This is a genomic window from Pseudomonas sp. WC2 (genome assembly GCF_050586545.1).
Lineage (GTDB): Bacteria > Pseudomonadota > Gammaproteobacteria > Pseudomonadales > Pseudomonadaceae > Aquipseudomonas.
Window position 1 is genome coordinate 286790 of the sequence record NZ_JBOBDR010000002.1, and the last position, 56700, is coordinate 343489.

A 56700-nucleotide genomic window follows, 5' to 3' on the forward strand; every position below is an offset into this window, starting at 1 on the left:
TTGTCATTGCCATCGGTGCTTCCTTGGCCCTGGCGGTGTTGTACACGCGCAGCCTGACGGTGCCGATTGCAGGCTCGCTGAGGGTAGCGGAATGCATCGCTGCCAACGATTTGAGCGAAACCATCGCGCTGGATGGTTCCGATGAGGCGGCGCAGATGCTGTCGTCACTGGCGGCGATGCAAACCAGTTTGCGTGATGCGCTGATCATGATCCGTGACTCGTCCACGCAGTTGGCCGAAACCTCGGAAGCCATGCACGGCGTTACCGAAGATATTTCGCGTATCACTCAGCGTCAGAGTCATGAAATCGAAATGGCCGCCACCGCCGTGACTCAAATGAGTGCAGCGGTGGAACAGGTTGCGGACAACGCCGCATCGACCTCGCAACTGACGTCGGAATCAAGCGCCGCAGCCATTGCCGGCAAAACCCAAGTCAGCGAAACGGTCGCGGCAATCAATCTTATGGTTTCCAGCGTGCATAGCACCTCGGCAGAAGTGCAGGCGCTTTCTACGATGGCGAGCGATATCAGCAGCGTGCTGGACGTGATCCGCGAAGTCGCCGAACAAACCAATCTGCTCGCTTTGAACGCGGCCATCGAAGCAGCGCGGGCGGGGGAGGCGGGCCGTGGCTTTGCCGTGGTTGCAGATGAGGTGAGAGGGCTGGCGCAGCGTACGCAGAAATCGACCGAGGACATTGAATCCATGGTCAGCTCTATTCAGTCGGGCACCAGCAGGGCAGTTACGTCCATGAGCCACACCCGTTCTCAGGCGGAAAGAACACTTGAGATGGCCAATATCGCCGGCGAAGTGCTGACCGACATTACTGGCTCTCTGAATCTTATCAATGAACGAAACCTGCTGATGGCGACCGCTGCCGAAGAGCAGGCTCAGGTTGCGCGCGAAGTGGATCGAAGCCTGATCAGCATTCGCGACCTGTCTTGCGAAACCGCAGATGGTTCGAAACAGACGGCAGTTGCATCGGCGGAGCTTTCGCAATTGGCGGCCTCGCTGAATAAGTTGACCAAGGAATTCAAGCTTTAAAAAGTTGACGGGAAGCCCTGATTGCCAGGGCTTTTTCGGTCCGCGATCAATCGTATTGCGCAACGAGTGCAGGCTCATTTCTGTGTTGGTAATGCGGTTTGTGCCGTCAGCTGTTCAACGCAGTGGGCGAGTTGTTTTTCATAGCTTTCCAGTACGGCTTCAGCATCAGCTTCGCGCTCATCACGCAAGCGGAAGAAATCGTCGCGATTGAGCTGGTCCGCGACGAGCCGGATATTTTGCTCAATGATCGCGCACAGTGAGTCTTCGTCCTCTAACGCGGCGCTGGTTTGCGCTGCGCGTTGAGTGTTTTCGAGTTCGGTCTTTGCCGCCTCGGCGGCCTTCGCTTGTTCCTTCGCAGTAACCAGGTCGGTTTCCAGGGCCTGCTTTTGTTCTGCCAGACGCTTGAGTTCTGCGCTCATTGACTGGATAGCCTCGGCGCGCTGCGTGAGCTGGGCCTCCTGTTGTTGCACCACGGCCTTGAGTGGAAACAGATTGTTGAGCTCATGACCGGCGACGACAGTCATGGCGATCAGCGCCAGTGCCAGAATCGTCAGGCAGTAGATGGCGGCGTTGCTCTGGGGTTTTGCGCTATTGAGGGTATCGAGGGCTCTCACGGAATCGTTTCTCCTATCAAGAGAAGCCAGTGTAATGCCAGAGTTTCGTTGTGCCTTTAAGACGAGTCTTAAATTGGTTGTTGGTTATTTGCGCTGATAAAGGAAGGTGTTCAACTTGGCCTTTTATAGATATTCCGAATTTAGTTAGTTGGCTATAAGTCTATGAGAATTGTCTGGTTGTTGAATAAATAAACCTTTTGCTCAAGTGTTATTTATTCATTATCTTTTCGCTCCGTTTATGGTGATTTTGCTGCCGGTTAAATATTCGCACCATCGTCAATCATTCAGTTTTTTGCATGCAACGCAGAGTCAGAGGGAGTGTTATGAAGTTATGCCATATATTAATTGTCGGGCTCTTGTACATGCTGTCGTCAAACGCAACGGCGGCGGTATGCGAATTTTATCCCGACAATTCCATGGGCAACCTCCGAGTTGTCCTTCCGGCCACGATCTCGGTGCCGCGGGACACGCCGAACGGCACGGTTATCTATGAAAGCCCAATCGTGACCCTGGGAGCCATTCCCAGTTCGTTCAGGTGCTCTGCGGTACACAATGAAGGTGTGCGCAATTCTGTGGGCACCACCCAGGCGGGCGCGCAGACTTTTCCCATTGGAAATACCGGCATCGGCTGGCAATGGGTTCGACCGCCATCGGGCAAAGTATGGAAAGGCTTTCCGGGTGACTCCGACGTCGCTGGCGGTTGGGGGTGGAATGGCACTGAGCACATCTTGCGGCTTGTAAAGACGGGGGAGATTTCCGGTAGTGCGACGATACCCTCAGGCCAATTAGGGAAATTTGTCGCTGCTGAAATCGAGCCTCTTGCATTGAATACAAGTGGCACGCGGGTGGTCTCACAGTCTTGCGAAACACCCGATGTAAAAGTTGATATGGGTAGCTATAACTTGAGCGATTTCCCGAAGAACGGTGCCTATGCCAAGGAGCAATACTTTTTTCTCAGTATGAAAAACTGTCCTGCCGGAATAAACAACTTCCGCTACTCCTTTTCGCCCACTGCGGGCAGCCCTGCGTGGGACGCTAATACTGGCATGGTAAATCTGAACAGTAGCTCCACTGCCAAAGGTTTGGCATTGCAGATGCGCTTCAGAGACGGGAAGCCACTCAAGCTGAATCAGAACTACATAACGAAAGCGCCTACATCGGAAGGCGGGAATGCAGCTGTAGACTTGCAAGCGCGTTTCGTGCGCATTGAACCTTCCAATGCGCAAATGAAGGCAGGCGATGCCAACGCCGAAATTGCCTTTGTCGTTGAGTATCTATGAGGAGGCCAACAGCTTCTTCACCTCAGCCACAATCACCGCAATGTCGAAAGGCTTGGGCAGCACCACGTCGAACTTTCAAAGAAAGGCATGAGAAGCAGGTTGTCGACAGTACGGGACAGGTCGACAAAGCCGGAACACTTATGCATGTCCATGCATAGGTAGAAAACGGTGCCCATCAACGGCACCGTTTTTAATAGACTATTCGACCCGTTTTAAACCAAGTCTTCTGGCTGCATCGTCAAAATGATTTTCCCGACGTTTTCGGAAGACTCCATCCGGCGATGCGCATCAGCAACCCGTGCTAGCGCAAACGTGCTATCGACCACCGGCTCAAGGCTTCCGGCCCCCTCGAAGCGATCAAGCCAGTGCTCGCGAAAGCGTTTGATCATGGCGTGCTTCTCCGGTTGCGTGCGCGACTTCATCACCGTGCCAATGATTTGCAAGTGGCGGTAAAGAATGTCCTCCAGCGCCACCGTGACGTTGCCGCCACCGCCGAGAATTCCCACCTGAACCAAGCGACCGCCGCGTGCAAGGGACGCGATGTTGCGGGCGAAGTAGGGCTCACCGATAAAATCGATGATCACATCGACGCCACGACCCTGGGTTTTGTCGGCGATCACCTCAGCGAAATCCTGGGTCTTGTAGTCGATCGCCACGTCTGCGCCCAAATGCTCGACACGCGCCAACTTGCTGCCTTCGGTGGTCGCATACACCGTGGCGCCGGTGGCGTAAGCCAACTGCACCGCAGCAGATCCGACGCCGCCGGCGGCCGCATGAATCAGCACCGAATCGCCGGCCTTGAGCCGGGCCAGGTGCATCATCGCTTCATGGGCCGTGACGAAGACCTCGGGAATGGCCGCCGCGTGTACATAATCAAGCTGCGCAGGGATGTGCATGGCCATGCGGTAATCGATGCGTGCCAGCTCGGCGTAGGCGCCGCCGCCGACCACACCCATGACGCGATCTCCGACCTCGAACCCTGTCACCGCGTTACCTTTGCCGATCACTTCGCCGGCGATTTCCAAGCCGATGATCAGCGAGTCGCCGAAATCCGGATGGCCGTAGCCACCGGTCCGGTGCGTCAGATCCGCTCGGTTCACTCCGGCGGCATAGACACGTACCAACAGGTCGTCAGGACGGACTTCAGGATCGGCGACCTCGACGAGTTCGAGGACGTCTGGCGCACCAAATTCTCTGATGTTGATGGCTTTCATTCAGTTGTTCTCCGTTTCGCTGAACGTGGCGTTGGCGATAGCAGACGCAGTGATGGCGCCAGGGAAGCCCACATAGAAAGCCAGGTGCGTGATCGCTGCCGCCAGTTCGTCTTGGGTTACACCGTTGCCAGCCGCGCGGCGTAAGTGGGCAGGCAACTCTTCCGAGTGACCAGCGGCAATCAATGCCGCCACGGTGATCAGACTACGGTCGCGCAGGGACAGCGCGGGATCGCTCCAGATTTGCGGATAAAGCGTCGAGTCGACGAATTGCGCCAGCTTTGGCGTGAACGCGCGCGCGGCTTCCCGAGGACTGCTGAAATTGAGCTTGGACATGGGCGAGTTCCTTAAACCTGGCTGATGAATTTGTGGGTCAGATAGTGCTCGATGCCTTCAATGCCACCTTCGGAGCCGTGACCGCTTTCTTTCATGCCGCCGAACGGGAGCTCGGTTGCGACGATGCGGTATTGGTTGATCCCGATCATCCCGGCCTCTAACCCGTCGGCGACGTCAATGGCCGTGCGCGCGCTGGAGGTGAACGCGTAGGCCGAAAGTCCGTAGGGCAGGCGGTTGGCTTCTTGCAGCCCATCGGCCAGCTCATCGAACGGCATCAGTACGGCGATGGGGCCGAAGGGTTCTTCGTGCATGACGCGGGCGTTCATCGGCACATCCGCCAGAACCGTGGGTTGGAAGAAGTAGCCTTCGCCTGACAAGGCTTCGCCACCGACCAATACCCGTGCCCCTTTCTCGACGGCATCGGCGACCAATTCTTCCATCTTTGCCAATTGCCTTGGGTTGGCCAAAGGTCCGACCTGAGTGTCCGGATGCAGGCCGTCACCGATTCTCAGGGCTTGGGTCGCCGCGACAAAGTGATCGACAAAAGCTTGATAGGCGCCACGCTGGATCAGAAACCGAGTGGATGAAATGCACACCTGCCCGGTGCCGCGAAAGCGGTTAGCGACACCCTCAACGGCAGCTTTTTCAATGTCGGCATCCTCGAACACCAGCACCGGTCCGTGCCCACCCAGTTCAAGGGTGATGGGCTTCACGCCTTCGGCAGCGCGTGCAGACAGCAGGCGGCCGATAGGCACTGAGCCGGTGAAGGTCACTTTGCGAATGATCGGCGAGGCGATCAGATGGCTGGACACTTGATCCGGTACGCCAAACACCACTTGCAGCACACCCTTGGGCAATCCTGCATCGTCGAGTGCACGCGCCAGGGCCAGCGCTGTGGAAGGGCTTTCTTCACCGGGTTTGAGAATGACGCTGCAACCGGCGGCCAGCGCTGCCGAGAGCTTGCGTGCCGGGGTGATGGCCGGGAAATTCCACGGTGTAAATGCGGCCACTGGGCCGATGGCCTGGCGTTTGACCAGTTGCAGCACGCCTGGACGGTTGGCCGGAACCACGCGGCCATCGATACGCCTGGCGCTTTCGGCAAACCATTCGAAATACTCCGCCGCGCGGGTCACTTCATCGAGGCTTTCACTCAGCGGCTTGCCTTCCTCCAGGGTCATCTGCGCGGCGATCTGCGGTGCGCGCTCGAGGATCAGGTCGGCGGCACGCTTGAGGATTTTTGCGCGTTGGTCAGGCACGGTCTGGCGCCATTGCTCGAAGCTCAGGCGAGTCACTTCCAAGGCGTGATCAAGATCGCCTGCGGTGGCGAGTGGGACGCGGCCGATTTCCCGGCCGGTTGCCGGGTTGACGACGGAGGCAGTGTCGCGCCCTTCGGCACTGATCCATTCACCACCGATGAAAAGATAAAGCGGGTCGTAGGAGGTTTTCATGATGTGCCCTTCAGTTGGTTGTCAGAGATTCGAATGAAACCCGGCGCCTGTTCAGGCGGCCTGTGCAACCAAGTCTATGGAAGGAGGGCCCATTGATTTAGACGGGCCAAAGGGAATCATTGTTGTCGCCAGAGGTAATATCGAGTGTCGAGCCGAACGTGTAGCATCCGGAAAAAATGCGCGTTATCACGGGTGAGCGTCAGATCTACAGGAAGGTCGCGATGGATAAGCTTTCGAACATGTCGGTGTACATAAAGGTTGTCGAGATGGGCAGTTTCACGGCCGTAGCCAATCATCTGGACTCAACGGTCGGTAACGTATCGCGTGCTGTCTCTGCGCTGGAAAACGTGCTCGATGCGCGTCTGTTGCAACGCTCGACCCGACGCCTGTCGGTCACCGATGCCGGGCGACGGTTCTATGAGCGCTGCACGAAAATTCTCGCTGATCTGGAGAGTGCCGAAGCCGAAGCCAGTAATGCCGCGCTGGAGCCTCGGGGAACACTGCGGGTGCATTGCGTACCCGGCCTGGCTCGGCATCTGGTCACGGGGGCCGTGCTGGAGTACCGCCAGCAATTCCCGGAGGTGACGGTGGACTTATTGCTCTCGCAACGCATGCCGAACCTGTTGGAAGACCAACTGGATGTCTCGATTCTGATCGCCCGCGCGCTCCCCGATTCGGCGTATGTCAGCCAGAAGATCGGCGTCAGCCATTGTGTGTTGGTGGCGTCGCCAGATTACCTGGCTAGGCATGCGGCCCCGGAAACACCTGAAGACCTGCGCGATCACCAGTGTCTGTTGTTGGGTACCGTGGATTATGTGCGGGATGAGTGGCAGCTAAAGAGCAAGGCGGGGGACGCGACATTTGTCCCGACAGGGCCAAGTTTCAGCGTCAACGATATGGATGCAATGGCGCTGGCCATTCGAGAGGGTGCCGGGATTGGCTTGCTGGCCGGGTTCACGGCCATCGACGATTTGCGTTCCGGCAAGTTAGTGCGGGTTTTGCCTGACTACCATACCTATGAGCGCAACGTGTACGCCGTCTATACCTCTCGGCAGTTTGTCGATGCAAAAATCACCCGGTTTATTGAAACGCTGAAAGATCGGGTTGGCAGTCAGCTGGCAGCCACGGCCAAAGAACTTATCGATTGAAACGCTGCGGAGCAAAAAGGTATTTGCGCCTCGATGAGACCACTCTCCGAGGCGCAATGATCGGCGAACAGCTGACTTAGCCCTGGCTGCAACGGCCCATGACGTTATAGGCCAGTACGTGGCGTTTGCCTTGCGAATCCTGGTAGGTCATGTGCGTCGGTACCACTGCGCAAACATCCGGCACCGGGTCTTCAGAGATGACCTTGGCGACATCCAGGTGGGTACCGTAGCGATATTGCTCGACCTGTTTAGTCGTTGCAGAATCGTCCTGCGCTGCTACCACAGAGCTGAAGCCCAAGAGTGCGACGATGATCATTGCCGTTTTCATGATGTGATTTCCTAAAGTAAGTGTGATGTTGCTGGCAGGACGAACTTTAGGCTTGAGGGTTTTGCGCAAACAGACGCGAATCCGGGAAAGACTTTTATCAATTCCGAACACAATCTTGCGGTGTCTGACGCTAGGGCGTTTCACAGGGTCCGGCAAGGCGGAGACAGTAACAGCGATTGAATACCGCGCATCCTCGGATGCGCGGCAGACTATCGTTTCGATACTCACGAAACTGTCGCGAGACGAGCCTCGCTTTTACAACGCAAACGTAGTCCCACGAGTATTCACGAACAGCGAATAGATCGAGTGACTGCTGGCCATGAACAACCGGTTCCCTTCACGTCCCCCAAAGCACAAGTTCGGGCAGCGCTCTGGCAGCGAAATGTGCCCGATGGCTTTGCCCTGCGGATTGAAAACGCGCACGCCGTCGAGTTTTTCCAGGTCGGCCTTGGGATCGCCATTGCCGCCCCAGCCGCACCACAGGTTGCCCGCTTCGTCGCATTTGATGCCGTCGATCGCGGCATATTCCAGCCCTTCGATGTGCTTGCGGCGTTCCCCGAGTGAGCCGTCATCTTTCACGGCAATCGCCCATATCAGCCGATTGGGCTTGGCGCGTCCTTCGACGACGTACAGGGTTTTTTCATCCGGAGAAAAGCACAGGCCGTTGGGGCCGTTAAGGTCGTCGATGACCCGCGTAACTTTTTTAGTTTCGCCGTCGATGCGGTACACGGCGTGGGGTTGGCTCGGGGTGATTTTGTGGCCTTCGTAGTTGTTGCCGGTCTGGAAGGGCGGGTCGGTGAACCAGATCGAACCGTCACTTTTGCAGACCACGTCGTTGGGCGAGTTGAAGGGTTTGCCGTCGAAGCTGTCGGCCAGCACGGTGATCGTGCCATTGGCTTCGGTGCGCGTGATGCGCCGGCCTTCGCTGGTGGTGGTCGAGCCTTCGCAGACGATCAGACGCCCTTGGCGATCCCGGCACATGCCGTTGGAGAAGTTCGAATGTTCGCGGTACACGCTGAAGGTGTCGGTGATTTCGTCCCAGCGCATGATGCGATTGTTGGGGATGTCGCTGACTAACAAATAGCGGCCATCACCGACCCACACCGGTCCTTCGGCCCAGCGCATACCGGTGGCGAGTTTCTCAACGCTGGCGTTGAAAATACGCAGATCGAGGAAGCTGTCATCGAGGATGTGAATCAGAGGATCAGGGTAGCGCTGACTCAAGGGCTCGGCGGCCTCGGCGATCCGGGTGAGGGCGGTGCTGCCGACGGTGGCGAGCGTGGCGGAAACGGCGAGGGACTTTTTCAGGAAGCTGCGGCGGGTATTGCCTACCGCTCGGTCAAGGCTTTCAGGCTTGCCGGACAGGGATGAGTGCATGGAGCGATCTCCGTGGTTTTTTTATTTTTGGAGACGTAGTAATACCTTGTGGTAGGACATCGTACAAGTGATTCATGGCTTCGATTACTGAGCTTGTGTCATGGGACTTCACTCTGGTGATTCCCTGCACAATCTGTTGCTGCAACGTTTTATCACTGCTTGTATCCTTGCGCGCGGCGAGCGCAGGCGTCTGCAGCCGTTGGGTCGATCATGAGTCGCTGGAGCGGAAAACCGGACTTTCCAAAAGGTAGCAATGTGAAGCGTGATACTCATCTGGTTGTGCTTTTGTTGTGGGTGATCGGTTGTTCCCTCGCGTCACTGACGGTGTGGAAAGTGTTGGCTTCTCGAGAGCGTGCACTGGAAGAAGTCAACGTGCATGGCTTGAACCTGACCCAGGCGTTGGCGACGTACTCCGAAGGCATCGTGCGCCAGAGTTCATTGCTGTTGCTCGGCCTCGTCGAACGTCTGGAAACCGAAGGCAGTGGCCCCGCGCAGATTCAGCGGCTGAGTGCTTTGGTCAAGCGCCAGGAACCATTGATGCCGCAGCTCAGTGGCATCACCATCTACGACACTCAGGGCCGCTGGCTGATGTCTTCCAACCGGCCGATTCCCGCCGGCTCGAACAGCAGCGATCGCGCCTATTTCATCCATCATCGCGATGATCCCTCCCGCGAGGCCTTTATCGGACCACCGATTCAGAGCCGTTCCAATCAGGAATGGGTGATAACCGTCAGCCGCCGTTTCAACGATGCTCACGGCGAGTTTGCCGGCGTGGTGGCGGTGACACTGGGGGTGGAAAACTTCCTGCGCCTGTTTGGCAAGCTCGATGTCGGACAGGACGGCGCCATCGGTTTGTCCTATACCGATGGCACGTTGCTGGTTCGCTACCCCTTTCGCGAGCAGGACATGGGCCGCAACTTTTCCAAGTCGCCGATCTATGCGAAGTATCTGGTCGATCGCTCAGTCGGCACCGCGTCGTTCACCTCCAGCCTGGACGGCGTTGAGCGGCTGTACGCCTTCCGCAAGAGTGATCGGCTGCCGTTGATCACCACCGTCGCCCTTGGCAAGCGCGAGGCCTTGGCCGCGTGGCGTCTGGAGGCGTGGCTGTCGGCCGTGGTGGTGGCCGGGCTGCTCGGGCTGACCAGTCTGATCGGCTGGTTTCTGATTCTGGATATCCGCCGGCGCACCAAGGCTGAAGATCAATTGCGCGAGACGCAGCAGCAGTTGCTCTCATCCAATCGGCAACTTGAGTTGCTGGCGATGAGGGACTCCCTGACGGGGGTGGCCAATCGGCGCTGTTTCGACGAAAGCCTCGCCATGGAAGCCCGGCGGGCACAACGTGATGGCAGCACGCTGGCATTGCTGATGATCGATATCGACTACTTCAAACTGTTCAATGATGCCTTTGGTCACGTCGCCGGCGATGCCTGCCTGCAGACCGTTGGCCGCGTGCTGCAGGATTGTGTGCGACGTCCTTCAGACTTGCTGGCGCGTTATGGTGGTGAGGAGATGGGCGTCATCATGCCGGACACCGACGCTGACGGCGCTGCGGTGGTGGCGCAACTTATCCTCGATCGCCTGAAGCAAGAGCACATCAACCACAGCGCCAGCCCGTTCGGGCGACTGAGCGTGAGCATCGGCATCGCCACGGCAACGGGCGCGCAACTGGACAGCATGCAGGGATTGATCGAAGCGGCGGATCAGGCGCTGTACGAGGCGAAGGCGTTGGGGCGTAACCAGTTTGTGAGGGGCGGGCAATAGCGCCTGGTATCGCTGTTGGCGATACCTGCCAGCGAAGCACGCGATTGGTGCATCGGTGAGCCGCTGGTTAAGGTCATGATTTGTTGTCGAGCATGCCTGGCATTCGGGCAAATCCTCGACTCATCCTTCGACGGAACCGACATGCGATATCGACGCCTCGACCTTAATCTGTTGGTTGCGCTGGACGCTTTGCTGAGCGAGTGCAGTGTCAGCCGGGCGGCCGAGCGTCTATGCCTGGGACAGTCAGCTGCCAGCTCGGCACTGGGCCGTTTGCGTGAACATTTCAACGACCCGCTACTGGTGCAAGTGGGACGACGCCTGGAACCCACCGCGTTGGGCCAGGCGTTACTGCCCAAAGTGCGTGCGGCGCTTGAACTGACCCGGGAAATCGTCGACGCGCCGCTGAATTTCGACCCCGCACATTGCAATCGGCACATCACTTTGGTCGCCTCCGATTACGTCGCCGATGTGCTGCTGCCAGCGGTCAGCCGTGCATTGGCGCGCATGGCTCCGGGCATTCGCTTGAGCCTGCGTGACATGCCCGTGCCGCGCGACGGCGATGTCGTCAGCGAAGCACTCGATTATCGGCGCAGTGATTGCGTGATCGTGCCGCAACGACGGCTGAATCCGGCCTATCCCCATGTGCCGCTCATGACAGACCAGCTCTGCTGCATCGTCTGCGCGCAACAGCCACAGTTTGCCGAGCCACTGAGCGTGGCCGACTATTGCGCTGCGGCGCATGTGGTGCGCGAGTTTGCCGACGGGCACAACCTGGCGATGGACGCCATGCACCTGCATGAACTCGGGATTGAGCGGCAAGTGGCGGTGACCGTTGAAAGCTTTGTGCTGATGCCGGAGTTCATCGTTGGCACCGCACGCATTGCCACGGTGTTTCAACGCCAGGCGCAACGCTTCGCCCAGCGTTATCCGTTGCGTATTCTCCCGGCGCCGGTCGCGTTTCCCGAAGCCGTGCAAGTCTTGCAATGGCATCCCTATCAAGAGCACGACCCGGCTATGCAATGGTTTCGCGGCCTGCTCGTGGAACAGGCCGCGTTGCTCGATCAAACCTCTGGCTCATCGCCGCTGTCGGCGAGCAATCCGGCGTTGGCGATGGCCAGCAATGCGCAGCGCTCGTCGTTGTCCGAGGTATCACCACTGATGCCGATGGCCCCGAGAATCGCGCCCTCGGCATGACGAATCAGCACGCCGCCCGCCACCGGGATCACTTCACCGCCGGTCAAACTGTTGATCGCGTCAAAAAACGCCGGCATGGCCTGCGCGCGTCGCGCCAGTTCACGCCCGCCAAAACCCATGCCCAAGCAACCGCGTGCCTTGCCGATGGCGATTTGCGGGCGCAGGAAGGTGGCGTCTTCGTCGCGCAGAACCGCCAATGGATGGCCGGCGGCATCCAGTACGGCGACGCCCAGCGGTTTGATCCCGGTTTCCCGCGCGATGCGGATGGCATCGCTGGCCATGTTCGTCGCAGTCAGCAAGTCGAGTCGTTGCATGATCTCAGTCCTCATACGGCCCACTTGCCCAGTTGAGCAACGCGGTCGCGGGTGTAAAGATCGGTCCATTTCAGCGAATTGAAATCGGACACTTGCTTGGGGTTGTAGGGGCTGCGATCCATGCGCACCGGTTGGCCGGCCTTGTACACCGCTTTGAGGCGCGAACGATCCTGAAGGATGCGAATGTCGTCCAGCGGTGAACCGTCGAGCAGCAGAAAATCCGCCTGCTTGCCCACTTGCAACGTGCCGAGGGTTTCGCCGCGGGGCATGCAGCGCGCACCGACAGCGGTCGCGGCGTATAACGCTTCGGCCGGGGTGAATCCGAGGCGAGTCACCAGCAACTCGAGCTCCCGGGCGTGCCACTCACCGTAGGGCGTCACCGCGAAGCCGCTGTCACTGCCGCAGGCAAACGGTACGCCGGCCGCTTTGGCGCGTTTGAGTACCGCCGAACCGACGTCCAGTGTGCGCGCACAGTAACCGGCATAACCGGTGCTGATCGCCGGATCATGCGGCTGACAGAAATCCACGGTGTTCTGCGGGAAGGTCATGGTCGGCGCCAGAATGCTGCCGGCCTCAAGCAGTGCTTCGATGCAGGCGTCGTCCATGTAAAAGGCATGGAAAACCAGATCAACGCCCGCGCGCGCCGCGTACATCACGGCTTCGCGACCGTAGGCGTGGGTGGCGACCTTGCAGCCCAGACGATGCGCTTCCTCGACCATTTCGAAGGTCTCGTCGGCGGTGAAAGCCGCAATGATTTCGCCGTTGGGGCGACGGTGCGTGCCGTCCATGGCGATCTTGATCAGGTCAACGCCGTCCTTGGCCTGCTTGCGGATCTCCGCGAGGGCGTCGCTGCGGCTGGTGACCAATTGGGCGGTGAAGTATTCCGGGGCGCCGACCCGACTCGGGAACCAGTCATTGAGACTCTGCCGGTTGGTGATGACGCGGCTGCTGGCTGCGATCCTCGGACCTTCGAACAAACCTGCGGTCACCGCGTTGCGCACGGCGATGCTGAGCTGGCCGCTGTCGCCGGGGCAGACCATGCTGGTGACGCCGGCAGCCAGCACGTGTTGTGCGAAGAACATCCCGCGCAACGCGCGAAATTCGTCGCTGGTCCACAGATCAATGTCTTCTTCGCTTTGCGCGTTGCCGAAGGCCAGATGCGTGTGCACGTCGACCAGCCCTGGCATCACGAAATCATCCCCTGCATCCACCTGCGTATCGCCTGGCTTGGGGGCGGGTGCCAGCGCGGTAGGCCCGACGTAACTGAGCAGGCCGTTTTCGACAATCAATGTCTGTTGCTGGCGGGTTTGCAGTCCGGTGCCGTCAAACAGGGTCTGGCATTTCAGGTGCAGGGCAGTCATGGCGTTTTCACTGTGTGATTGTTCTGCACATGAGGCTAAAGAGCAGGCGAGGGGGCCACCAGCAGATTGCATCGATGGCCGAGCATTGATCGCGTCAATAGCTGCGCCTGACGGAAACCATCAACGAAAACGCCGGACAATCGAGCGATTGTCCGGCGTTTTTTTGTGCGTGTTTGCAGTGATCAGGCGGTGCGGCCACCCAGGGTTTCAGCGATCCAGTCAGCAATGTATTGCCCGGCATTGATGCTGTTGTCGAAGCTCGAATGCTGCACACCCCCTTCACGTTCAGTGAAGATTTTCAGTTCACATTTTGGACTGTTGACCAGTTGTTCGTAGGTGCGATGCGCCCACTTCAATGGGATCTGAGAATCCTGCTCGCCATGGGTGACGAGGAAGGGCACCTTGATCCGGTCGAGCACGCCGTCGAGGTGGACGTTCTCGGCGATGGCCATGAACTCTTCGACGTCCTTCGCGCCCCAGACCCAGCAGACATGCGCCCAGTAGTGCGGCACCGGGAAGCTGCCTTCTTTTTCCAGTCGACGCTTTTGCACATCACGCCAGTCATGGTTGGCGCCCCACACGACGCCGCACGCGAAGCGCGGTTCGAATGCAACGGCACGCGGGCAGTAATAACCGCCCAGCGAGACACCTTCCAGACCGATACGTTTGGCATCAACGTCGCTTCGGGTTTCCAGCCAATCCACCACGCGACTGGCCCAGTGCTCACTGTCGAATCGTGCAGTCAGGCCATGCAGGCGCAACGCTTCGCCGGTGCCGGGCTGGTCGATGATCAGCGAAGAGATGCCGCGTTTCGCCAGCCATGCTGGCAGGCCCACGCGGTATTTCATTTCTTTGGTCGAGTCCAGACCGTTGACCTGCACCAGAATCGGCGCAGGCCCCTCGACGCCTTCGGCGCGCACGAGCAAGCCGGAAAGATGTTTGCCCTCGTAAGGGATTTCCACCCGTTCGCAGTTTTCCCGCGACAGTTCGATGCCGCGCTTGAAGGTCTGCAGAAAACGTTGATAGAGCTCGGTACGCCCCGGAGCGCCGTGGGCTTGCAGGCGCTCGCAGGTCAAATAATAGGTGGCGGCGCGGTTGTATTTTTCGCCAGCCGAGAGCATCCGGCCATTGCCTTCGTCTTCTTCGGCCAGACCGCAGAGCTTGTCGGCCATTTTCGCCCAGGTTTCGCGAAAGGCGCGGGTGCCGGCCGCGTCTGGCTGTTTCGCAGCCTCTTGCAGCGGGGCGCACATCTCTTCGATTTCACCCATGCGGGCGCCCATTTCAATGGCCAGGTCGACAGAGAGATTCCAAACGTAGTTGGTCGGGAAATAGCGAAACATGATTATTGTTGTCCTTGTGGTTGCCTTGGCATTCCCAAGGCACGTTAAGGATCACCCGACTAATTGGCCAATCGTGACGGCGGATACGAGGTATCGCGAGATACGATGGGCACCTGTTGCAGATGCTGGATGGATTCGCTGATGCGTTCGCGCAGCCAGCGGTGCATCGGGTCGCCGTCCACGCTGCGGTGCCACAACATGTACTCGCGCATGACCGGAATTTTCACCGGCGGCGGCAGGATGCGCAGCGGTAGGTAGTGCGCGTAGAGGTTCGCCAGACGCTGGTGCATCGTGGCGATGCGCTGCGTGCCGACAATCAATTGCGGCAGTGTATTGAAGTCGCTGGTGATCACCTCGATGCGCCGATTGAAGCCGTATTGATTCATGAACCATTCTTCGATGCTCATGTGCCGCGTACGGCCAAATCCCACCGACACATGGCCCATCTCCATGTACTGCTCAAGGGTGAGGCTGTCGCCGACTTGCGTATTGCCATGCCACACCACGCACACATGTTCTTCCTCGAACAGCAGGCGCGAAGGGTGCCCCTCAATGATGTAGCGCTCGGGAACAATCATCAGATCGACCTCGCCACGCACCAGCAACTCGCCGGAATTGTCACTGGGGCCAAGCATTTCGAAGGTGATGTTGGGCGCTTCCTGATGAATGTTCTGGATCACCTGGGCGAACAGCACGCTGATCAGATAGTCCGAGGTCACCAAACGAAAATGTCGCTTGCTGGTGGCCGGGTCGAACACCGGTTTGGCGGTAATCGAGGACTGGATCGTCAGCAGGACTTCACGCACCGGTTTGGCCAGTTCCGTAGCGTAAGGCGTGGGCTGCATCTTGCGGCCCACCTGGACCAGCAACTCATCCTCAAAGTAAGTCCGCAAACGCGCGAGCACGCCGCTGGTGGCGGACTGGGTCATGTGCAGGCGTTCGGCAGCGCGGGTGATGTTCTGCTCTTCGAGCAATACATCGAGCGCGACCAGCAGGTTCAGGTCCAGATGGTTGAAACGCATGGGCAGGTCCGTTTTTGTATTTATTTTCGCAATACATTCGAACGAATCCATCGGCGCGTCAACCTTCGTCGCAGGTATCGCGTTTGCCGATAGGTCGCATCCCGACTCGCGATTAGTCAGCTGCCAACCCTTGCGCCAATCTTCGCCGCAGTCGGCCCTGCAGCCGACACCACCACCGGTTTCCAGTCAGGCCCGGCGCGCTGCAAGGCGTCCATGGCGACAGTCACCGGATCATAATTTCAATGGAGTGGTAAGCATGAACATCATTGGCCTTGATGCCCTGATTTTTGGCGTCGATGACATTCAAGCCTGCACCGATTGCCTGCGCGACTATGGCCTTGCGCCGGTCGGTGTTGACAGCAACGGCGGGCGTTTCGAAGCGCTGGACGGCACCGCCGTAATTATCCGTCGAGCCGACGACCCTGACTTGCCGGCGGCAATAGGCCCGGCGCCGTCGATTCGCGAGACGGTCTACGGGGTCGCTGCGCTCAGCGATCTGGATGCCATCGAAGATGAGCTGGCCCGTGACCGCTCCGTCCGTCGCGATCAACACGGCGTCCTGCACAGCGTTGACGACATGGGTTTCGCCATCGCTTTTCAGGTCAGCGTACGCAAGCCTTACAGCGCACCGGATGACCTGACCAACGCCGCCGGCCATGCGCCACAGCGGCCACTTAACCAGCCGGGCATTACCCTCGATATGGGCGCTGCTCCGCGCACTTTGTCGCACGTGGTGTATTTCGTCCCCGATGCGGCAAAGGCTGAAGCCTTTTACGCCGAGCGCTTGGGTTTTCGCACCACCGACACCTTCATTGGCGCCGGGCCGTTCATGCGCCCGGCAGGCTCTGACGATCACCATTGCCTGTTCATGATCCAGACCCCGCCGCACATGAAAGGCTGCGAACACTTCACCTTCCACATGGGCAGTGGCACCGAAGTGCTGCTGGCCGGGACGCGTTTCGAGCAAAAGGGCTGGACCAGTTTCTGGGGCCCGGGCCGTCACCTGTTTGGCTCCAACTGGTTCTGGTACTTCAACAGTCCGCTGGGCTGCCACATCGAATACGACGCCGATATGGATAAGCACGATGACGCCTGGGAGGCCCGTCGCGCGCCGCTGTCGGCGGATAACTCGCAGCTGTTCCTGTTCAGCGCGAAAGAGAAATGGGCCCCGGGCGGTCCGCCGCCAAAACTCGGTTGAGGCCGCGCTGATCATGAGCGGTATTGCGCAGCCATTGTGTCGGCTGGACGAACTGGAGGAGGGCCGGGCGCGCGGCTTCGATCCGTTGGCGCAGGGCCGCGACAGTGTGTTTGCCCTGCGTCACGCCAATCAGGTGCGGGTCTATCGCAACCGTTGTCCGCATCTGGACGTGCGCCTGGAGTATCGCAAGGACAAGTTCTTGTCCGCCGATGGCCAGTTGATCGTCTGCTACGCCCACGGTGCGCAATTTCTGCCGGTGACAGGTGAATGCATCTACGGCCCGTGCCTGGGCCAGACACTGGAAGCGCTGCCGTTCTGCGAAAAGGACGGCTGGCTGCTGGTGCAAATGCCTGAAGGGGTGCCGCAGCCGGGATAAATCGAGGTATCGCGTACGGCGATACATCGCATCCTTACTCGCGATTAGTCAAATCCCTGCTTTGCCGGGAAGCTTCATCCAACGATGCCGTGCCCGACGCAGCATCGATCACAAGAATAAAAAGAGAGAACACCATGAGTGCAGTGAACAGCGTTCTGATCGTGGGCGGTGGTATCGGCGGCTTGTGTGCGGCCATCGCCTTGCGACGTAAAGGTATTGAGGTCGACCTGATCGAGCTCAAGTCCGAATGGACAGTCTATGGCGTCGGGATAATTCAACAGAGCAACGTCGTCCGTGAGATGGCCAAACTGGGCGTTCTCGACGGCTATCTGGACGCCGCTTATGCCTTCGAAGACGTCGCCATCTACGGCCCCGGCGGGCAGCAACTGGCGCGCATTCCGGGTCAACGCCTCGCCGGCCCGCAGTACCCCGCCAACGTCGGCATTTCCCGCCTGGCGCTGCACAAAGTCCTCAGCGAAACCGCCTTGCAACTCGGTGCCAACGTGCGTTTGGGCTTGAGCGTGGAAACGCTGAACGACGACGGCACAGAGGTCGACGTGTTGTTTACCGATGGCAGTCAAGGCAGCTACGACCTGGTGGTCGGCGCCGATGGTCTGTTCTCGAAAGTGCGCAGCCTGGTCTTTGGCGATGCCTACACCCCGCGTTTCACTGGCCAGTCGGTATGGCGCTACAACTTTCCCCGCGCGCCACAGATCGATCATCTGGCCAACTATCAAAGTGCTGACGGCAACGCCGGGCTGGTGCCGCTGGCCGGCAACTTGATGTACCTGTTTCTGACGTCCCACGAGCCCTCCAATCCGTGGATGGATCCTGCCGATCTGGCTGCGCAGATGCGCCAGCGCCTGCAAGGTTTTACCGGGCTGATCGGCGAACTGCGCGAGCAAATCACCGACAACAGCCAGGTCGTCTACAAGCCGATGGAAGTGGTGTTCGTCGATGAGCCGTGGCATCGCGGACGCGTCCTGCTGATCGGCGATGCGGCCCATGCCACCACGCCGCACCTCGGTCAAGGCGCCGGCATGGCCATCGAAGACGCGATTGTGCTCAGCGAAGAACTCACTCACGAGCAGTCCGCCACCACCAGCGTCGAGCAGCAGTTGCAGCGCTTCATGGCGCGGCGCTTCGAACGTTGCAAATACATCAGCGAAAGCTCGGTGCTGGCCGGCGACAAGGAAATGCAACACGACCGCGCCTTCGATCGCATTGGCCTGGTCAAGCAAATGCTCGCGCGCACTGCCGAGCCAATCTAAGCCACACCTGCGACTCATCCACAGCAGTTACCACTATAAAAACAAGAGGTTAACGCGATGGTTAGTTCTACGACTGCGGCGCTCGCGCGTCGCTCGGTCGGCTCGTCTGCACCCTTTGGTTTGAGCGTTGCTGCGCTGCTGGTGCTGTGCAGCCAGGCCGCTCACGCTTTTGACATCGATACCGGCAACCCGGATTTCAAGCTGCGCTGGGACAACACGATCAAGTACAGCGCTGCCTGGCGCACGCAGAATCCGAGCAGCAAGTTGACCGAAGGTCAGGTGGCGTTCAATCAGGACGATGGCGATCGTGCATTCAAAAAAGGCCTGATCTCCAATCGCACCGACATCCTCTCGGAGCTGGATCTGTCGTTTCAGGATTTCGGCGCACGCTTGAGCGGCGCAGCGTGGTACGACAGCGAGTACCAGGGCAACAACGACAATAACGATCCGAGCCGCGCCAACGCACGTTCGGTGGGCTACGACGAGTTCACCGACGACACCCGTCATTTGCACGGTGGTGACGGCGAAATCCTCGACGCCTTCGTCTACTGGAACGGTGAAGTGGCCGACCGCGCAACGTCGGTGCGCGCCGGTCGTCATGGTCTGATCTGGGGCGAAAGTCTGTTCTTCGGCGCCAACGGCATTGCCGGTGGCATGGCCCCGGTGGACGTGGTCAAGGCGCAGTCGGTGCCGAACACGCAGTTCAAGGAAATCACCCGTCCGGTCAATCAACTGTCGGGCACCTTCCAACTGACTGACGACGTCTCGCTCGGCGCGTACTACCAACTCGAATGGGAAGAAACCCGCCTGCCTGCCGCTGGCAGCTATTTCTCCACCAGCGACACCATTGGCGAAGGCAATGAGCGCCTGATCGTCGGTGCGCCGTTTCCGGCATTCCTCGGCGGCAATCCGGCCAGCCCCGCCGCGTTTTTCCACGGTAATCACAAGGAAGCGCGCAGTTCCGGGCAGGGCGGTTTGCAGCTGAAATACAGCGCTGAGACCGTCGAGTACGGCCTCTATGCCATTCAGTACCACGACAAGACGCCCAAGCTGTATCTGAAACCGTCGACGGCGGCGCCGAACTTCAGCACCGGCCAGATCGGCGAGTACTACTGGGTCTACCCCGAAGACATTCGCGCGCTGGGCGCAAGTTTTTCCACCACGGTGGACGAGTACAGCTTCGCCGGTGAAGCGTCGATGCGCTGGAACATGCCGCTGGTCTCGAACGGTCAGACCGTGCTGCCCGGCGTCATTGCCGACAACGATGATGACGCGCTCTACGCCGTGGGTCGCACCGCTCACGTCAACCTGAACGTGTTGGCGTCGTTTGGCCCGAACTTCCTCGCCCGAGAGTCCGGACTGGTCGGCGAAGTGGCGTGGAACCGTTTGCTCAGCGTCACCAAAAATCGCGCCGCGCTGGACCCGAACGCCACCGACGATGGCCTCGGTTTCAAAGTCGTCTACACGCCGACCTACCGCCAGTTCTTCTCCGGCATCGATATCAGCATTCCCGTCGGCGTCAGTTATTTTCCGCTGGGCAAATCAGCGGTGGTCAGTTCGTTCGGCCCGGACAACGGTGGCGACATCAACATCGGCATCACCGCCACTTACCTCGATCGCGTCACGGCCGGCCTGACCTACACGCATTACTACGGCGCCGAGGACACCAACCTCAACGGCCTCAGCCAGTTCAATTACAAGCAATCGCTGAAGGATCGGGATTACCTCGCCTTCTCCGTCAAGACCACGTTTTAAGAGGACTTGCGCATGACCTATAACAACAAAAATGCCGCGTTCACACTCAAAGCCTTGTGCTTCGCGTTGCTCGGAAGCCTGGCGGTATTGAGTCAGGGTGCTGCTGCAGCCACGGCTGACGAAGCGGCTAAATTGAACAAGTCGCTGACGCCTTTCGGTGCCGAGCGCGCCGGCAATGCCGACGGCTCGATTCCAGCCTGGGACGGCGGCTACACCAAGGTCGATCCGGCCTTCAAGGAGGGCGGCAAACGTAGCGATCCGTTTGCGGCCGACAAGCCGCTGTTCAGCATCACCTCGAAGAATCTGGCGCAATACGCCGCCAAGCTCAGCGATGGCACCAAGGAGATGTTCAAGCGTTTTCCCGACACCTATCGCATCGATGTCTATCCGACCCGTCGCACGGCCGCCGCACCACAATGGGTGTATGACAACACCCTGAAAAACGCGACCCGCGCCAAGCTGGTCGAGAGCAGCGCCGGACCGGTGCCTGAAGGGGCGTTTGGCGGTATTCCATTCCCGATTCCGCATAACGGCGCCGAAGCCATGTGGAACCACATCCTCAACTGGCGCGGCACGTCACTGGCCATGCATTTTCGCCATTACCTGATGACCGCAGACGGCAAACAGGTGATGACCACCGACGGCCAGGCGATTCAGGACATGCCGTATTACTACCAGGACGGCACGCCGGAAAGCTTCGCCGGTGATTACTGGCTGTTCCGCCTGCTGAACGTCGGCCCGCCGCTGCGAGCCGGTGAGCAAATCATGGGGCGCACCAATATCAACGGCGACAAGTCCCAGGCCCACGTCTATCTGACCGGCCAGCGCCGCGTGCGCAAGTTGCCGAATGCCTGCTGCGACACACCGACGCCGGCGACCGCCGGGGTGATGTCGTTCGATGAGTTGAGCGTGTTTCAGGGACGCATTGATCGCTTCGACTGGAAACTGGTCGGCAAGCAGGAAATGTACATCCCTTACAACACCAACAAAGTCCTCACGGCAGGCAAACCGGAAGACCTGTTTCTGGCTCACCACATGAATCCGGATTACGTGCGCTGGGAACTGCACCGCGTGTGGGTGGTAGACGCTGAACTCGCGCCGGGCAAGCGTCACCAATTGCCGAAGGGCCGCTACTACCTCGACGAAGACACCTGGCAAGCGATGCTCGGCGATCGCTGGGACGCCAACGGTCAACTCGCCAAAACCTTGTGGTCGCTGCCAGCCGTGCTGCCGGATCTGCCAGCGCAGGCGCAGCTGTCTTCGGGTTTCTACGACCTGACCTCCGGCGCCTGGTTTATCCAGAACGTCTACACCGGCCTGCCTGAGCAATACGGCGTGGTCGATCGCTACAAGGCGTCGGAATTCTCGCCGGCGGCGATGGCGGGTGCCGGGGTTCGTTGAATCGGGCCGGATCGCGACACGCTGTGGCGATCCGGTTTCACAGGTGGTTTCGAGGTCGGTATGAACAGAATCTGTCAGGTGCTCGGGCGGTTGTTAGCGCTGCTGGCGCTGCCTTGCGTATTACCCGTGAGCCAGGCTCAGGCCGCTGCCGTCGGTGATGTATTGAACACCCCGGCGATGCGCGCGCCGCAGGCCCGGCAGGCGGTCTTGCTTGATCTGGCGCGGGCAGGTGCGCGGTTGGTGGCGGTCGGCGAACGCGGCATCGTCTTGCTCTCCGATGACAACGGTATCAATTGGCGGCAGGCGCAGGTGCCGGTGTCCGTCAGCCTTACCGCGGTGCAGTTTGTCGATGCCAACACGGGCTGGGCGGTCGGCCATGCCGGTGCGGTGCTGGTCAGCCACGACGGTGGCGAAAACTGGGCGCTGCAGCTGGACGGCAACCGCGCGGCGCAACTCGAATTGCACGCCGCACGCGAGCAATTGCCGACGGCCACTGACCCCGACGCAGCGGCGGCACGCGTGCAAACCGCCGAACGGATGGTCAGCGAAGGCGCGGACAAACCGTTTCTGAGTCTCAAGTTCACCGATGCACGTCACGGCCTGATCGTCGGCGCCTACGGCCTCGCGTTTACCACCGAGGACGGCGGCGTGAGCTGGCAGTCGCTGATGGGCCAGATCGACAATCCGATGGGCGCGCACCTGTATGCCATCGCGCAACACGGCGAGCGTTGGTTCATCGCCGGCGAGCAAGGTTATGTGGCGCGTTCCGAGGACGGCGGACAATCCTTCGTCGCGCTCGACAGCCCGTACAGCGGCAGTTTCTTCGCCCTGCAGGTACGCGATGACGGCGCGCTGTTGGCGGCAGGCCTGAAAGGCAACGCGTTCATTTCCACCGACGGCGGCAACAGCTTCGTGCCCGCGCCCGTACCGATGCCCGTTTCCTTCAGTGAAGCGATTCGCACCGCTGACGGCCAGCTGTTGGTGGTCAATCAGGCGGGCGCAATGTTTCGCACCACGGGCGACGCAACCACCCTGCAGCCTTTTGGCAAACCGCTGGGCAAACCGATTGCCAGCGTCGTGCAGGCCGCCGATGGCAGCCTGGTGCTGGCCGGTTTCACCGGGGTGACGCGTCTGGCGTCGCCCACCGCTACAGCTTCGGAGTGAGGTTATGAAACCATTCGACAACGCCACGGCCAGCCTGGCGAGTTTCGACCCGCGCTCCGGCTCGGTTGTGGAACGCACTTTGTTCAATCACCGGTTGTGGGTGTTGCTGGTGTGCCTGATGACCACGCTTTGCTTGGGCTATCAGGCCACGCGCGTGGAGCTGAACGCCAGTTTCGAAAAGATGATTCCCACGCAACAACCTTACATCGCCAATTATCTGCAACATCAAAAGCAGCTCAGTGGTCTGGGCAACTCCTTGCGCATCGTCGTCGCCAATCGTCAGGGCGATATCTACGACGCTGATTACCTGAAAACCTTGCAGGCGCTGAGCGACAAGCTTTACCTGCTGCCGGGCGTTGATCGCGCCTACATGAAATCGCTGTGGACGCCGGCAACTCGCTGGGTCGCAGTGACTGAAGACGGACTGGATGGCGGTCCGGTGATTCCGGATGATTACGCCGGCACACCGGCGAGTCTCGAGGCCTTGCGCCGCAACGTGCAGCGCTCCAACGAGCTCGGCCAACTGGTAGCGTTCGATCAAACCTCGAGCATCATTTACGTGCCGTTGCTCGCCACGACTGCCGACGGTCAGGCGCTGAATTACTCGGTGCTGTCCGAGCAACTGGAGGCGTTGCGCAGCCAGTATCAGAACGAAAAGATCGACATTCACATCACCGGGTTCGCGAAAAAGGTCGGCGACCTGATCGCCGGGCTGAAGCAGATCTTGCTGTTTTTTGCCGTGGCAATCCTGATCACCACCGCCGTGCTGTTCTGGTACACACGCTGCCTGCGCAGCACGGTGCTGGTGGTGTTCTGCTCGCTGGTGGCGGTGGTCTGGCAACTGGGTCTGTTGCCGTTGCTCGACTATCAACTGGATCCGTATTCGGTACTGGTGCCGTTTCTGGTGTTCGCCATCGGCATGAGCCACGGCGCGCAGAAGATGAACGGCATCATGCAGGACATCGGACGCGGCATGCACCGGGTGGTGGCCGCACGTTTCACCTTCCGCCGGCTGTTTCTGGCCGGGCTGACGGCATTGCTCTGCGACGCGGTGGGATTTGCCGTGCTGATGCTGATCAAGATCCAGGTGATTCAGGATCTGGCCGTGATCGCCAGTATCGGTGTGGCGGTGCTGATTTTCACCAACCTGATTCTGCTGCCGGTGTTGCTGTCCTACGTCGGCGTAACGCCTCGTGCGGCGCAACTGAGCCTGAAGAGCGAGCAGAACGATCAGGCCGGCGCGCGGCGTCATGGCTTCTGGCGTTTTCTCGATCTGTTTACCCAACGTCGCTGGGCCAGCCTGTGCATCGCCATCAGCCTGGCGTTGGCGGCATTGGGTTTTGTGGTCAGCCTGCAATTGAAGATCGGTGATCTCGATGCCGGCGCGCCGGAGCTGCGGGCCGACTCACGCTACAACCAGGACGATGCGTTTCTGACCCGGCATTACGGCGCCAGCAGTGACTTGTTCGCGGTGATGGTCAAGACCCCGGCCGGGCAATGTGCGCGTTACGACATCCTCGCCAAAGTCGATGCGCTGGACTGGCAACTGCGCGCGCTGCCGGGGGTGGATTCGACCAACTCGCTGGCCTTGCTCAACCGGCGCATGCTGGTCGGCCTCAGCGAAGGCAGCGCCAAGTGGTACGAGCTGCAGAACAATCAGGCGATGCTCAACATGATCACCGCCAGTGCGCCGCGTGGCTTGTACAACGAGGATTGCAGCCTGCTCACGCTGTACGCCTACCTCACCGACCACAAGGCTGAAACGCTGACGCGGCTGGTCGAACACGTCGAGCAATTCGCCGCTGCCAATAACAATGATGATGTGCAATTCCTGCTGGCAGCGGGCAATGCCGGCATCGAAGCGGCGACCAATATCGTGGTCAAACAGGCCAATCGCGAGATGCTGTTCTGGGTCTACGGGGCGGTGATCGTGCTGTGCCTGATCACTTTCCGCTCGTGGCGCGCCACGCTGTGCGCGGTGATTCCGCTGATGGTCACCTCGATCCTCTGCGAAGCGTTGATGGTCTGGCTGAACATCGGCGTGAAGGTCGCGACGTTGCCGGTGATCGCGTTGGGTGTCGGCATTGGCGTCGACTATGCGTTGTACGTGATGAGCATCCTGCTCGGTCATCTGCGCCAGGGTGCGAGCCTGTCAGAAGCCTATTACCGCGCGCTGGTGTCCACCGGCAAAGTGGTGATGCTCACCGGCATCACGCTCGCCATTGGCGTGGCCACGTGGATCTTCTCGCCGATCAAATTCCAGGCTGACATGGGCGTGCTGCTGGCGTTCATGTTCGTCTGGAACATGGTCGGCGCACTGGTGTTGTTGCCAGCGCTGGCGTACTTCCTGCTGCCTGCACGGCGCACGAACACCGACGCAGAAATGCCGGCGGAGGCAGTCGATGTGGCCGTGCCGTCGCGAGCCGTGGCGGTAGATGTTGTTCAATCGCGTCACCGGGAGACCTGTCATGGCCGTTGAGTCTTCACTTGAAAACAGCGGCCGCCGCGCCGGTTTGACGCAATCGTTGCTCTTGCTGCTCGGCAGCTGTCTGCCAGTGCTCGGCGCGGTATTGCTCGCACCGGTATTACCGCGCATGCAGGCCCATTTTGCCGAGGTCGCAGGCAGCATGGTGCTGGTGCCGATCGTGCTGACGTTGCCGGCATTGATGATTGCACTGCTGGCGCCGTTTGCCGGGGTTATCGCCGATCGGCTGGGGCGCAAACCGCTGTTGTTGGCGAGCATGGCCCTGTACACGCTCTGCGGTGTGCTGCCGCTGTGGCTGGATTCGCTGCCGGCCATCGTCGCCAGCCGCGCCGGTATCGGTCTGGCGGAGGCGGGGATCATGACCTGCTGCACGACGCTGATGGGCGACTACTACAGCGGCGCCCGCCGTGAACGCCTGTTTGCGTTGCAAATGGTCGCGACCTCACTGTCTGCGGCGGTGTTTATCGCCCTGGGTGGTTTTCTCGGTCAGGACGACTGGCGCACACCGTTTGCGCTGTACGCGGTCGGGCTGATTTTCCTGCCGCTGATGGCGTGGAAACTCTGGGAGCCGCAACCGCGCGTGCAACCGACAGCAACCTTGCCGGTGCCAGCCCCGCGTGCTTTTCCGTGGCGCGCACTGACGCCCCTGTATGCGTTGTCGCTGCTCGCGGGCCTCAGCCTGTTCATCGTGCCGGTGCAGGCCGGCTACTTGCTCAACTTGTTGCACGTGGATGCGCCGCAGCAGATCGGCATGACCATGGGCGCCAATCAACTCGGCGTGCTTGTCGGGGCCTTGAGTTTTCGTCTGTTGAGCGGTCTGCGCAGCCAGCATGTGTTGCTGATTGCCTATGGCCTCGCGGGTATCGGCGGCCTGTTGATGGCCGCTGCCGGCAGCCACGCGCAAGTGGTGGTCGCGGTACTGGTCAACGGTCTGGGCATCGGCCTGATGTTGCCGACGTTGATCACCTGGATCATGGCGCAAGTCGGTTTTGCTCAGCGTGGGCGAGCGGCGGGGTGTTTCACCGCGGCGATTTTCGCTGGCGAATTCGTCAGTCCGCTGGTGGTACTCGCCATCACTTCCGGGGCTTCCACGGCGTTGCCGCAAGCGTTGGCCATGATCGGTTGGCTGCAACTGGTCGTGGCGCTGTTTTGTCTGTCCGTGCCGAGGCTCGGTGGTCTGTTGAAACGCGCCCATGTCGGCGGTCACGACTCCATCGGCAACGGCCATTGAACGAGGATTTTCCATGCAAGCGCTTCCCCCTTTCAAACGCGTGGTCACCGGGCATGATGCCCACGGCCGCGCGGTCGTCGCCAGTCTCGGCGCAACCGCTAACGTCTTCGCACTGCAAGCGGTGCCAGGCACCGTGTTTCATGAAATATGGAACAGCAGCGGCAGTCCGGCACTGCTCGACAATGCCGATGATCCAACCGGCAAACCTTTACAGCTGAGCCCCGGCCGGCAGGGCAGTGTGATTCGCGTCGTCGACATTCCGCCAGACAGCGTGCAGAACCAGGTCAGCGCTGCCGCTGCAGCGGCTGCATTCGCCGAGATTGGCCAGGCGCACGCCGGCACCGGCCAGGCGAACTCGCGGCACAAACTGATGCACCGCACCGAAACCCTCGATTACGGCATCGTCACCGAAGGCGAAGTCTGGCTGGTGCTCGACGATACGGAAGTCCACCTCAAGCGCGGCGACGTGGTGGTTCAGCGTGGCACCCATCACGCGTGGAGCAACCGTACCGAGGCCATGGCGCGCATGGTTTTTGTCCTGCTGGACGGGCGTTTCGCCGCTGAACTGCAAGACTGCCCGGGAGAAACGGCATGAAGCTCGCAACCTTGAAAAACGCTAGCCGTGACGGCCAGTTGGTGGTGGTTTCGCGCGACATGGCTCGGGCTATCGACGCCCGTTCGGTGGCGCCGACCTTGCAGCAAGCCATCGAAAACTGGACTGAAACCGAGCCGCGCTTACAGGCCTTGGCGCACCAACTGGAAAACGGCGATCAAGGTCAGACCTTTGCCTTCGACCCCGCGCAGGCGATGGCGCCGCTGCCGCGTGCTTATCAATGGTGTGACGGTTCGGCGTTTCTCAGTCACGGCGCGTTGATGCAGAAGGCGTTCAACCTCGACCCGATCGAAGGCGCTGACCGCACGCCGTTGATGTACCAAGGCGCCGGTGATGACTTTATCGGCGCACACGATGACATCGAACTGCCGAGCGAAAGCCAGGGCATCGATTTCGAAGGCGAATTTGTCGTGCTGGTCGATGATGTGCCGATGGGCTGTTCGGCGGAAAACGCCTTGCAGCACATCAAACTGATCCTGCAGATCAACGATGTCAGCCTGCGTGCGCTGGCACCGCGGGAAATGCGCACCGGGTTCGGTTTCCTGCAAGCCAAACCGTCCTCCAGTTTTGCCCCGCTGGCGATTACCCCGGATGAACTCGGCGAAGCCTGGCGTGATGGCCGCGTGAATTTGCCCCTGCAAGTGCACTGGAACGGCGAATGGTTTGGCCAGCCGCACGGCGCGCAGATGAACTTTCATTTTGGCGAGCTGATCGCCCACGCGGCCTTAACTCGTCGCCTGCGCGCCGGAACCCTGATCGGGTCCGGCACGGTGTCGAACGCCGAGCGCAGTGTCGGCTCGGCGTGCATCGCCGAACGTCGGGCCATTGAGATGATCGAGCAGGGCGCTCCGGTGACGGGTTTTATGCGTTTCGGTGATCGCGTGCGCATGGACGTTAGCGGCAGCGATGGTCGGTCGCTGTTCGGCGCGATCGACCAGCGCGTTGTCAAGGCCCACGGCTGAGGAACGCCCATGCGTGTACTGATTACCGGAGCCAATGGCTTTGTCGGCCGCGAACTGCTGCGTTGTCTGCTCGCGCGCGGCAGTTTGCGCGGGCAAGTCATTCGTTCGTTGCTGGTGCTGGACACTGACGTTCAAGGCCTGCCCGACGATCCGCGCCTGCGCCGGCACAGCGGCAGCGTGACCGATGCGGCGTTGATGCGCCGGGTCCTGGCCGATGGCATCGACGTGGTTTTTCACTTGGTCAGCGTCCCCGGTGGGGCGGCGGAGGCGCATTACGAACTGGGTTATCAGGTCAACCTGCTGGCCAGCCTTGAACTGCTCGATCAACTGCGCAACAAGGCGCGACCTCCGGTGTTGGTGTATGCCAGCAGCGTCGCGGTGTACGGCGCGGATCTGCCGGCGAAGATGAACGAGCAGGCTGAACTGCATCCGCAACTGTCGTACGGCACACACAAATTGATGGTCGAGCGCGCGTTGATCGATTTGGGTCGGCGCGCTGAAGTCGACAGCCGAGCGGTGCGCCTGCCGGGCATTGTCGCGCGCCCGCGTGAACCCAACGGTTTGCGCTCGGCCTTCATGAGCGACTTGATGCGTGCTTTTGCCGAGGGCGCTGACTATTGCTGCCCGGTGTCGCCGCAAGCGACGGCGTGGTGGATGTCGGCCCGCTGTTGCGTGAACAATTTGATTCACGCCGCCGAGCTGGATGACGCCGCCGCGCAACAGCGGGTCTGGCAACTGCCGGTTCTGCAGCTGTCCATCGCCCAGGTCATCGATGCACTCGCGGCAACTTACGGCGAGCAACGCCGTGGGCTGATCAGTTTCGCCGCTGACCTTGACCTCGAAACCCTGTTCGGGCGCATGCCGCCCTTGAAAACCCCGCAGGCCCGCGCTGCCGGTTTCTGCCATGACGGCAACGTCGCCACGCTTATTCGCAACGCTCTCAACCCAGCCCCTTATCGGCATCTGCCGTTGAACGGAGACACGCCTCATGTCACAGCCCATCCAGCGTAAACGTCGTCTGGTCGACCTTTCGGTGACCCTCGATAACAACCCGTATACAGACCCGCCGCCGCTGTTGCCGAAGATCGATTACATGGATCACCAGCAAGGCTGGCCGGAAATGGCCGCGATGTTTCCGGGTTTGCAGCTTGAGCAGATGCCCGGCAATGAATCGTGGGCCGCCGAGCGCTTGCAGATCACCACCCACAGCGGCACCCACATGGATGCGCCATGGCATTACGCCTCGACCACCGATGGCGGCGAGCCGGCATTTGGCATCGATGAGTTGCCGCTGGACTGGTGCTTGCAGCCGGGGGTCAAACTGGATTTTCGCCATTTGCCCGACGGGCACGTGGTCACGGCAGAAGAGGTCGAAGCGGAGCTGGCGCGTATCGAGCACACGTTGCAACCGCTGGATATCGTGCTGATCAACACACGCGCCGGGGCGTTGTTTGGCCAGCCGGGTTACCTCGATGCCGGCATCGGCATGGGGCGCGAAGCGACGATGTATCTGCTGGAACGCGGCGTGCGCGTGGTCGGCACGGATGCCTGGAGCTGGGACGCACCGTTCAAATACACCCGTGAACGTTTTGCCGCCAGCGGCGACGCCTCGATCATCTGGGAAGGGCATAAGGCCGGGCGCGATATCGGCTACGGGCAAATGGAAAAACTGGCCAACCTCGAATCCCTGCCAGCGAGCGGCTTCACCGTCTCGTGCTTTCCCTACAAGATCCGGCATGCGTCCGCAGGGTTTGTGCGCGCGGTGGCTATTTTCGAAGAGTGATCAGGTTGTCCGAGGCATTCCTTCAACGACAATAAGAGAAAACCGATGGCTCTATCGCGATTACCGCTGACGGCACTTTTCTGCGCCCTGACTCTGGCCAGCGGCGTGACCCTGGCGGCCAGCCAACCGAATATTCTGCTGATCGTGGCGGACGATCTCGGCTACTCGGATCTGGGCAGTTATGGCGGCGAGATTCACACTCCGAGGCTGGATGAACTGGCCCAGCAGGGCGTGCAATTCACCAGCATGTACGCAGCGCCGACCTGTTCCATCACCCGCTCGATGTTGCTGTCCGGCACTGACAATCACCTTGTCGGGCTGGGTACCATGGCCGAAGCCTTGCAACCGTTTCAACGGGGTAAACCGGGGTATGAAGGGTTCCTGAACGGGCGCGCCTACTCGGTTGCCGAACTGCTCCAAGCGGGCGGGTACAACACGCTGATGGTCGGCAAATGGCACTTGGGTCTGGAGGCCGATCAAGGCCCGGATCGGCGCGGTTTCGAGCAGTCGTTCACCTTGCTGGAAGGCGGGGCGACGCACTTCAAACCCGCCAGCGTTGCACCGACGCCCCTGGAGCAAGTGCATTACCGTGAAAACGGTCAGCCGGTAGAGGTTCCCGAGACGTTCTACTCCACAGACTTTTACACCGACAAGCTGATTGGCTACCTGCAAAACACCCAACGCCAAGGCAAACCGTTTTTTGCCTATGCCGCCTACACGTCACCGCACTGGCCGTTGCAAGCGCCCAAGGAATACCTCGACAAATACCGCGGCCGTTTCGATCAAGGCTACGACACCTTGCGCTCGTCGCGCATTGAGCGGCTGAAAAAGCTCGGCCTGGTGGACAAGGACTTTCAGCCCGCGCAACCGTTGCCCGTGAACCCACGGCTGCCCGGTTGGCAGCAACTCACGGCAGAACAGCAGAAAGTCGAAGCGCGGAAAATGGAGATCTACGCGGCCATGGTCGACAACCTCGATCACAACATTGGCCGGGTTATCGACTACCTGCGCCAAAGCGGCCAGTACGACAACACGGTGATCGTGTTCATGTCCGACAACGGCGCAGCGGCGGAAAACCATGCGCAGTTCTATCCACCCGGCGCGAACACCGATAACAGCTTGGCCAACCTGGGCCAGCGCGGCTCGCAGATCGATTATGGTTTGCGCTGGGCGGAGGTCAGTGCCGCGCCTTTCCACTTGTTCAAGGGCACCACGGCCGAAGGCGGAATCAGTGTGCCGGCGATCATTCAACTGCCCAAGACACTGCGTCGTCAGGGCGTAGAAAGGGGCGTGGCGCGGGTGGATGATCTGGCGCCGACATTCCTTGATTTGGCGGGCATCGCTTTGCCGAGCGAAGCGGACAAACACCCGATTACCGGCACTTCCATCCTGCCAATGCTCGAAGGCAAGGGCAGCCCTCACGACGCTGAGAGTCTGGCCGGAGAGTTGTTCGGCAATGCTTATTATCGTGAGGGCAATCTCAAATTGTTGGGCATGCGCCCGCCAGCAGGGTTCGGCGATAACACTCAGCCGCCGCAATGGCAGCTGTTTGATGTTGCACAGGATCGGGGTGAAACCCACGACCTGGCGGCGGCTCAACCGCAGACGGTCGAACGGCTCAAAGCCGCATGGCTCAAGTATGCCGAGCGGGTCGGGGTAGCGTTTCCCCCGCACTAATACGGCAGAGGCTTTGAACACAGTGGACGGCGTTTCTCGCCGCCACTGTTTTGCGGCCATCAACTCGTTGGGTTGCGCAGTCGCTCGATGATTCTGCGGGCACGATTGGCACCGACGTCGACGTGAATATCAATCATCGGGCGCGTACCGAACCGACACATGTTCTGGTACTGCGCTTCGATCACAACTTTGTCTTCATCAAACGTCAGTTTCGTTTGTTCGATCACTTTGGCTTTGACCGATTCAGGATCATGTTCAGGGTTGGTGGCCATGGTCCAGAAGTAGTGGCTTGTGGTGTCGGTTTCCGGCGTCACGCCGTGAAAGCCGCGCATGTGAAAACCGCCTCGATCCGGGTTATGCAGATCGTCCGTGCCCGCGTCTATCGCGCCGGTCCAGATGCGCAGGTGATTGAAGTGAAATTCGATCTCCTGCCAGCGGTCGATGTTGCCTTTGAACGGGTAGGCCGCGGTGTAGGTCGGCGGCGGGACGGAATCGGGCATGTGGCGAACCACACGAACCATCGAGTCATCACCATCGACGTTCATCTGCGCGTTCATGTGAATGCTGGCGTTGCCGCCAATGGTGTGCAAATGGACGTAGCCCAGGTGACTGAGATCCATGAGGTTGTCGTGGATGAGTTGATAGGGCGCGTCGTAGTGGTAGACATCACCGTCGAAGAGGTACTTACCGCTGCTGTGCACGTCGTAGACCGGTGGCGCGAATGTCGGCTCGGGATGCTCAGCGCTGCCAAACCAGATCCAGATGATCTGATCCTGCTCCAGAACGGGATAGGCAGGCACTTTGGCTTTGCTGGGGATCTTGTCCTGGCCCGGAATTTCGATGCATTTACCGCCCTCGTCAAACAACAAGCCGTGATAGCCGCAGCGCAAGCCACGTGCTTCCACTGTGCCGTTGGACAGCGGCAGCGCTCGGTGGCAGCAGCGGTCCTCCAATGCGGCCACCTGGTTATCGGCGGTGCGAAACAGCACCACAGGTTTATTCAGCAGAGTGCGGCCAATGGGCTGGTCTTTCAGTTCCCAGCCCAGCGCTGCGACGTACCATTGATCGAGCGGGAAACTTGGCACATTGGTCGGGGCAATTTCGTGTGCAAGGGGTTGGGCAGCGATAGTCATGATGTTCTCCGGCGAGCGGTCGATGCTCGGTTCAGGTCAAAGATCCAATACCAGGCGGGGCGATTTGGCGCGTGAGCAGCAGGGCGTGAAACGGTCATTGGCAGCGTGTTCAGCAGCCGTCATGAACTGGTCACGGTGATCGCCAATGCCTTCGAGCAGGCCCGTGACACAGGTGCCGCAAACCCCTTGCTCGCACGATGATTCGATGGCGATCCCGGCCTCATCGAGCACCTCGAAAACGGTGCGATCGGCGGGGATGTAAAAAATCTGTCCTGTGCTCGCCAACTGAACTTCGAAAGGCGAATCAGCGCTTGCATCGACAGGTGCGGCGGCGAAGAACTCTCTGTGCACGCGATCTTCGGGCCAGCCAGCGGTCTGCGCGGTGTCGAGGATGAAATTCATGAAACCGGCGGGGCCGCACACGTAAAGGTGAGTCGTGATATCTGGCGCGGCGAGGAGGGCGGTCGCATCGAGTTTCTGTTCGGGCGATCCGCTGTCGTCGTGCAAGTGCACGTGGCTGGCAAAAGGTGCTTGTCGCAGGTATTGGATAAACGCGGCGCGTTCGCTGGATCGAAAGCTGTAATGCAGCTCGAAATCCGCGCCTTGATGATGAAGTTCATGGGCCATTGCCAGCATCGGTGTGATGCCAATGCCGCCGCCAAACAGCAGGTGACGCTTGGCTGAGCCCGCGAGTGGAAATAGGTTGCGTGGTTCGCTGATGCTAAGTGTCTGTCCCTGACGGATGCTGTCGTGCATCGCGGTGGAACCGCCGCGGGAGGCGGGATCCTTCAGCACACTGATTACGTAGCGATGACGCTCTCGGGAGTCATTGCACAGTGAGTATTGCCGGGTGAGGCCGCCGGCAATATGGATGTCGATGTGAGCACCAGCGTTGAACGCTGGTAACGGGCGACCGTCTGCTGCGCACAGCTCGAAACTGCAAATACCCTCGGCTTCGACGACTTTGCGGGTGACGTTGACTTGAGGCATGACTTCTCCCTCCACATTGAAGTGGCTGCTGAAAAACGAACGGCAAAAAGGGGAACGAGCGGGTGACGAATCAGCCGGGCGCGAAGAAGTAGAGGCTGTGGGGAATTATCGGCGCCACGGAAGGGCACGGTTGAGGAGCGTTCATAAGCAAGACCTGTAATTATTTTTTTGAGGTTGTGCTACGGCGTATCATGCGGCGCATTGTCCGCAATGCTTGGCTGAGTGAATCCTCAGATAAATTGGTTGCGGTGTCAACCAAATTGCAAGATCTTCGATCTATGGTGTTTTCTCGATGGCTACCGATACACAACTGAATCTGTCGCGTTATGTACCTGGCCTGGTGACGTTCCTGGCGAACAAACTCGCCACCGGGGCTTCCCAGTGCTATCGCAAACACTTCGGAATCGGCGTGGTTGAATGGCGGATGCTTTCAATGCTGGCGGTTGAATCCGACATCACCGCCAACCGAATCTGCCAGGCCATCGGCCTCGACAAAAGCGCGGTCAGTCGTTCATTGCAAACGCTGGAAGCAGCGGGGCGGATCACCAGTCAACTGGATCCCAAGGACGCGCGGCGTTACACCGTGCGATTGACGGCCAGCGGTAAAGAACTGCATGACCGCGTGCTTAAAGTTGCACTGGAGCGAGAGTCGCGTCTGCTCAGCGGATTGACCCCGGCTGAGGTCGACACGCTGGTTGACTTGCTTGGGCGCCTGCATCTGCAGGTGCCGAATGTGAACAGTTACGACCCGAGTGATGAGTGAGTCAGCGGCCATTAGTCAAATCCGCAGCCCAAGCAACGCCAGCCCGGCTACCCGACCTGCCTGTGTTGCTGCGCTGGCAGGCTGGCGCCATTCTTCGCGGCAAGAATCTCCGCCATCACGCTGACGGCGATTTCCGCAGGCGTCTTGCTGCCGATGTAGAGGCCGATCGGTCCGTGCAGACGCTCAAGTGACGCTTGGGTCTCACCAAAATGTTCGATCAGGCGTTCACGGCGCAGTTGGCTGTTGCGCCGCGAGCCAATGGCACCGATGTAGAACGCCGGGCCGTGAAGCGCTTCGAGCAGGGCCAGATCGTCGAGTTTGGGGTCATGACTCAAGGCGACGATGCAGGTGCGCAGATCGACGGCGAAGTCGCGCACCACGTCATCCGGCATGCCGACAATGCGCTCCACACCATCGACCGCCCACGTCGCGATGTACTCGGGACGCGGATCGCACACCGCCACTTTGAATCCGTTGAACAACGCCATGGTCGCCAGATACTCGGCCAGCGCGCCGGCCCCGATCATCAGCATCCGAAAGCCCGGCCCCAAGGTGTTGAGCATCTGCGCGCCATCGAAGCTGAATTGTTCCGGGGTCGCGGTGGATTCGAGTGTGACTTGACCGGACTCCAACGCCAGACGACGGCGAACGAGTTGCCCGGCGTCCAATTGCGTCAGGAGTTCATCGAGTGACGGCCACGCCGGGTTGAACTCAAGGATCAGTTCCAGCGTGCCACCGCAGGGCAGGCCGAATCGATGTGCCTCATCGGCACTCACGCCATAGCGCACCACTTGCGGTGCGCTGTCGCTAAAAGCACTGCCGCCATGGGCCGTGGTGTAGCGGTGGATCAGATCGTCCTCGATGCAGCCACCGGACACGCTGCCGACCACGCGACCGTCGCTGCGCAAAGCCATCATCGAACCCGTCGGGCGCGGTGAAGAGCCCCAAGTGCGCGCCACCGTGGCGAGCAACACACGCTCACCAGCGGCGAGCCAGTCCCGCGCGGTGCGCAGGACCAGCAAGTCGATGCTTTCCATCAGATTCCCCCTTAGCGCATCTGCAGAATGATCGGGCTGCTGCTGGCCGGATCGGTGTGTTCACGCAATTTGCCCACCGCCTGCGCATCAACAGCACCGCCCTGATTGCCCCAAGTGCTGCGCATGAAGGTCAGCACTTCGGCGATCTGTTGATCCGACAACTGCTCACGGAAGGCCGGCATGCGATAGGCGTCCGGCACACCGGCCGCGACGACACGCTGCGAACCATTGAGGGTGATGTTGATCGCCGAGGCGCTCTCCTTGGCCAGAGCAGAAGTTGCGCCCGCCAGCGGCGGCATCCATTGCGCCTGACCCTTGCCGTCCAGGCTGTGACACGAAGCACAGCGCGTCACGTAGGTATGAGCACCGGGCGTGTCCAGACGTTCCGCTGCCGAAACCGCTTGATACTGCCAAGGCTCGCCATCCCGTTCACGATCCCCGGGAAGCGACTTCAAGTAGTGGGCAATTGCGGTCAGATCGTCATCGCTCATGAACTGCGTGGAGTTGTTGAACGCTTCGGTCATCGAGCCGTAGACCACTGCATGTTTATTGCGCCCGGTCTTGAGGAACTGCACGATCTCCGGCTCGCTCCAGCGGCCCAGCCCGGTGTTGTGATCATCACGCAGGCTCGGCGCGTACCAGCCATCGAGCAAGGCGCCAGCGAGGTACGGTTTACCGGTCTCATCCAGTGCCTTTTCGTTGAACGCCAAACCGCGCGGCGTGTGGCAACTGCCGCAGTGCCCGGCGCCCTGAACGAGGTAAGCGCCACGGTTCCACGTTTCATCCTGCGACAGTTTGGCGACATAAGGCTCGGCGTCGACAAACACCCCGTTCCACAGTGCAATCGGCCAGCGCAGGTTCAGCGGAAACGGAATCGCACTGGGGATGTTCGCCTGCTTCACCGGCGCCACGCCTTTCATGAAGAACGCATACAGCGCACGCACATCATCGTCACTGAGCTTGGCGTAGGACGGGTAGGGCATCGCCGGATACAGACGGCGACTGTCGGGGGCCACGCCGTGGCGCACGGCGCGGTCGAAGTCCGCCAGGCTGTAGTGGCCGATGCCGGTTTCGGTGTCCGGGGTGATATTGGTTGCATGGATCGCGCCCAGCGGCGTGGCCATTTCCAGGCCGCCGGCGAACGGCGCGCCGCCCGGCACGCTGTGACAGGCCACACAATCGCTGAGCCTGGCGACGTATTCGCCACGGGCGACCAGTGCCGGGTCGATATCGGCCACGGCGATCTGATGGTTTTCCATGCGCGAGACAGGCTCGCGGGTGACATACCAGGCCAGCAGGCCTGCCGCGACCAGGCACGGCACCCCCAGCCAGCCAGCGGTTCTTGCGAATCGGCTGTTATTCATGGACGCTCCGGCGCTGATCAGGTGAATGTGTGTCGGCTCATGGGCAGGCTGCGCACCCGCTGACCGGTTAGCGTCGCCACCGCGTTAGCGACGGCAGGCGCGACCGCAGGCAGCGGCGGTTCACCGATGCCGCCCATTTTTTCCCCGCTCTCGACGACTCGCACATGTACCCGCGCCATCCGCGCGGGCGGCAGGATCTGATACAGGTCGTAGTTGCGCGCCCTAGGTTTGCCATCCAGCCACACGGCTTCCTCCACCAGCGTTTGCGACAGTCCCAATGCCACGGCGCCATTGACTTGCGCCTCAACAATCGCCGGGTTGACGATGCTGCCCGGGTCAATCGCCTGCCAGATGTCGTGCACCTTGACCTGGCCGTTCTCCATGGACACCTCGGCGATCACCGCCGTCTCGGTACCGAACGGCGAAGCCATGGCCACGCCGCGTGCACGTTTGCTGCCATCCTCGGCGGTAAACGGGCCGCGCTTCCAGCCGCCCGACAACTCACCCACCGCTTGCAGCAGCGTGGTCAGGCGTTGGTTGTCGCGCAGCAGATGCAGGCGCAGGTCGAACGGGTCTTTGCCGCCCTTGTCGGCCAGTTCATCGAGGAACGATTCATAGAAGAAGTCGTTGAGCGAATTGCCCACCGAACGCCAATAACCGAGCATCGCTGGGCCTTTGGCGTAGATCTGCGCGATGCGCTTGTTGGGGATTGCATAGGATTTGCCCGACAAGCCTTCAAGCGCCGTCGGATCGAGCTTGTCACCTTGCTTGCCAGCGAGGGCTTCGGTCGGTCCTTCGGTGGCGCTGATCGCTTCGATTGCCAGCGGCCAGCCGTCGCTGTCCAGCGCGCCGCGGAAATTCACCGCAGCGACAGGGCGCAGCACGTCACGCAGGAACTCTTCTTCGCGACTCCAGATCAGTTTGACCGGACGGCCAACCGCTTTGGCCAGCTCAATCGCCTGAGGGTAGGGACTGGCCGAGTCGTAAAGAAAATGCCGGCCAAAGAACCCGCCCAGCAGCGGCGAATGCAAGGTGATGCGCGACGGATCCAGGCCCGTGCGTTTGGCGATGTCGGCACGGTACATGTCCGGCGCCTGATTCGGCAGCCAGACTTCCAGCGAACCGTCCGGATTGAATCGGGCCAGCGCCGAAGGCGGCTCCAGTTGGCCGTGGTTCAGGTATTGATTGTGGTAAGTGGCGTCGATCCGGGTTTTGGTTTCCTTGAGGATCGCTGCCACGTCGCCTTCATGTTCATCATCTTTGGCGGGGCCTTTGTCTTCAGCGAGGCGCTTGAACCAGGCATCGCTGGAAAAGTCAGCGGGCATCGGCCGGACTTTGCTGTCGGCGGTGGGTTCTTGCCAGTCGACCTGGATCGCCTCGACGGCACGTTTGGCGTGCCACCAGCGCTCGGCGACCACTGCTACGGCGCCCGGCAGACGGTGCACGGAATGCACGCCTTTCATTGCCTTGACCTGGTCTTCGTTGCGCAGGTTGCCGACCGTCATGCCCAGGCGCGGGGCATGTTGCACGGCAGCGTGGAGCATGTCGTCGACCTTCAGATCGATGCTGTACAGCGCTTTGCCTGTGGACTTGTCGTAGGCATCGAGGCGCTTCACCGGTTTGCCGATCCAGCGGAACTGGCTCGGATCACGCAGTTGCACCGAAGCCGGATCAGGAACCGGCAGATCCATCGCGCGCTCGGCCAGTTCACCGTAGGCCAGCGAGCGGCCCGACTTGGCATGCACGACTTTGCCAGGCTCGGTGCTCAACTCGCTCACCGGCACGCCGAGTTGCTGCGCGCCCGCCTGCAATAACATGGCGCGGGCGAGGGCGCCGAGGCGGCGCATGACCGGGTAACTCATGCGCACCGACATGCTGCCGCCGGTGATGCGCATGCCGTTTTCCAGGACCACATAGGCTTCGCCGGGCGGCGCCGCTTCGACCAGAAAGGTCGCGGGGTCGGCATCCAGTTCTTCACCGACAATCTGCGCCATCGCGGTGAACGTGCCTTGTCCGCCCTCCATGAACGGGCAGAGCAGACGCACGCGATTGTCCGGGCGGATCTCGAGAAACGCCGGGACCTGCGTGCCGCGCTCGGCCGTCGCTGCCGCCACGGCAGCCTGCACGCGTGTCGCTCCCAGCGGCAGGCCGAAGCCGAGAACCAGTGCGCCGACGGCGGTTCCGGTCAGGAAACGTCTGCGCGAAACGTTGATCGGTTCGTGCAGATCCAGGGCTGCGGCTTGCAGTGCAGGGTCGATTCGAACGTTCATCAGGCGTCTCCCTTGCCGGCCAGCTCATGCACCGCGGCATGAATGGCGTTGTACGTTCCGCAGCGGCACAGATTGACCATCGCCGCCTCGATTTGCGCGTCACTGGGCTTGGGGTTTTGCTTGAGCAGCGCGGTGGCGGCCATCACCTGCCCGGACTGGCAGTAACCGCACTGGGCGACCTGCAGATCGACCCAGGTCGAGACCACGCGTTTGCCCACGTCATCGCTTTCAATCGCTTCAATGGTGGTGACCTCGCGGCCGACCACACCGGCCACCGGCGTGACGCACGAACGCACCACATTGCCGTCCACCAGCACCGAGCAGGCGCCGCATTGCGCCAGTCCGCAGCCGTACTTGGTGCCGGTCATGCCCAGATCATCGCGGATTACCCAGAGCAAGGGCGTGTCGGCGTCGGCATCGACCTGATAGGTCTTCTGGTTGATTCGTAGTTCCATGGTTCACCCGCTTGATCATCGGTTGACGTGCATTGTTATGTGCGGTGCCACGCGGCGAGGCGCGTCACCGGTTTTCGTTTAATTCGCTATGGTGCCAAGCGCTTCTGCCTCGAATGGCTGCCCGCGCAACAGGGCAATGTCACGACTCGGCGCGGTGCCGAACAAGCGGCCATATTCGCGGCTGAACTGCGAGGGACTTTCGTAGCCGACAGCAAACGCCGCCCGCGAAACGTCGAGGCGCTCGACCAGCATCAGCCGCCGCGCTTCGTTCAGCCGCAGCCACTTCTGGTACTGCAGCGGGCTCATGCCGGTGAGCTGACGGAAATGCAGGTGAAAGGTCGGCGCACTCATCTGCACCCGCGCGGCCAGATCGTCGATGCGCAGGGCATCGGTGTAGTTGACTTTGAGCCAGTCAATGGCCTTGGCGATGCGGTAACCCTGACCATCGACAGCAGTGATCTGCCGCAGCCGCGCACCTTGATCGGTATGCAGCAACCGGTAGTGGATTTCGCGCAGAATCAGCGGCGCCAGCACCGGGATCGCCTCGGGTTCATCGAGCAATGCCAGCAGGCGATCCAGCGCGTCCTCCAGCGTCGACGACAGGCTGCCAATCGCGGCGCCGCTGCCCGTCGATGGCTGCCGCTTGGCCGGCAAACCGCTCTTGGTGATGACCTCGGCAAGCATGCTGACATCCAGTTTCAGTACGAGACCGACACAGGGCTGTTCGGGACTGGCTAGCATCACTTCGGAATTGGCGGGCAGATCGAGGGAGGTGACCAGAAACCGCGAAGGGTCATAGCTGTAACCCTCACCACCTACCCATAAACGCTTTTCGCCGCGACCGACGAGAATCAGGCTGGGTTCGATCATGCACACGGCGGGCGGCGCCGGCTGGTCGCGGCGAAACAGCGACAGTCCGGGTATGGCCGTGGCGAAGTCACCCGGTTCGCTCACGCGCGGGTCAATGTTCAACGCCAACGGTGATTCCTGGCGCAGTTGGGTATCGATCATGTCGGAGCACTCCTGTTGATCGAACTCTAATCCGCGCGAGAGACCTTTCCTATCCATGACCCTGCATCCTCAGAGGATCAGGCAAGCATTCAAGAGGAATGCACTAGGGAAGGGCCGGATTGACCGGGAGAATGTGTCTATCTGTTACAGGGGCAGCGCCCGCAAAGGCGAAAAATGGCCTGAGCCCCTGCGCATCACACCCTCAAGTTTTCGCAACACAGGTAGTTCCCATGACGATTCCTTCTACAGATCCTTCTCAAAGAACAAGCGGCTGGAGCGCCGTGCTGGCCATGTCGCTGGCTGCCTTCGCCCTGGTCGCTTCAGAATTCATGCCGGTCAGCCTGCTGACGCCCATTGCCGCAGATCTGCACATCACCGAAGGCCAGGCGGGGCAGGGTATTTCCGTGTCCGGTGCCTTTGCGCTAATCACCAGCCTGTTGATTGCCTCTGTCGCCGCTCGCGTTGAACGGAAGAAATTATTGCTGGGCCTGACCTTGCTGATGATCGTCTCCGGCACGGTTGTCGCGCTCGCCCCGGGCTACCCGTCATTCATGGTCGGGCGTGCGCTGATCGGCATCGCGATCGGTGGTTTCTGGTCATTATCGGCGGCGACCGCCATGCGCCTGGTGCCGAGTGATCAAGTCCCCCGAGCGCTGGCCATGGTCAACGGCGGTAACGCGCTGGCGACGGTCATCGCCGCACCGGCGGGTGCGTTTCTCGGATCGTTGATTGGCTGGCGCGGTGCCTTCTTCTGCGTGGTGCCGGTGGCAGCGCTCGCAGCCGTGTGGTTGATGATCAGCCTGCCGTCCTTCAAGGCCGATCGTAAGGCGGGGAGCGGCAACGGCTTGCGGCTTATGAAGCAGTTGCCCGTCGCGTTGGGCATGATCGCCGTGAGCGTTTTTTTCATGGGCCAGTTCATGCTGTTCACCTATTTGCGCCCGTTTCTCGAGGGCGTGACTGGCGTCAGCGTTTCAACATTGTCGTTCATGCTGCTGGGACTGGGACTTGCCGGTTTTATCGGTACCTTTCTGATCGAAAGGTTTATGGGCAACGGCCTGTACCGCACATTGACAGTCATCCCTCTGATCATGGCCGCCATCGCGCTGGCGCTAGTGAACTTCGGCGAATCACCGCTGCTGACTGCCGTACTGCTTGGACTGTGGGGATTGGTCGCCACTGCCGCTCCGGTCGGATGGTGGACGTGGTTGGCGCAGACGCTGCCGGACGATGCCGAAGCCGGGGGAGGGATGCTGGTGGCCATTGTCCAACTGGCAATCGCCGGCGGCGCAATTATCGGCGGTCTGGCATTTGATCTGAGCGGTTATAAAGCCGCATTCGAGCTCAGTGCAGCCGTGTTGATCGCCGCGTCCGCCCTCGCTTGGCTGGCTGGGCGTAATGCCACTGAAATCCATCTGGCTGGTTCAAACGCAGCTGCCTGAAAAAACCAGACAGGCCCAACGCGAGTTACCGACATGAGCATCGTTCAGCACGGAAGATGACAGGCAAAATATCGGCTGGTGAAAACCTTGAGGTGGGTCGCGCTGACATGTTTGCTTCATTATCGATATTGCCACTTGATAAATCGGTAACGTTATAGAAGGGCGGTTCGGCAAGAATAGTCATTCAACTATGGGGCACTGAGCGGTGTCTTCGTGCCCAATAAGGAACCGCAAAAAATGTTCCGCATCCGCGCGACTCGCAAACATTAATGTAAAGGAGCCGAGCGTCAATAAGCAGCAAGGGGGAGATTCGATGTCTTCAAACACGACTTTCACAGACGTCCTCCAGTCAAGCCCTCATCATGTAGTCGCAGGAGATGGCGGCTTGACCCGTTTGCCATCCTGAAACACTCGATCTTTACCGTCAGCCTTGGCTTTGTACATATTGATATCCGCGCACTTAAGCACTGCTGACATATCCGATGTGGCTGAGAATTGCGCGATCCCGGCACTGCAAGTGTATTTATGAGGAGGCATTACACTATTACGAATACCTGCCAATAAGCGCAATGCGTATTCATGGGCAACGGCGTTATCGCTGCCCAACAATAAGACACCGAACTCCTCCCCACCAATCCGCCCGACACTGTGGCTGCCCGGAGTAGATTTTAGGCAAGCGGCCATGGCGCATAAAATCTTATCACCCACATCGTGACCATACTGATCATTTTTCTGTTTGAAACTGTCAATATCCAACATGATGAAATAACCGCTGTGACCTCCTGTCAATGCATTCCTGAACGTCTCCATAAAGGCACGCCGATTAAGTATCGAAGTAAGAAAGTCCGTCTCCGCCAACATTCTAAATTCACTCTCCACCAATAGCACCGATCGCATGTTTCTTAAATATGTAAAGCTCAGCGTAAAGCCGATGGACACTGAAGCAATGCAAAAAATTGCCAGATAAACTTCTAGCTCGCGATACAGGCTGACGTCAAGATTGGGCCACATCAATGCCCAAACAAGTATTGCGGATAGAAAATAATCTTGAGCCGTAACAAATAGAATAGGGTTGCTTAATACGATAATTACAGCAAGCGGAAGCGTGAAGACGCGCAACTCGATATTCTGCGCAATGACATGCGCAAAACCCAGCGATAACAACAAGATATAGACGCTGCCAAGTATTCTCCATATCCAGAATACAGCGACAACACGATGAACATGCCAGACCAGCAACAACGATAACGTGACGAGAATGTTCGGCAGGTTCAGTGTAACCATGGGGGCAATCAGTAAAACTCCTATCCAGGCAACAAACCCCGCCATTTCTATTTTGGTGACTGCGGGGGACAGCAGTGCCCGCATTCTTGGTCTGATCTTGAAATTCTTCGGCATTCTAAAACTCCTTTTTTCAAACGACTTGGATTTCATTGCAAGAGCAAAGCGAACCTTCATCCTGACGTCGATGTCTCGAATGCTGGAGATCATTTTTTATAAAAAATAACATATGCGACAAGCGCGTCGCCTACTGCCCATCCATCTGAAAACACTGCGCTGCACCAAGAATTCAGTCGAGGTCGCTGGTGACCCTGCCAATTGCTTGCACTACTTGCTTGGCGCCGAGCTGGATGGCAGACATGGCCATGCCTGCCTGCTCGGACAATTCCAGCAAAATGTCGGCCTGGTCTCTGCTGCACTGGACGCGTAATGCCGCTTGGCTCGCCAATTCGCGATTCTGCCGCACTACGCCAGTGATCTCTTGCGTGGCTGCACTGGTGCGGCCCGCAAGTTTGCGCACTTCATCGGCCACTACCGCGAAACCTCGCCCGTGTACTCCGGCGCGTGCCGCTTCGATTGCGGCGTTAAGCGCTAAAAGATTGGTCTGGGTGGCGATGGCGCCAATGGTGTCGACGATTGAACCGATTAATTGCGACTGCGATTCCAGCGCAGTCATGCTGTCGGTAACCGAGGCCATCTGTTGTGCGATAGTTTGCGTACCGAGCACGGAATCGGCGACCAGATCCATACCCCTGTTAGCTTTCACATCCGTATCCAGCGACACGTCGTAAGCCATATTGGCTGCTTGCCTGACTACTTCGGCTTTCTCGACCTGCTCGGTCACCACGCTGGCAAATTTGGCTATTTTATAAACCCGGCCAGAAGCATCTTTGATGGGATTATAAGTCGCCTCCAACCACACTACTTTTCCACTTTTATCAACCCGGCGAAAGCGCCCGGCGTTAAACACACCCTTTTTTAGACTCTGCCAGAACTCGGAGTAATGCGCCGAAGCCACATCCTCTGCCAAACAGAAAATACGGTGATGACGGCCTTCTATCTCCGCGAGGCTATAACCCATGGCTTGGATGAAAGACTCGTTTGCATAAATGACTTCACCCGCAAGGTTGAATTGAATCATTGCCATTGAACGATTCAGCGCACTGAACATTTCGATGGCCTCCTGTTCATCCTGCGCCAGGGATGGGGCGACGATGCCGTAGCCTTGGAAAGTTCGGTTTGCTGCGGTGATCCAACCGACGTTGAGTGTCACTGTACGGCCGTCGGAGGTGCGATACCGTTGCCGTTCGATGGCGCAGAGGTTCGGCGTGAAACTTTTATCCGGCTTATCAGTAAGGTCGCTCACTGCCATCTCAGATAGCCTTTCCAACGAATACCCGAACACCTCGGCAAACCGCTGGTTGGTCGAGATGATTCGCCCTGCTGAGTCGACACGTATTGACAGGAAAACTGCCTCGATGCCGGCGAGTGTACTCAGCAATGCCGCCAGTTCTTCCTGACAGTCAAAAAAAGCTTTTTTGATTCGATTATTAAACACACTGACCTCCGGGATGAGCAAGCGCAAAACAGGACAATGTTTTCAGAGTCAAAGACGCCTTTGAGAGGATTGCTTAATAATGATCCACTCTCTAACCTGTCGGATTAAAACTGTAGATATCGACAGGCTTACTAGTAACCTCGCGTTCAGCAATACCTAACTCCATAGCAATCCGAGCAATCGCAAAATATATTGACATCGCTCGCCTGATCAGATCGATAAATGCCGGGCTTAATTCGATGAAGCGTTTGTCGCATTTGAAGTAACCCTGTAACTGTCCTTCTTTGATCATGCGTTGCATATGCGTTTTGGAGACTCCCAGACGCGACGAAATTTCGAGATATGACGAGACTTTATAACCGGTTTCCAGCGAGCCATTACGCAATGCATCGGTATAAAGAGCGAGCATCGGCAAGTGGCCGCCATCCCGATTGAGAATCCATTTTGCTTCAGGTAAAACTTTATCGAGCAAGAATCCTGATTCGAGTATTCTGGCAAACCCACGAGCATAAAACCGTAATAAATCCGCAGATCTGCCTAACTCTGACAAGCAGAAATCGGACAGAGAGATCATCTGCGACGGCAGTAAATAGGACTTGAGCAGCAGAGTGGCCGCGCATAAGGTTTTGTCCGTGGGTTGAAAATTACGCAGGCGTCCATCCTGAACGTGTAGCTGGACATTCATATATCCGCTCACGACCAAAAAGGAGAAATAGGAATCCAGACTGTTGCGAGACATATAACCGCGCGCTTGGCAAAACGCTTTCACTGCAGATAAAGGAACTTGATCATCGCTGTAGTTAAAGCTCAATAAAGAAAGAGCCACCATAAACCTGTCGTACTTAAGAAGGTTTTTGTAGAAAAAAGGCCTTTCCCGATAGCTTTCCATTATCAAGTCGAAATGTAGAATAATAGCTTCGTCTATATTGCCTTGGGTCATTTCGGAACTGGTCTCTTTTAAATACTCAAGCAGATCAGTTGTGTTCATCGAAAATCTCAATTTAAAATCAAATAGTTACTACTCACAATGCACGTAGTATATGCAAATTCAGACCGCTGGCTGAATCACCCCAAAAATGTTTTATAGCCCTGACTGGACGAAAGCAGCCTTCTGCGGATGGCAGCTTTTGGGCCGACTGCGTCCGGTCACGACTGACTGGATTATGGGGATTGGTCGCCACTGCCACTCCGGTCGGACGGTGGACGTCGTTGGCGCAAACGCTACCGGACGATGCCGAAGCAGGAGGAGTAAAGGTGAAACGCGCATGTCTGGCCGCAATGAAGGTGACGGCCGCATTCACTGTCACCTTCATTCGTCAGCGAGGCAGGGGGGAATCCTCTGCTAGTCGGCCTTTTTTTCGGCGTTGAAGCCGTCGAAGTTTTCGAACACGCCCATGAAGCCCGGAACAGTCGCCTCACGCGCCCAGTCGCGCTGTAGCTCGCAGTACATCTGCACGCGGCTGATCAGTTTGGCGCCCGCCTGCTCCATACGGCGCAATGCTGCTTCGTGCGCGGGAAGGGAGGTTCCGCCGACCGCATCGACCGGTATATAGACCTCAAAACCTTCCTGAATCGCGTCGAGTACCGGGAAGGCCAGACAGGCTTCGGTCCACAACGCTGTCATGATCAGTTTGCGCCGCCCCAAGGCTTTAACCGCCTGCTTGAATTCGCTGTCTTCCCAGCTATTGATTGAGGTGCGATCGTAGGTCGGCAAGTGGCCGAGCACGTCTTGCAGTTGCTGAATAGGTGGCTTGTTGCGACCGGTGCCGACGTTGACGGTCGAGTGGATGATCGGCAGATTGAAGTTAACCGCCGCTTTAGCGACGCTTGTGATGTTGAACACCAGTTCCTCGCGCGGCATCGAGCGGATGGAGGACACCTGAATCGGCTGGTAGTCGATGATGATGAAAACCGAGTTATCGGGCGTCAGAAGTTGGTCGGTGTGGGGGTTACGAATCGTTTCGCTCGTCATTGCTTGATCCTCGTTATGAATGTGATCCACGCATCTGCGAACGTCATATTGCTGTTCCCCAAATCGCACCGGTAGTAGCATTGCCCGACTAGCTGTGTCGCAATAAGAGGAACGCTACGTTGGATATCGAAGATCTACTGACATTTGTCGAGGTTGCTGATGCCGGAGGCGTTTCGTCTGCTGCGCTTCGACTTGGAGTAGCCAAATCGATCGTCAGTCGCAGGCTCGTGCGTCTGGAGAAGGAGCTCGGCGTGCAGTTGCTGACACGCTCCACCCGTGGCGCGACGTTGACAGAAGCCGGGGCTACATTCCGCGACCATGCCGCCAAGGCGTGTGCCGAGATTGATTCAGCGCGGGAAGCCATTCTGCCCACCGGCCCCCTCCGTGGGCGTCTGCGTGTGGCCGCGCCGCTGTCTTTCGGACCGACGCATTTTGCCCCGGTGGTAGCAGAGATGGCGCGCCGACACCCACAACTGAACATTCAGACGTGCTATAGCGATCGCTTTGTCGATCTGATTGCCGAGGGATATGACTGCGGGATACGGGTCGGCTACCTGCATGACTCCAACCTCATCGGCAGACGCGTCGGCCCGATCGGAGTCCGGCTGGTCGCGAGCCCAGGCTACATCGAGACCTATGGCTCACCGCAACGGCCAGAGGAACTGGCCTACCATCAGGCCGTGATGCAAGGCACCGAGGCCTGGCAATTCATGGATGGCGCGAAGGTTATTTCGGTTCGCCCCCAGGGACGATTCAAGGCAGACAACGGCGTAGCACTGGTTGCCGCCGCCGTAGCAGGCCTGGGGCTTGCTTACCTGCCCGATTGCCTCACTCATGACAGCCTCGCCTCGGGGGCACTGGTGCCGATCATGACGAGTTATCCGCCTCCGCCCGCGGGAGCGTATCTGGTTCGCCCTCCAGGTCAGCATCCTGCGCGGAAGATCAGAGTCCTCACCGAACTCCTGATTGAGTACTTCGGGAAGTCTCCACACTTTGCAGGGGCCGCTTCCACCGTCTCACCCGAGTCGGCCCCATGATCGCTTCTGGCCGATAGCTGTCCCGTCATCAGTGGTAGCTCTCTGACAATGCTGGATATCAGAATCGGGCTAGCATGAGCCAGAGGGCTGTAACCGTCCGGCGACTCACCCAAGCAGTGAGTAATCAACCAGATTTAGTGGCACTCGACTTCCCTAATTCATTTCTCTGGCAGGCTTCAGCTACACGGCGCCTCATGGTTCGTCGTCCCAATAATCAAGCGTAGCGCCGGGCCGCTGCACGGCGGTGAACGCGCGCGCGCCATTGATTGTGACCATCGCCTGATATTTGCCGGAGTCAGGGTATTGGCAGACTTCGGGGGTTTCTCGGGTGCTAATGGACAGGTACTTCAGCGGCGCATCCGAAGTGTTGATGATCTGATGCGGATACTCGGGGCCGGCCGGAATGAAAATGACGTCGCCGCTTCGGATCGGCAACATTTCACCCGCCACGCGCAGGGTGCCAAACCCTTCCAGAATGACGAACATCTCTTCCTGAGCATAATGAAAGTGGTAGGGGCAAGAACGCTTGCCTGGCGCGACGATGTCCACCGACGCACCGAGTTTCTGCGCGACGGTGTCAGTGCCGAGGCGCGCACCATGGCTCTCATAACGCGGGTCGCGGCGCTCGTATTGCAGCGGTACGTCATTGAAATTTCTAATCATGCGCGCAGTTAAAGCACAGCCGTCATTGCTCATTAGTCACTCCCGAAAGTATCCGCACGGGCATCCCGCCTCGCGTAGCTAATCGAGTTGCCATTTATACGGCAACCGCTCTTCAATCTCACATGCTCGATGCGTAAGCGTAAACCTGAGTCATGATGCATGACTCAGGTCGATATCTGGTTGCCGCCCAGGTGGATGCCCATCTGAATCTTGAGCACCGGCTACACAAAAGGTCTGACAGCCATCAGGTTCCTGCCAAAGTTCATGATCCATATTCGAGGTTTTGTTTTTTTACCGCGACCTCAAGGCTGCTTGCGGAAGAACAAGGTGATCTGGCCGACCTCCACACCGAATTTGCTCATGAACGAGCGATTTATCAGGGTGTTCTTGTCCATCAGGTACATCCAGTCGTCCAGATGAACCTGGTACACCTCGCCATCCAACGGAAGGTTCAGCACATATTTCCAGCGCAGTGCGTTGCCTGCCACTTCGCCAAGCGCCTCGCCCACCACGTCGCCAGCGGTTCCGCGCCATTGGCCAGGGCCAGCAGGGGTTAGCGTCCACACGCGTTTTTGTGTAGTGCCGTCGCTGTAGGTAAACGATTCGTCGAGGATCAGTCTGCGGCCTTCGGAGTGGCCATTGATCACCACATGAAAACGCTTCGTGACCTCGCCTGAGCGCTTTTGAAACATACCCCACGCTTCGACCCGGCCCTCGAAGAATTCGCGCAACTCAAACTTGGGCGTCTCCTGGCTGTAAGTCTGCACATCCACCTGGCTGCAACTCGCTAGGCCAATGCATAGCAGCAGTATCCATTTCTTGAGCATGCGCGTTTCCTCGACGGTCTCGGGGCTTAAGCAGCCCAGTGGACTAGGGCTTGGTCGGATCTGCCGGACGCCAGATCAGTTTGCTGGTGTCATACCCTTGTTGCTGAGCAATCTTTAGCAGCTGTTCGCGGTTGACGTCGTTGATTCCAGAGGCGCGTGAAAGCACCCACAGATATTCCCGGTTCGGATGGCCGACCAGTGCGAACTGGTAAGCGGGATCGTGGTAAAGCACCCAATACTCGCCTTTGGTTATTCCCGGCGCGATGCGACTAAACCAGTTATCAAACTGCACCCAGAGCTTGTCTGTCTTGCCTGGCTGCTGAGATTCGGCGATTCCGCGTACCTCTTTCCATTCGCCATCCTGTTCCCTGCAACGATTGGTGACGTCAATGCGGCCATCATCACGCAGACCGTAATGCGCTTCTGACTGCTGGCAATTGCGCTGGAAGAACATAGGCAACCTGGCCTGCTCATACCAGGTGCCCTGGTATTTCTGCAGGTCGACTTGCATGGTGGTGGGAGGGGGCTCCTGGCCCGAGCCTGCGCACCCAGCGAGTGCCGCACTCAGACAGGAAAGCAGAACGATCTTGCGTATCGACATAAAAGACCTCCAGGTTGTCAGGAGAAACGCACATGTCATTGGAGGTACGTGAGCGTGGAAAAGTGCTATCGATTTGCAGTCGATACGATGGCCCGTTCATGCAGGCTACCATCCGCTTTCAACGACCGCTTACCGGGCCATGACCGTCCATAACTGCTCAACCTTCGTCGTGTAGCTCTGACTCATCAACTCCCGGCGCATAGCCCAATCCGGCGCCGCCGGCACGCTGGCCAGCCGAAGAACTCCCTTTCCCCAACGGCCATTGATTTCATCCAGCACGGTCATCACCTTGTCCGCCGTAACAGGCTGGGAATGCGCAAACAGGTCATCCGTGAATTCACCAGGCTGGCGCAAATCCATCAGCAGAACCTCTGCCTTGCTGTACTTGAAGCCTGGTCGGAAGAGGCGATTGACTGCTTCGGTCGACGCTTTGGTCATGAGTCGAACGTCGTTGGTCGGGTAGGGCAGTTCGACGAGTGCGCCGTTCGCGTACTTCGCTTCTTCGGGATTGAACATGCCTGTCCTGATACTCACGCGGATCTTCTTGCACAGCGAGTTCTGCGCTCTGAGCTTTTCCGCCGCGCGCTGGGTGTAGGTGGCGACGGCCTCCTTGATCGGCTCGATCTGCGTCAAACGGGTGCCGAACATCCGGCTACAGCAAATCTCTTGCTTGGGTGGGTCAGCTTCACCCAGTTCCAGACACGAGGTGCCGGCAAGTTCGCGAGCAGTCTTCTCGATCACCACGCTGAATTTCTGGCGAAGCATCCACGGATCGGCTTTCGCCAAGTCCATGGCGGTCTTGATGCCCATCGTTTCCAGGTGGGCCTTCATACGCTTGCCGATGCCCCAGACCTCGCCGACATCGGTGTTGCGCAGCGTCCAGTCGCGTTTGAACGGGTCGCACAGATCGACCACGCCGCCGGTGATATCCAGCAGCCTTTTGGCCGTGTGATTGGCGAGCTTGGCCAAGGTTTTGGTGCGGGCAATGCCCACCCCGACTGGAACCCCCGTGCGCTTGAAAAGAGTGGAACGCATATGCCGCCCAAAAGCACATAGATCGCCGGGCAGGCCAGTGAGATCGGCAAACGCTTCATCGATGCTGTAGACCTCGAGCGCTGGCACCATCGATTCGATGATCGTCATCACGCGTTCGCTCATGTCGCCGTACAGCGCGTAATTACTGCTGAAGGCCACGACGCCATGCCGGCGTAGATGGTCTTTGATCTGGAAGTACGGCTGGCCCATTTTCACGAAAGGCTTGGCGTCGTAGCTGCGCGCAATCACACAGCCGTCGTTATTGGACAGCACCACGATAGGTGTCTTTGCCAGGTCGGGTCTGAACACTCGCTCGCAGCTCGCGTAGAAGCTGTTGCAGTCAATCAGGGCAAAGACTGGCTCAGGTGTTGTCATGATCGCGCACGCTGTATTTCACCACACCCCAAATCACCAGATCATCGCCCTCCATCACATGCCTTGCCGGATATTTTGAATTCTCTGACAACAGCATCACGGCGTTCTCGCGCAGAAGCAGACGCTTGCAGAAGGGCTCGGAATTGAGTGCGGCGATGACGATATCGCCGCTGACCGCATCGATGCTCCGATCAACCACCACCAGATCCCCTGAATAGATGCCGGCACCCTGCATGCTGTCTCCATCAATTCTCACCAGGTACACGTGCGGCGCGCGGATATCGAACAGCTCATCGAGGGAAATGTGTTTTTCGATGTGATCAGCCGCAGGGGAGGGGAAGCCCGCCGGCACCCTGGATGAATAGAAGGGAAGCTTCCTGCCGCCAGACGCGAGAGGGCCGAGGATGGTGATGCTCATGATGCAAGCCTTTTCGAGGTTAACTGTACATGCATACAGTTAACGATTTGGTTCGCTTGCGGTCAATCTCTTAGGTACGACAATTCGACGGGTGACACCATGTGCGGACGCTACTCGATCTACGAATCGATGGATCACTACCTCAAGGAGCTTGCGCCAAAGCAGGTGGTGATCAATGGCTATGACCTTTGGCCCGTCGAGCGGTACAACGTCGCGCCGTCGACGCGGGTGGAAATCATCCGGCCAGTGGGAGAGGGCTTGAGTGTCGATAAGGTCAAATGGGGATGGGCGCCGTTCTGGGCGAAGGGAAAGCGTCCTGACCCGATAAACGCGCGGGTCGAGACCGTCATCACCGGGAAATTCTTCAATCAGCTCTGGCCCAATGGTCGCGTACTCGCGCCGGCGAACGGCTGGTTTGAATGGGTCAAAGACCCTGATGATGCAAAGAAAAAGCAGCCCTATTTCATCACGCTGAAAGAACAGATTCCGATGTTCTTTGCGGGTTTGGCTGAAGTGCACCAAGGCCTGGAACCGGATGAACGCGACGGTTTCGTCATCATCACCGCCGCGAGTGACCAAGGCATGGTCGATATCCATGATCGCAAGCCCTTGGTCCTGGCACCTGAGCACGCCCGCGAATGGGTAGATCCCGACACCTCACCGGAAAGAGCTCGCGAACTGGCAATGCAGCATTGCAGGCCTGCTACGGATTTTCATTGGTACAAGGTCGGCAAGGAGGTGGGTAACGTGCGTAATCAGGGCGCGCATTTAATTCAGCCCTGGTCACTGGCTGAAGACGTCGATGACTGATTTCAACTGCATTCTGAGCTGGCGTATCGGCCGCTACACGCCAGCGAACTGTTCCTGGGCCCGGAAGTCTACCGGTAACGGCTTAAAGGTAAGGTAAAGAGCAATGGATAAAACAATCACCGTCGATCAACTGGCTACCACCGACCTGAGATCAATCAACGAGATATGGCTCGGCGAGACTCATACCCAGCTATGCCTTTGGCGTGGCGAACAAGTCTTCACCCACGAGATGATGAGCGAGGGCACCCACGATCAGAATGTCCGACGCCTGTGCTTGCAGTTGATCGACCCTGACGATCAAGCCGCTGTTGTCAGCATTGAGTTGATCGTGCGCGAACAGCTAAAAAGGATAGGGAAGGAGGGCGAGTTTTATCCGGCTGAGGAGGCGGATACTCATCAATAATAAAAGAGGCATGGCCCATTCACTTGGAATTAACGCGGGGCTGATTGTCACTTGGAAAGAGATATTAATATCGGCTGGCCGGGTGTAAGGCCTCAGGCGCCACTCCTTGTAAATGCGCCTCGTGATTTATGGTGTAACCTCTAAATATTACTCACATCGAGAATTTCCATGTCCAAACTTGCCGAATTCCGCCAGCTCGAAAAACACCTTGCAGAACAGCTCCAAGCGCTTGAAGCCCTCAAGGGCGATGCTGGTCTCAAGAAAGAAATTGAGTTCGAGACCAAACTGCGTGATTTGCTCGCAAAATACGGCTATAGCCTGAAGGACGTGGTCAACCTTCTTGATCCGCAAACCGGTCGTCGCGCTCCAGCCGCCGAGTCCCAAACCGGTACTCGCAAGCCTCGCCAGTTGAAGGTCTACAAAAATCCGCACACCGGCGAAGTCGTTGAAACCAAGGGCGGCAACCACAAGACGTTGAAAGACTGGAAAGCTCAACACGGCTCCGCGACCGTTGAGTCTTGGCTGGCCAAATGAGTTTGGTTTGAATACAAAAGGGCCCTTAGAGGGCCCTTTTTTTGTAAGAGGAAAGAGTATCTCTTGGCTGCGGACCGTGATCAAAAAAATGCAACTAATGACAAGGAAGCAGTCTATCGGTCATCGAAGTGGGTCGCACCGCTGGAGTTAATCCAGGAGGCGTTTGTGAGGGTGTTACGCATCAAAAGGGTTTCTTCCAACGTCACTCAATTGCTGTTTAGAAGGACGTGAACAAGTAGCTTGCGATCAAGCGTGTCTCGTCAATATCTCTGGCGGCGTCACTTCGATAGGTTGCGTTCCGTAGTCGCACAGAAAACCCCTTCAACGACCCCTGGAAGGCGTAGTTTACGTCCACATCACGCTCCCACTCTTTCTCGGCACCGACCGTCTTCAGACCATCCCCCCGGATATACGCAGTGAAAAAGCTCAAACCCGGAATACCCATGGCTGCGAAGTCGTAACCATACCGTAGCTGCCAGCTACGTTCGCCCGCGCTTCCGAAGTCGTGGTATTGAACGTAGTTGGGTAGGTAGGGGTTATTGATGTAAGGAAAACCCGTAGCACCGCCCATGACTTGGTAGGTCGCCATGACGCTATGCCCATTGTCCAAGACGTAGCCGAGCGCGGCAGCGTAGGCGCGGTTATCAACCTCTCCTGCTTTGGCTGCGCCGACGTCACGACTTGAGAAGGTGCGCAGATCAGTGGTCAACATGCCTTTGCCGATACGCGTGTTGTGTATCAATCCAGCGAACTGCTGACGGTATACGTCATCAAGCTCGCCATAGAAGTACGTTGCACTCAACTGTGACGTGAGCTTGTATGTCCCACCGCCATATCGGTAGTTGTCGCCGACGCCCGTTGCACGATAGCGACCGTCCTTCACTGCCAGGGAGACGTCCTGAAGGTCGGTAGAGTCCGGTGTAATCGTCTTGTCGAATTGAGCCAGGTTCAGGGTCAGGCGATCCACGTCGGTAGAGTTGATCTGCCATCCTTGGAACGTCTGAGGAAGCAGTCGGCTGTTGTTGTACTGAAGCACTGGAACCTTTGGCAATGACATACCATAGCGCAGTGATGTCTGAGATATCCTGAGTTTGGCGCCATATCCCGCTTTTGAGTATTCATCAGCGGCCTCTCCGGAAGCCCGCTTTGGAAGCAGGCCACTTCCAGAACGATCTGGGCTCGAATCCAGTTTGTAACCTGAAAACACCAGCGCGTCGGCCCCGAAGCCGATGATTCCCGGTGTGTATCCCGACTCGTAGTTGAGCAAAAAGCTTTGGGCCCATTCTTCCCTTTTGGATACGCCTGTCCCTTGGCGGAAATCTCCGTTGTAATAGAAGTTTCGGGCTTCCAGACGAATTTTACTGTCCGTTATAAACCCATCGGCCATGGACATGTCGATGGACATAAACACTAACGCGAGCAGAGCAATATATGAGGCGCGGTTCATTTTTATTATTTTCCTGACGCAGGAAGCCGCTGTTCGGTACAACACCGAACAGAGACTTTTTAGACATATTGTGATGGGTAGAGCTGGGGAGTTACTGCTTGGTGCCAAGTTCCATGGCGAGCTTGTCGCGATCCAGCTCTTTTTCCCACGCGGACACGACTAGCGCGGCGACACCGTTGCCCACTAGGTTAGTCATGGCAAGTCCGGTACCCATGAAGCGGTGGATGCCTAGAATCAGTACCATGCCAGCCACAGGTACAAGCGGCACCACCATTAAGGTGCTGGTCAACATGACAAAGGCTGCACCGGACACGCCGCTGGCGCCTTTAGAAGTGAGCATGGCCACGATGACTAATGTGAGTTGCTGCGAAAGTGACAGATCGATGTTTAGGGCTTGAGCGATGAATAGCACCGACATGGTCAGATAGATGTTGGTACCGTCGAGGTTGAAGGAATAGCCCGTGGGAATTACCAGCCCGACGACGGGTTTTGAGCAGCCCAGTCGTTCCATTTTCTCCATGATCTGAGGCAGTACCACTTCCGACGAACTGGTACCTAGTACGACCAATAACTCCTCTTTGATGTAAGAGATAAAGCGCAGGATGCTGAATCCGCAAATTTTTGCGACTCCACCCAGCACCACAATCACGAACAACGCGCACAGCATGTAGAAGCTGCCTACCAGTTTCATGAGAGGGAGGAGGGCGCCTACACCGTAAGTACCGACGGTGAAAGCGATGGCGCCGAATGCACCGATGGCGGAGAGCTTGGCGATGATGTGCACGATGCGAAAGAACACGCCGGACAGACCTTCAATCATGTCGTAAACCGGTTTGCCTTTTTCTCCCATGGCTGACAGGGCACACCCGAAGAGCACGGAGACCAGCAATATGCAAAGCACGTTACCTTCGGCAAAGGCCTGCACAAACGTCGAGGGAATGATGCCCATCAGAAATTCGACCATGTGCATGTGCTGAGCTTTCTCAGCGAATCCGGTGACCGCCGACGCGTCCAGCGTATTGACGTCAATGTTGAAGCCCGCACCTGGATTGAACAGGTGACCGCCGATAAGACCAATCAGCAGAGAAACGGTCGAAATGACTTCGAAGTAGAGCAGCGCTTTCCCACCGACTCGCCCCACCTTTTTCAGATCGCGCATCCCTGCGATGCCAGTGACGACGGTGCAAAAAACCACGGGCCCGATGATCATCTTGATCAGCTTGATGAAGGCATCGCCCAGCGGTTTGAGATCGGCGGCAAAGGTGGGCCAGAAGTGGCCGACGGCGACGCCTGCGATAATTCCCAGGAGCACTTGAAAGTACATTGCGCGATAGAAAGGTGGCTTGGTCTTCACCTTGATGGGAATGGATACTTCGACCTGAGCAGGTGCAGGACTGGTGTTCATAGCGGTCACTCACTGAAAGTCTTATTTTTGGAGGCGCAGCAAAGGTTGTAGCGGCTAGCGTCCGTAAAGCTTCATCGGGTTGTCGATCAGCAGTTTTCGACGCAGCAGAGGATCGGTACAGAAGTCGAACATCAGATCAACCAGCTCGCCGTCGTTGGGCATGTCTTTACTGATGTTCGGAT

The 56700-nt window shown here is 58.7% G+C and carries 51 protein-coding genes and 3 pseudogenes (2 of these 54 only partly in view); 24 read left to right on the top strand and 30 right to left on the bottom strand.

Translation table 11 applies throughout. The annotated features are described in order from the left end of the window. Positions 1 to 1040 carry the 3' portion of a methyl-accepting chemotaxis protein gene (locus ACQ4OE_RS03290; RefSeq protein WP_430945662.1) on the top strand. The gene continues 589 nt to the left of window position 1, outside the view, so the window shows 1040 of its 1629 coding nt (coding positions 590-1629); its start codon lies beyond the left edge, outside the window; its stop codon occupies positions 1038 to 1040. 74 nt (positions 1041 to 1114) lie between these two features. Here ACQ4OE_RS03290 and ACQ4OE_RS03295 read toward each other — a convergent pair whose 3' ends face one another. Then, positions 1115 to 1654, bottom strand: a complete 540-nt coding sequence (locus ACQ4OE_RS03295) for a hypothetical protein (protein WP_099494436.1) — start codon at positions 1652 to 1654, stop codon at positions 1115 to 1117. Positions 1655 to 1977: 323 nt separating this feature from the next. Between ACQ4OE_RS03295 and ACQ4OE_RS03300 the strand changes: the two genes are divergently transcribed. Further along, entirely contained in the window at positions 1978 to 2934 is a 957-nt protein-coding gene (locus ACQ4OE_RS03300) for a fimbrial protein (protein WP_430945663.1), read from the top strand. Between the two features lie 212 nt (positions 2935 to 3146). Here ACQ4OE_RS03300 and ACQ4OE_RS03305 read toward each other — a convergent pair whose 3' ends face one another. From ACQ4OE_RS03305 to ACQ4OE_RS03315, 3 genes are read right to left on the bottom strand one after another with little or no spacing between them, the layout of a single operon-like run. Continuing rightward, on the bottom strand, positions 3147 to 4148 hold the full coding sequence (locus tag ACQ4OE_RS03305) for an NAD(P)H-quinone oxidoreductase (protein WP_430945664.1): 1002 nt from the start codon (positions 4146 to 4148) through the stop codon (positions 3147 to 3149). Continuing rightward, positions 4149 to 4481, bottom strand: coding sequence for a carboxymuconolactone decarboxylase family protein (locus ACQ4OE_RS03310; protein ID WP_077572896.1), 333 nt, complete (start codon positions 4479 to 4481; stop codon positions 4149 to 4151). Positions 4482 to 4492: 11 nt separating this feature from the next. Then, the gene (locus ACQ4OE_RS03315) at positions 4493 to 5929 is read right to left on the bottom strand and encodes an NAD-dependent succinate-semialdehyde dehydrogenase (RefSeq protein ID WP_430945665.1); all 1437 of its coding nucleotides are present in this window, start codon (positions 5927 to 5929) and stop codon (positions 4493 to 4495) included. A gap of 221 nt (positions 5930 to 6150) precedes the next feature. Between ACQ4OE_RS03315 and ACQ4OE_RS03320 the strand changes: the two genes are divergently transcribed. Next, positions 6151 to 7077, top strand: coding sequence for a LysR family transcriptional regulator (locus ACQ4OE_RS03320; RefSeq protein ID WP_122661952.1), 927 nt, complete (start codon positions 6151 to 6153; stop codon positions 7075 to 7077). A gap of 76 nt (positions 7078 to 7153) precedes the next feature. On the opposite strand, the gene ACQ4OE_RS03325 is transcribed toward ACQ4OE_RS03320, so the two are convergent. Then, positions 7154 to 7405, bottom strand: coding sequence for a DUF2790 domain-containing protein (locus tag ACQ4OE_RS03325; protein WP_430945666.1), 252 nt, complete (start codon positions 7403 to 7405; stop codon positions 7154 to 7156). Positions 7406 to 7660: 255 nt separating this feature from the next. Next, positions 7661 to 8782 (bottom strand): SMP-30/gluconolactonase/LRE family protein, encoded by a 1122-nt coding sequence (locus ACQ4OE_RS03330; protein ID WP_430945667.1) that lies wholly within the window; start codon positions 8780 to 8782, stop codon positions 7661 to 7663. A gap of 255 nt (positions 8783 to 9037) precedes the next feature. Here ACQ4OE_RS03330 and ACQ4OE_RS03335 point away from each other — a divergent pair, with 255 nt between their 5' ends. Both ACQ4OE_RS03335 and ACQ4OE_RS03340 read left to right on the top strand, forming a co-directional pair. Beyond that, complete coding sequence (locus ACQ4OE_RS03335) at positions 9038 to 10543, top strand: sensor domain-containing diguanylate cyclase (protein ID WP_430945668.1); 1506 nt, start codon at positions 9038 to 9040, stop codon at positions 10541 to 10543. A gap of 141 nt (positions 10544 to 10684) precedes the next feature. Continuing rightward, positions 10685 to 11614, top strand: a pseudogene (locus ACQ4OE_RS03340) (LysR family transcriptional regulator); the annotation flags it as partial. On the opposite strand, the gene ACQ4OE_RS03345 reads toward ACQ4OE_RS03340, so the two are convergent. The 4 genes from ACQ4OE_RS03345 to ACQ4OE_RS03360 form a co-directional block, all read right to left on the bottom strand. Further along, positions 11605 to 12051: a GlcG/HbpS family heme-binding protein gene (locus ACQ4OE_RS03345; RefSeq protein WP_430945669.1), complete on the bottom strand. Its 447-nt coding sequence runs from the start codon at positions 12049 to 12051 to the stop codon at positions 11605 to 11607. The pseudogene ACQ4OE_RS03340 and the gene ACQ4OE_RS03345 sit on opposite strands and share 10 nt — an antisense overlap. Positions 12052 to 12062: 11 nt before the next feature. After that, positions 12063 to 13412 carry an amidohydrolase family protein gene (locus ACQ4OE_RS03350; protein ID WP_430945670.1) on the bottom strand — a complete coding sequence of 450 codons (1350 nt, stop codon included), beginning with the start codon at positions 13410 to 13412 and terminating at the stop codon, positions 12063 to 12065. A gap of 182 nt (positions 13413 to 13594) precedes the next feature. Then, complete coding sequence (locus ACQ4OE_RS03355) at positions 13595 to 14752, bottom strand: alpha/beta hydrolase family protein (RefSeq protein WP_430945671.1); 1158 nt, start codon at positions 14750 to 14752, stop codon at positions 13595 to 13597. A gap of 59 nt (positions 14753 to 14811) precedes the next feature. Then, positions 14812 to 15774 (bottom strand): LysR family transcriptional regulator, encoded by a 963-nt coding sequence (locus tag ACQ4OE_RS03360; protein WP_430945672.1) that lies wholly within the window; start codon positions 15772 to 15774, stop codon positions 14812 to 14814. Positions 15775 to 16030: 256 nt separating this feature from the next. On the opposite strand from ACQ4OE_RS03360, the gene ACQ4OE_RS03365 reads away from it, so the two are divergent. The 13 genes from ACQ4OE_RS03365 to ACQ4OE_RS03425 all read left to right on the top strand — a co-directional run bounded on the left by ACQ4OE_RS03365 (position 16031) and on the right by ACQ4OE_RS03425 (position 31690). Next, entirely contained in the window at positions 16031 to 16972 is a 942-nt protein-coding gene (locus ACQ4OE_RS03365) for a VOC family protein (protein WP_430945673.1), read from the top strand. A gap of 13 nt (positions 16973 to 16985) precedes the next feature. Next, positions 16986 to 17348 carry a Rieske (2Fe-2S) protein gene (locus tag ACQ4OE_RS03370; RefSeq protein WP_430945674.1) on the top strand — a complete coding sequence of 121 codons (363 nt, stop codon included), beginning with the start codon at positions 16986 to 16988 and terminating at the stop codon, positions 17346 to 17348. Positions 17349 to 17482: 134 nt separating this feature from the next. Continuing rightward, positions 17483 to 18619, top strand: coding sequence for an FAD-dependent oxidoreductase (locus tag ACQ4OE_RS03375; protein ID WP_430945675.1), 1137 nt, complete (start codon positions 17483 to 17485; stop codon positions 18617 to 18619). A gap of 57 nt (positions 18620 to 18676) precedes the next feature. Continuing rightward, positions 18677 to 20374 (top strand): DUF1302 domain-containing protein, encoded by a 1698-nt coding sequence (locus ACQ4OE_RS03380; protein WP_430945676.1) that lies wholly within the window; start codon positions 18677 to 18679, stop codon positions 20372 to 20374. Between the two features lie 12 nt (positions 20375 to 20386). Next, the gene (locus tag ACQ4OE_RS03385) at positions 20387 to 21775 is read left to right on the top strand and encodes a DUF1329 domain-containing protein (RefSeq protein ID WP_430945677.1); all 1389 of its coding nucleotides are present in this window, start codon (positions 20387 to 20389) and stop codon (positions 21773 to 21775) included. A gap of 60 nt (positions 21776 to 21835) precedes the next feature. Further along, positions 21836 to 22939, top strand: coding sequence for a WD40/YVTN/BNR-like repeat-containing protein (locus ACQ4OE_RS03390; RefSeq protein ID WP_430945678.1), 1104 nt, complete (start codon positions 21836 to 21838; stop codon positions 22937 to 22939). Between the two features lie 4 nt (positions 22940 to 22943). Then, complete coding sequence (locus ACQ4OE_RS03395; protein ID WP_430945679.1) at positions 22944 to 25418, top strand: efflux RND transporter permease subunit; 2475 nt, start codon at positions 22944 to 22946, stop codon at positions 25416 to 25418. Continuing rightward, complete coding sequence (locus ACQ4OE_RS03400) at positions 25408 to 26655, top strand: MFS transporter (protein WP_430945680.1); 1248 nt, start codon at positions 25408 to 25410, stop codon at positions 26653 to 26655. Before ACQ4OE_RS03395 ends, ACQ4OE_RS03400 begins: the two co-directional genes overlap by 11 nt. Positions 26656 to 26668: 13 nt before the next feature. Next, entirely contained in the window at positions 26669 to 27250 is a 582-nt protein-coding gene (locus ACQ4OE_RS03405; protein ID WP_430945681.1) for a cupin domain-containing protein, read from the top strand. Then, complete coding sequence (locus tag ACQ4OE_RS03410; protein WP_430945682.1) at positions 27247 to 28230, top strand: fumarylacetoacetate hydrolase family protein; 984 nt, start codon at positions 27247 to 27249, stop codon at positions 28228 to 28230. The genes ACQ4OE_RS03405 and ACQ4OE_RS03410 overlap by 4 nt, the downstream gene beginning before the upstream one ends. A gap of 9 nt (positions 28231 to 28239) precedes the next feature. Beyond that, positions 28240 to 29241: an NAD-dependent epimerase/dehydratase family protein gene (locus ACQ4OE_RS03415; protein WP_430945683.1), complete on the top strand. Its 1002-nt coding sequence runs from the start codon at positions 28240 to 28242 to the stop codon at positions 29239 to 29241. Continuing rightward, positions 29219 to 30013, top strand: coding sequence for a cyclase family protein (locus tag ACQ4OE_RS03420; protein WP_110718488.1), 795 nt, complete (start codon positions 29219 to 29221; stop codon positions 30011 to 30013). Before ACQ4OE_RS03415 ends, ACQ4OE_RS03420 begins: the two co-directional genes overlap by 23 nt. A gap of 45 nt (positions 30014 to 30058) precedes the next feature. Then, positions 30059 to 31690, top strand: coding sequence for an arylsulfatase (locus tag ACQ4OE_RS03425; RefSeq protein WP_430945684.1), 1632 nt, complete (start codon positions 30059 to 30061; stop codon positions 31688 to 31690). 59 nt (positions 31691 to 31749) lie between these two features. Here ACQ4OE_RS03425 and ACQ4OE_RS03430 read toward each other — a convergent pair whose 3' ends face one another. Both ACQ4OE_RS03430 and ACQ4OE_RS03435 read right to left on the bottom strand, forming a co-directional pair. Further along, entirely contained in the window at positions 31750 to 32823 is a 1074-nt protein-coding gene (locus ACQ4OE_RS03430; protein ID WP_430945685.1) for a Rieske 2Fe-2S domain-containing protein, read from the bottom strand. Between the two features lie 36 nt (positions 32824 to 32859). Continuing rightward, a complete protein-coding gene (locus ACQ4OE_RS03435; protein ID WP_430945686.1) occupies positions 32860 to 33813 on the bottom strand; it encodes a PDR/VanB family oxidoreductase in 954 nt (317 codons plus the stop codon). A 292-nt stretch (positions 33814 to 34105) separates the two neighbouring features. Here ACQ4OE_RS03435 and ACQ4OE_RS03440 point away from each other — a divergent pair, with 292 nt between their 5' ends. Further along, on the top strand, positions 34106 to 34576 hold the full coding sequence (locus tag ACQ4OE_RS03440; protein ID WP_008077486.1) for a MarR family winged helix-turn-helix transcriptional regulator: 471 nt from the start codon (positions 34106 to 34108) through the stop codon (positions 34574 to 34576). A 47-nt stretch (positions 34577 to 34623) separates the two neighbouring features. Here ACQ4OE_RS03440 and ACQ4OE_RS03445 read toward each other — a convergent pair whose 3' ends face one another. The 5 genes from ACQ4OE_RS03445 to ACQ4OE_RS03465 all read right to left on the bottom strand — a co-directional run bounded on the left by ACQ4OE_RS03445 (position 34624) and on the right by ACQ4OE_RS03465 (position 40713). After that, complete coding sequence (locus tag ACQ4OE_RS03445) at positions 34624 to 35613, bottom strand: XdhC family protein (protein WP_430945687.1); 990 nt, start codon at positions 35611 to 35613, stop codon at positions 34624 to 34626. Positions 35614 to 35624: 11 nt separating this feature from the next. After that, on the bottom strand, positions 35625 to 36977 hold the full coding sequence (locus tag ACQ4OE_RS03450) for a c-type cytochrome (RefSeq protein WP_430945688.1): 1353 nt from the start codon (positions 36975 to 36977) through the stop codon (positions 35625 to 35627). A gap of 17 nt (positions 36978 to 36994) precedes the next feature. After that, positions 36995 to 39247 (bottom strand): molybdopterin cofactor-binding domain-containing protein, encoded by a 2253-nt coding sequence (locus ACQ4OE_RS03455; protein WP_430945689.1) that lies wholly within the window; start codon positions 39245 to 39247, stop codon positions 36995 to 36997. Then, a complete protein-coding gene (locus ACQ4OE_RS03460; protein ID WP_039772180.1) occupies positions 39247 to 39702 on the bottom strand; it encodes a (2Fe-2S)-binding protein in 456 nt (151 codons plus the stop codon). The genes ACQ4OE_RS03455 and ACQ4OE_RS03460 overlap by 1 nt, the downstream gene beginning before the upstream one ends. A gap of 78 nt (positions 39703 to 39780) precedes the next feature. Further along, positions 39781 to 40713: an AraC family transcriptional regulator N-terminal domain-containing protein gene (locus ACQ4OE_RS03465; protein WP_430945690.1), complete on the bottom strand. Its 933-nt coding sequence runs from the start codon at positions 40711 to 40713 to the stop codon at positions 39781 to 39783. 230 nt (positions 40714 to 40943) lie between these two features. Between ACQ4OE_RS03465 and ACQ4OE_RS03470 the strand changes: the two genes are divergently transcribed. Continuing rightward, entirely contained in the window at positions 40944 to 42152 is a 1209-nt protein-coding gene (locus ACQ4OE_RS03470) for an MFS transporter (RefSeq protein ID WP_430945691.1), read from the top strand. A 360-nt stretch (positions 42153 to 42512) separates the two neighbouring features. On the opposite strand, the gene ACQ4OE_RS03475 is transcribed toward ACQ4OE_RS03470, so the two are convergent. From ACQ4OE_RS03475 to ACQ4OE_RS03495, 5 genes and pseudogenes are all read right to left on the bottom strand, one after another. Then, entirely contained in the window at positions 42513 to 43550 is a 1038-nt protein-coding gene (locus ACQ4OE_RS03475) for a GGDEF domain-containing protein (RefSeq protein ID WP_430945692.1), read from the bottom strand. A 172-nt stretch (positions 43551 to 43722) separates the two neighbouring features. Further along, a pseudogene (locus ACQ4OE_RS03480) lies at positions 43723 to 44088 on the bottom strand (methyl-accepting chemotaxis protein); the annotation flags it as partial. A 180-nt stretch (positions 44089 to 44268) separates the two neighbouring features. Then, positions 44269 to 44991 (bottom strand): annotated as a pseudogene (locus ACQ4OE_RS03485) (PAS domain S-box protein); the annotation flags it as partial. A 91-nt stretch (positions 44992 to 45082) separates the two neighbouring features. Beyond that, on the bottom strand, positions 45083 to 45979 hold the full coding sequence (locus ACQ4OE_RS03490) for a hypothetical protein (RefSeq protein ID WP_430945693.1): 897 nt from the start codon (positions 45977 to 45979) through the stop codon (positions 45083 to 45085). Positions 45980 to 46333: 354 nt separating this feature from the next. Next, complete coding sequence (locus tag ACQ4OE_RS03495) at positions 46334 to 46963, bottom strand: hydrolase (protein WP_430945694.1); 630 nt, start codon at positions 46961 to 46963, stop codon at positions 46334 to 46336. Positions 46964 to 47082: 119 nt separating this feature from the next. On the opposite strand from ACQ4OE_RS03495, the gene ACQ4OE_RS03500 reads away from it, so the two are divergent. After that, positions 47083 to 48000 (top strand): LysR family transcriptional regulator, encoded by a 918-nt coding sequence (locus tag ACQ4OE_RS03500; RefSeq protein ID WP_430945695.1) that lies wholly within the window; start codon positions 47083 to 47085, stop codon positions 47998 to 48000. Positions 48001 to 48192: 192 nt separating this feature from the next. Here the strand turns inward: ACQ4OE_RS03500 and ACQ4OE_RS03505 are convergent, their stop codons facing one another. From ACQ4OE_RS03505 to ACQ4OE_RS03525, 5 genes are all read right to left on the bottom strand, one after another. Continuing rightward, on the bottom strand, positions 48193 to 48696 hold the full coding sequence (locus ACQ4OE_RS03505; RefSeq protein ID WP_430945696.1) for a cupin domain-containing protein: 504 nt from the start codon (positions 48694 to 48696) through the stop codon (positions 48193 to 48195). Positions 48697 to 48965: 269 nt separating this feature from the next. After that, a complete protein-coding gene (locus ACQ4OE_RS03510; protein WP_430945697.1) occupies positions 48966 to 49490 on the bottom strand; it encodes a DUF3833 domain-containing protein in 525 nt (174 codons plus the stop codon). Positions 49491 to 49533: 43 nt separating this feature from the next. Beyond that, on the bottom strand, positions 49534 to 50091 hold the full coding sequence (locus tag ACQ4OE_RS03515; protein ID WP_430945698.1) for a lipocalin family protein: 558 nt from the start codon (positions 50089 to 50091) through the stop codon (positions 49534 to 49536). Positions 50092 to 50220: 129 nt separating this feature from the next. After that, a complete protein-coding gene (umuC, locus tag ACQ4OE_RS03520; RefSeq protein WP_430945699.1) occupies positions 50221 to 51501 on the bottom strand; it encodes a translesion error-prone DNA polymerase V subunit UmuC in 1281 nt (426 codons plus the stop codon). Next, on the bottom strand, positions 51488 to 51919 hold the full coding sequence (locus ACQ4OE_RS03525) for a LexA family protein (RefSeq protein WP_430945700.1): 432 nt from the start codon (positions 51917 to 51919) through the stop codon (positions 51488 to 51490). The genes umuC and ACQ4OE_RS03525 overlap by 14 nt, the downstream gene beginning before the upstream one ends. A gap of 99 nt (positions 51920 to 52018) precedes the next feature. Here ACQ4OE_RS03525 and ACQ4OE_RS03530 point away from each other — a divergent pair, with 99 nt between their 5' ends. The 3 genes from ACQ4OE_RS03530 (at position 52019) to ACQ4OE_RS03540 (ending at position 53666) form a co-directional block, all read left to right on the top strand. Then, positions 52019 to 52729 (top strand): SOS response-associated peptidase family protein, encoded by a 711-nt coding sequence (locus tag ACQ4OE_RS03530; protein ID WP_430945701.1) that lies wholly within the window; start codon positions 52019 to 52021, stop codon positions 52727 to 52729. A 103-nt stretch (positions 52730 to 52832) separates the two neighbouring features. Beyond that, positions 52833 to 53132 carry a hypothetical protein gene (locus ACQ4OE_RS03535; protein WP_430945702.1) on the top strand — a complete coding sequence of 100 codons (300 nt, stop codon included), beginning with the start codon at positions 52833 to 52835 and terminating at the stop codon, positions 53130 to 53132. 168 nt (positions 53133 to 53300) lie between these two features. Next, complete coding sequence (locus tag ACQ4OE_RS03540; RefSeq protein ID WP_430945703.1) at positions 53301 to 53666, top strand: histone-like nucleoid-structuring protein, MvaT/MvaU family; 366 nt, start codon at positions 53301 to 53303, stop codon at positions 53664 to 53666. A 217-nt stretch (positions 53667 to 53883) separates the two neighbouring features. Here the strand turns inward: ACQ4OE_RS03540 and ACQ4OE_RS03545 are convergent, their stop codons facing one another. From ACQ4OE_RS03545 to ACQ4OE_RS03555, 3 genes are all read right to left on the bottom strand, one after another. Continuing rightward, a complete protein-coding gene (locus tag ACQ4OE_RS03545) occupies positions 53884 to 55113 on the bottom strand; it encodes an OprD family porin (RefSeq protein WP_430945704.1) in 1230 nt (409 codons plus the stop codon). A 91-nt stretch (positions 55114 to 55204) separates the two neighbouring features. Then, positions 55205 to 56518: a dicarboxylate/amino acid:cation symporter gene (locus ACQ4OE_RS03550; RefSeq protein WP_430945705.1), complete on the bottom strand. Its 1314-nt coding sequence runs from the start codon at positions 56516 to 56518 to the stop codon at positions 55205 to 55207. Positions 56519 to 56572: 54 nt separating this feature from the next. After that, positions 56573 to 56700 carry the 3' portion of an amidohydrolase family protein gene (locus ACQ4OE_RS03555; RefSeq protein WP_430945706.1) on the bottom strand. 736 nt of this gene lie beyond the right edge of the window, so 128 of the gene's 864 nt are visible here — the last part of the coding sequence; the start codon falls outside the window, past its right edge; it ends in the stop codon at positions 56573 to 56575.

Excerpts from the sequence above, each read along its gene's own strand:
- ACQ4OE_RS03470 (WP_430945691.1), top strand. The coding sequence starts at position 40,944 with ATGACGATTCCTTCTACAGATCCTTCTCAAAGAACAAGCGGCTGGAGC.
- ACQ4OE_RS03315 (WP_430945665.1), bottom strand. The coding sequence starts at position 5,929 with ATGAAAACCTCCTACGACCCGCTTTATCTTTTCATCGGTGGTGAATGG.
- ACQ4OE_RS03365 (WP_430945673.1), top strand. The coding sequence starts at position 16,031 with ATGAACATCATTGGCCTTGATGCCCTGATTTTTGGCGTCGATGACATT.
- ACQ4OE_RS03360 (WP_430945672.1), bottom strand. The coding sequence starts at position 15,774 with ATGCGTTTCAACCATCTGGACCTGAACCTGCTGGTCGCGCTCGATGTA.
- ACQ4OE_RS03400 (WP_430945680.1), top strand. The coding sequence starts at position 25,408 with ATGGCCGTTGAGTCTTCACTTGAAAACAGCGGCCGCCGCGCCGGTTTG.
- ACQ4OE_RS03440 (WP_008077486.1), top strand. The coding sequence starts at position 34,106 with ATGGCTACCGATACACAACTGAATCTGTCGCGTTATGTACCTGGCCTG.
- ACQ4OE_RS03435 (WP_430945686.1), bottom strand. The coding sequence starts at position 33,813 with ATGCCTCAAGTCAACGTCACCCGCAAAGTCGTCGAAGCCGAGGGTATT.
- ACQ4OE_RS03445 (WP_430945687.1), bottom strand. The coding sequence starts at position 35,613 with ATGGAAAGCATCGACTTGCTGGTCCTGCGCACCGCGCGGGACTGGCTC.
- ACQ4OE_RS03510 (WP_430945697.1), bottom strand. The coding sequence starts at position 49,490 with ATGCTCAAGAAATGGATACTGCTGCTATGCATTGGCCTAGCGAGTTGC.
- ACQ4OE_RS03540 (WP_430945703.1), top strand. The coding sequence starts at position 53,301 with ATGTCCAAACTTGCCGAATTCCGCCAGCTCGAAAAACACCTTGCAGAA.
- ACQ4OE_RS03475 (WP_430945692.1), bottom strand. The coding sequence starts at position 43,550 with ATGCCGAAGAATTTCAAGATCAGACCAAGAATGCGGGCACTGCTGTCC.
- ACQ4OE_RS03525 (WP_430945700.1), bottom strand. The coding sequence starts at position 51,919 with ATGAGCATCACCATCCTCGGCCCTCTCGCGTCTGGCGGCAGGAAGCTT.
- ACQ4OE_RS03550 (WP_430945705.1), bottom strand. The coding sequence starts at position 56,518 with ATGAACACCAGTCCTGCACCTGCTCAGGTCGAAGTATCCATTCCCATC.
- ACQ4OE_RS03530 (WP_430945701.1), top strand. The coding sequence starts at position 52,019 with ATGTGCGGACGCTACTCGATCTACGAATCGATGGATCACTACCTCAAG.
- ACQ4OE_RS03535 (WP_430945702.1), top strand. The coding sequence starts at position 52,833 with ATGGATAAAACAATCACCGTCGATCAACTGGCTACCACCGACCTGAGA.
- ACQ4OE_RS03490 (WP_430945693.1), bottom strand. The coding sequence starts at position 45,979 with ATGAACACAACTGATCTGCTTGAGTATTTAAAAGAGACCAGTTCCGAA.
- ACQ4OE_RS03515 (WP_430945698.1), bottom strand. The coding sequence starts at position 50,091 with ATGTCGATACGCAAGATCGTTCTGCTTTCCTGTCTGAGTGCGGCACTC.
- ACQ4OE_RS03430 (WP_430945685.1), bottom strand. The coding sequence starts at position 32,823 with ATGACTATCGCTGCCCAACCCCTTGCACACGAAATTGCCCCGACCAAT.
- ACQ4OE_RS03385 (WP_430945677.1), top strand. The coding sequence starts at position 20,387 with ATGACCTATAACAACAAAAATGCCGCGTTCACACTCAAAGCCTTGTGC.
- ACQ4OE_RS03460 (WP_039772180.1), bottom strand. The coding sequence starts at position 39,702 with ATGGAACTACGAATCAACCAGAAGACCTATCAGGTCGATGCCGACGCC.
- ACQ4OE_RS03390 (WP_430945678.1), top strand. The coding sequence starts at position 21,836 with ATGAACAGAATCTGTCAGGTGCTCGGGCGGTTGTTAGCGCTGCTGGCG.
- ACQ4OE_RS03380 (WP_430945676.1), top strand. The coding sequence starts at position 18,677 with ATGGTTAGTTCTACGACTGCGGCGCTCGCGCGTCGCTCGGTCGGCTCG.
- ACQ4OE_RS03425 (WP_430945684.1), top strand. The coding sequence starts at position 30,059 with ATGGCTCTATCGCGATTACCGCTGACGGCACTTTTCTGCGCCCTGACT.
- ACQ4OE_RS03375 (WP_430945675.1), top strand. The coding sequence starts at position 17,483 with ATGAGTGCAGTGAACAGCGTTCTGATCGTGGGCGGTGGTATCGGCGGC.
- ACQ4OE_RS03300 (WP_430945663.1), top strand. The coding sequence starts at position 1,978 with ATGAAGTTATGCCATATATTAATTGTCGGGCTCTTGTACATGCTGTCG.
- ACQ4OE_RS03545 (WP_430945704.1), bottom strand. The coding sequence starts at position 55,113 with ATGAACCGCGCCTCATATATTGCTCTGCTCGCGTTAGTGTTTATGTCC.
- ACQ4OE_RS03505 (WP_430945696.1), bottom strand. The coding sequence starts at position 48,696 with ATGAGCAATGACGGCTGTGCTTTAACTGCGCGCATGATTAGAAATTTC.
- ACQ4OE_RS03410 (WP_430945682.1), top strand. The coding sequence starts at position 27,247 with ATGAAGCTCGCAACCTTGAAAAACGCTAGCCGTGACGGCCAGTTGGTG.
- ACQ4OE_RS03395 (WP_430945679.1), top strand. The coding sequence starts at position 22,944 with ATGAAACCATTCGACAACGCCACGGCCAGCCTGGCGAGTTTCGACCCG.
- ACQ4OE_RS03355 (WP_430945671.1), bottom strand. The coding sequence starts at position 14,752 with ATGTTTCGCTATTTCCCGACCAACTACGTTTGGAATCTCTCTGTCGAC.
- ACQ4OE_RS03420 (WP_110718488.1), top strand. The coding sequence starts at position 29,219 with ATGTCACAGCCCATCCAGCGTAAACGTCGTCTGGTCGACCTTTCGGTG.
- ACQ4OE_RS03405 (WP_430945681.1), top strand. The coding sequence starts at position 26,669 with ATGCAAGCGCTTCCCCCTTTCAAACGCGTGGTCACCGGGCATGATGCC.
- ACQ4OE_RS03310 (WP_077572896.1), bottom strand. The coding sequence starts at position 4,481 with ATGTCCAAGCTCAATTTCAGCAGTCCTCGGGAAGCCGCGCGCGCGTTC.
- ACQ4OE_RS03415 (WP_430945683.1), top strand. The coding sequence starts at position 28,240 with ATGCGTGTACTGATTACCGGAGCCAATGGCTTTGTCGGCCGCGAACTG.
- umuC (WP_430945699.1), bottom strand. The coding sequence starts at position 51,501 with ATGACAACACCTGAGCCAGTCTTTGCCCTGATTGACTGCAACAGCTTC.
- ACQ4OE_RS03455 (WP_430945689.1), bottom strand. The coding sequence starts at position 39,247 with ATGAACGTTCGAATCGACCCTGCACTGCAAGCCGCAGCCCTGGATCTG.
- ACQ4OE_RS03325 (WP_430945666.1), bottom strand. The coding sequence starts at position 7,405 with ATGAAAACGGCAATGATCATCGTCGCACTCTTGGGCTTCAGCTCTGTG.
- ACQ4OE_RS03370 (WP_430945674.1), top strand. The coding sequence starts at position 16,986 with ATGAGCGGTATTGCGCAGCCATTGTGTCGGCTGGACGAACTGGAGGAG.
- ACQ4OE_RS03345 (WP_430945669.1), bottom strand. The coding sequence starts at position 12,051 with ATGCAACGACTCGACTTGCTGACTGCGACGAACATGGCCAGCGATGCC.
- ACQ4OE_RS03330 (WP_430945667.1), bottom strand. The coding sequence starts at position 8,782 with ATGCACTCATCCCTGTCCGGCAAGCCTGAAAGCCTTGACCGAGCGGTA.
- ACQ4OE_RS03350 (WP_430945670.1), bottom strand. The coding sequence starts at position 13,412 with ATGACTGCCCTGCACCTGAAATGCCAGACCCTGTTTGACGGCACCGGA.
- ACQ4OE_RS03495 (WP_430945694.1), bottom strand. The coding sequence starts at position 46,963 with ATGACGAGCGAAACGATTCGTAACCCCCACACCGACCAACTTCTGACG.
- ACQ4OE_RS03305 (WP_430945664.1), bottom strand. The coding sequence starts at position 4,148 with ATGAAAGCCATCAACATCAGAGAATTTGGTGCGCCAGACGTCCTCGAA.
- ACQ4OE_RS03320 (WP_122661952.1), top strand. The coding sequence starts at position 6,151 with ATGGATAAGCTTTCGAACATGTCGGTGTACATAAAGGTTGTCGAGATG.
- ACQ4OE_RS03465 (WP_430945690.1), bottom strand. The coding sequence starts at position 40,713 with ATGATCGATACCCAACTGCGCCAGGAATCACCGTTGGCGTTGAACATT.
- ACQ4OE_RS03450 (WP_430945688.1), bottom strand. The coding sequence starts at position 36,977 with ATGAATAACAGCCGATTCGCAAGAACCGCTGGCTGGCTGGGGGTGCCG.